Source organism: Cryobacterium algoritolerans (genome assembly GCF_004402785.1).
GTDB lineage: Bacteria > Actinomycetota > Actinomycetes > Actinomycetales > Microbacteriaceae > Cryobacterium > Cryobacterium algoritolerans.
This window is the reverse complement of sequence record NZ_SOFP01000072.1, coordinates 56,108-110,753: the sequence shown is the minus strand read 5'-3', so window position 1 is coordinate 110,753 and position 54,646 is coordinate 56,108. Positions and strand designations below refer to the sequence as shown.

Annotated in this window: 49 protein-coding genes (1 of these 49 only partly in view); 7 read left to right on the top strand and 42 right to left on the bottom strand. The window is 68.2% G+C overall.

All coding sequences use genetic code 11. The features are described 5' to 3' along the window. From E3O19_RS18165 to E3O19_RS15020, 8 genes are all read right to left on the bottom strand, one after another. A partial coding sequence (locus tag E3O19_RS18165) for a hypothetical protein (protein ID WP_420898624.1) occupies positions 1-205 on the bottom strand: 205 nt, incomplete at its 3' end. Further along, positions 202-987 carry a helix-hairpin-helix domain-containing protein gene (locus tag E3O19_RS15050; protein ID WP_134568921.1) on the bottom strand — a complete coding sequence of 262 codons (786 nt, stop codon included), beginning with the start codon at positions 985-987 and terminating at the stop codon, positions 202-204. The genes E3O19_RS18165 and E3O19_RS15050, both read right to left, overlap by 4 nt. 89 nt (positions 988-1,076) lie before the next feature. Further along, positions 1,077-3,659: a leucine--tRNA ligase gene (gene leuS / locus E3O19_RS15045; protein WP_241981405.1), complete on the bottom strand. Its 2,583-nt coding sequence runs from the start codon at positions 3,657-3,659 to the stop codon at positions 1,077-1,079. 71 nt (positions 3,660-3,730) lie between these two features. Next, complete coding sequence (locus E3O19_RS15040; protein WP_134568917.1) at positions 3,731-5,278, bottom strand: anthranilate synthase component I family protein; 1,548 nt, start codon at positions 5,276-5,278, stop codon at positions 3,731-3,733. A 51-nt stretch (positions 5,279-5,329) separates the two neighbouring features. Beyond that, the gene (gene cydC, locus E3O19_RS15035; protein WP_241981404.1) at positions 5,330-7,096 is read right to left on the bottom strand and encodes a thiol reductant ABC exporter subunit CydC; all 1,767 of its coding nucleotides are present in this window, start codon (positions 7,094-7,096) and stop codon (positions 5,330-5,332) included. Continuing rightward, a complete protein-coding gene (gene cydD, locus E3O19_RS15030) occupies positions 7,089-8,771 on the bottom strand; it encodes a thiol reductant ABC exporter subunit CydD (RefSeq protein ID WP_134568915.1) in 1,683 nt (560 codons plus the stop codon). The genes cydC and cydD overlap by 8 nt, the downstream gene beginning before the upstream one ends. 58 nt (positions 8,772-8,829) lie before the next feature. Beyond that, on the bottom strand, positions 8,830-9,834 hold the full coding sequence (gene cydB / locus E3O19_RS15025; protein ID WP_134568913.1) for a cytochrome d ubiquinol oxidase subunit II: 1,005 nt from the start codon (positions 9,832-9,834) through the stop codon (positions 8,830-8,832). 9 nt (positions 9,835-9,843) lie between these two features. Next, entirely contained in the window at positions 9,844-11,256 is a 1,413-nt protein-coding gene (locus E3O19_RS15020) for a cytochrome ubiquinol oxidase subunit I (protein ID WP_134568911.1), read from the bottom strand. A 94-nt stretch (positions 11,257-11,350) separates the two neighbouring features. Here E3O19_RS15020 and E3O19_RS15015 point away from each other — a divergent pair, with 94 nt between their 5' ends. Together E3O19_RS15015 and E3O19_RS15010 are read left to right on the top strand one after the other, a co-directional pair. Beyond that, positions 11,351-11,728: a BlaI/MecI/CopY family transcriptional regulator gene (locus E3O19_RS15015; RefSeq protein WP_134568909.1), complete on the top strand. Its 378-nt coding sequence runs from the start codon at positions 11,351-11,353 to the stop codon at positions 11,726-11,728. A gap of 42 nt (positions 11,729-11,770) precedes the next feature. Then, positions 11,771-12,802 (top strand): M56 family metallopeptidase, encoded by a 1,032-nt coding sequence (locus E3O19_RS15010; protein ID WP_134568907.1) that lies wholly within the window; start codon positions 11,771-11,773, stop codon positions 12,800-12,802. Between the two features lie 117 nt (positions 12,803-12,919). On the opposite strand, the gene E3O19_RS15005 is transcribed toward E3O19_RS15010, so the two are convergent. The 5 genes from E3O19_RS15005 to E3O19_RS14985 all read right to left on the bottom strand — a co-directional run bounded on the left by E3O19_RS15005 (position 12,920) and on the right by E3O19_RS14985 (position 16,912). Beyond that, the gene (locus E3O19_RS15005; protein ID WP_134568906.1) at positions 12,920-13,846 is read right to left on the bottom strand and encodes an ABC transporter substrate-binding protein; all 927 of its coding nucleotides are present in this window, start codon (positions 13,844-13,846) and stop codon (positions 12,920-12,922) included. Then, positions 13,846-14,586, bottom strand: coding sequence for an ABC transporter permease (locus E3O19_RS15000; RefSeq protein WP_134568904.1), 741 nt, complete (start codon positions 14,584-14,586; stop codon positions 13,846-13,848). Before E3O19_RS15000 ends, E3O19_RS15005 begins: the two co-directional genes overlap by 1 nt. Beyond that, positions 14,583-15,269 (bottom strand): ABC transporter permease, encoded by a 687-nt coding sequence (locus E3O19_RS14995; RefSeq protein ID WP_134568902.1) that lies wholly within the window; start codon positions 15,267-15,269, stop codon positions 14,583-14,585. Before E3O19_RS14995 ends, E3O19_RS15000 begins: the two co-directional genes overlap by 4 nt. Next, positions 15,266-16,111: an ABC transporter ATP-binding protein gene (locus E3O19_RS14990; protein ID WP_134568900.1), complete on the bottom strand. Its 846-nt coding sequence runs from the start codon at positions 16,109-16,111 to the stop codon at positions 15,266-15,268. The genes E3O19_RS14995 and E3O19_RS14990 overlap by 4 nt, the downstream gene beginning before the upstream one ends. Before the next feature lie 135 nt (positions 16,112-16,246). After that, a complete protein-coding gene (locus E3O19_RS14985) occupies positions 16,247-16,912 on the bottom strand; it encodes a TetR/AcrR family transcriptional regulator (RefSeq protein WP_134568898.1) in 666 nt (221 codons plus the stop codon). A 170-nt stretch (positions 16,913-17,082) separates the two neighbouring features. On the opposite strand from E3O19_RS14985, the gene E3O19_RS14980 reads away from it, so the two are divergent. Then, positions 17,083-18,114 carry an App1 family protein gene (locus tag E3O19_RS14980; RefSeq protein WP_420898627.1) on the top strand — a complete coding sequence of 344 codons (1,032 nt, stop codon included), beginning with the start codon at positions 17,083-17,085 and terminating at the stop codon, positions 18,112-18,114. A gap of 56 nt (positions 18,115-18,170) precedes the next feature. Here the strand turns inward: E3O19_RS14980 and E3O19_RS14975 are convergent, their stop codons facing one another. The 3 genes from E3O19_RS14975 to hisD are packed head-to-tail and all read right to left on the bottom strand — an operon-like array spanning position 18,171 to position 21,084. Next, a complete protein-coding gene (locus E3O19_RS14975) occupies positions 18,171-19,220 on the bottom strand; it encodes a quinone-dependent dihydroorotate dehydrogenase (RefSeq protein WP_134568896.1) in 1,050 nt (349 codons plus the stop codon). Between the two features lie 3 nt (positions 19,221-19,223). Then, positions 19,224-19,754: a transcriptional regulator NrdR gene (nrdR, locus tag E3O19_RS14970; protein ID WP_241981403.1), complete on the bottom strand. Its 531-nt coding sequence runs from the start codon at positions 19,752-19,754 to the stop codon at positions 19,224-19,226. A gap of 10 nt (positions 19,755-19,764) precedes the next feature. Continuing rightward, positions 19,765-21,084, bottom strand: a complete 1,320-nt coding sequence (gene hisD, locus E3O19_RS14965) for a histidinol dehydrogenase (RefSeq protein WP_134568894.1) — start codon at positions 21,082-21,084, stop codon at positions 19,765-19,767. Between the two features lie 182 nt (positions 21,085-21,266). Here hisD and E3O19_RS14960 point away from each other — a divergent pair, with 182 nt between their 5' ends. Further along, positions 21,267-21,770: a flavin reductase family protein gene (locus tag E3O19_RS14960; RefSeq protein WP_420898626.1), complete on the top strand. Its 504-nt coding sequence runs from the start codon at positions 21,267-21,269 to the stop codon at positions 21,768-21,770. Between the two features lie 92 nt (positions 21,771-21,862). On the opposite strand, the gene E3O19_RS14955 is transcribed toward E3O19_RS14960, so the two are convergent. The 22 genes from E3O19_RS14955 to E3O19_RS14855 all read right to left on the bottom strand — a co-directional run bounded on the left by E3O19_RS14955 (position 21,863) and on the right by E3O19_RS14855 (position 46,618). Beyond that, positions 21,863-22,630, bottom strand: a complete 768-nt coding sequence (locus tag E3O19_RS14955; RefSeq protein WP_134568891.1) for a lysophospholipid acyltransferase family protein — start codon at positions 22,628-22,630, stop codon at positions 21,863-21,865. Between the two features lie 22 nt (positions 22,631-22,652). Beyond that, complete coding sequence (gene dnaE / locus E3O19_RS14950; RefSeq protein ID WP_134568943.1) at positions 22,653-26,120, bottom strand: DNA polymerase III subunit alpha; 3,468 nt, start codon at positions 26,118-26,120, stop codon at positions 22,653-22,655. Between the two features lie 107 nt (positions 26,121-26,227). Continuing rightward, on the bottom strand, positions 26,228-27,148 hold the full coding sequence (locus tag E3O19_RS14945) for an RluA family pseudouridine synthase (protein WP_134568889.1): 921 nt from the start codon (positions 27,146-27,148) through the stop codon (positions 26,228-26,230). Positions 27,149-27,155: 7 nt separating this feature from the next. Further along, the gene (lspA, locus tag E3O19_RS14940) at positions 27,156-27,743 is read right to left on the bottom strand and encodes a signal peptidase II (RefSeq protein ID WP_134568887.1); all 588 of its coding nucleotides are present in this window, start codon (positions 27,741-27,743) and stop codon (positions 27,156-27,158) included. Then, entirely contained in the window at positions 27,733-28,374 is a 642-nt protein-coding gene (locus E3O19_RS14935; RefSeq protein ID WP_134568885.1) for a DivIVA domain-containing protein, read from the bottom strand. Before E3O19_RS14935 ends, lspA begins: the two co-directional genes overlap by 11 nt. A 140-nt stretch (positions 28,375-28,514) precedes the next feature. After that, positions 28,515-28,817 carry a YggT family protein gene (locus E3O19_RS14930; protein WP_134568883.1) on the bottom strand — a complete coding sequence of 101 codons (303 nt, stop codon included), beginning with the start codon at positions 28,815-28,817 and terminating at the stop codon, positions 28,515-28,517. 8 nt (positions 28,818-28,825) lie between these two features. Further along, entirely contained in the window at positions 28,826-29,365 is a 540-nt protein-coding gene (locus E3O19_RS14925; protein ID WP_134568881.1) for a cell division protein SepF, read from the bottom strand. A 36-nt stretch (positions 29,366-29,401) separates the two neighbouring features. Then, positions 29,402-30,109 carry a YggS family pyridoxal phosphate-dependent enzyme gene (locus E3O19_RS14920; protein ID WP_134568879.1) on the bottom strand — a complete coding sequence of 236 codons (708 nt, stop codon included), beginning with the start codon at positions 30,107-30,109 and terminating at the stop codon, positions 29,402-29,404. 16 nt (positions 30,110-30,125) lie between these two features. Beyond that, complete coding sequence (gene ftsZ / locus E3O19_RS14915) at positions 30,126-31,316, bottom strand: cell division protein FtsZ (protein WP_134568877.1); 1,191 nt, start codon at positions 31,314-31,316, stop codon at positions 30,126-30,128. A 129-nt stretch (positions 31,317-31,445) separates the two neighbouring features. After that, positions 31,446-32,585, bottom strand: coding sequence for a cell division protein FtsQ/DivIB (locus tag E3O19_RS14910; protein ID WP_134568875.1), 1,140 nt, complete (start codon positions 32,583-32,585; stop codon positions 31,446-31,448). 16 nt (positions 32,586-32,601) lie between these two features. Next, complete coding sequence (murC, locus tag E3O19_RS14905) at positions 32,602-33,999, bottom strand: UDP-N-acetylmuramate--L-alanine ligase (RefSeq protein ID WP_134568941.1); 1,398 nt, start codon at positions 33,997-33,999, stop codon at positions 32,602-32,604. A gap of 122 nt (positions 34,000-34,121) precedes the next feature. Further along, the gene (locus tag E3O19_RS14900; RefSeq protein WP_134568873.1) at positions 34,122-35,192 is read right to left on the bottom strand and encodes a UDP-N-acetylglucosamine--N-acetylmuramyl-(pentapeptide) pyrophosphoryl-undecaprenol N-acetylglucosamine transferase; all 1,071 of its coding nucleotides are present in this window, start codon (positions 35,190-35,192) and stop codon (positions 34,122-34,124) included. A gap of 7 nt (positions 35,193-35,199) precedes the next feature. Continuing rightward, positions 35,200-36,444, bottom strand: a complete 1,245-nt coding sequence (gene ftsW / locus E3O19_RS14895; RefSeq protein ID WP_241981402.1) for a putative lipid II flippase FtsW — start codon at positions 36,442-36,444, stop codon at positions 35,200-35,202. Further along, entirely contained in the window at positions 36,413-37,993 is a 1,581-nt protein-coding gene (murD, locus tag E3O19_RS14890; RefSeq protein WP_134568869.1) for a UDP-N-acetylmuramoyl-L-alanine--D-glutamate ligase, read from the bottom strand. Before murD ends, ftsW begins: the two co-directional genes overlap by 32 nt. Beyond that, entirely contained in the window at positions 37,969-39,069 is a 1,101-nt protein-coding gene (mraY, locus tag E3O19_RS14885) for a phospho-N-acetylmuramoyl-pentapeptide-transferase (RefSeq protein WP_134568867.1), read from the bottom strand. Before mraY ends, murD begins: the two co-directional genes overlap by 25 nt. After that, entirely contained in the window at positions 39,066-40,478 is a 1,413-nt protein-coding gene (locus tag E3O19_RS14880; protein ID WP_134568865.1) for a UDP-N-acetylmuramoyl-tripeptide--D-alanyl-D-alanine ligase, read from the bottom strand. Before E3O19_RS14880 ends, mraY begins: the two co-directional genes overlap by 4 nt. Further along, positions 40,479-42,023 carry a Mur ligase family protein gene (locus E3O19_RS14875; protein WP_134568863.1) on the bottom strand — a complete coding sequence of 515 codons (1,545 nt, stop codon included), beginning with the start codon at positions 42,021-42,023 and terminating at the stop codon, positions 40,479-40,481. 13 nt (positions 42,024-42,036) lie between these two features. Next, positions 42,037-43,815, bottom strand: coding sequence for a peptidoglycan D,D-transpeptidase FtsI family protein (locus E3O19_RS14870; protein ID WP_241981401.1), 1,779 nt, complete (start codon positions 43,813-43,815; stop codon positions 42,037-42,039). A gap of 40 nt (positions 43,816-43,855) precedes the next feature. Then, positions 43,856-44,458: a cell division protein FtsL gene (gene ftsL, locus E3O19_RS18460; RefSeq protein ID WP_241981400.1), complete on the bottom strand. Its 603-nt coding sequence runs from the start codon at positions 44,456-44,458 to the stop codon at positions 43,856-43,858. Then, a complete protein-coding gene (rsmH, locus tag E3O19_RS14865) occupies positions 44,455-45,408 on the bottom strand; it encodes a 16S rRNA (cytosine(1402)-N(4))-methyltransferase RsmH (RefSeq protein ID WP_134568860.1) in 954 nt (317 codons plus the stop codon). Before rsmH ends, ftsL begins: the two co-directional genes overlap by 4 nt. Positions 45,409-45,508: 100 nt before the next feature. Continuing rightward, a complete protein-coding gene (gene mraZ, locus E3O19_RS14860) occupies positions 45,509-45,940 on the bottom strand; it encodes a division/cell wall cluster transcriptional repressor MraZ (RefSeq protein WP_134568858.1) in 432 nt (143 codons plus the stop codon). Positions 45,941-46,246: 306 nt separating this feature from the next. Further along, entirely contained in the window at positions 46,247-46,618 is a 372-nt protein-coding gene (locus E3O19_RS14855) for a DUF3040 domain-containing protein (RefSeq protein WP_134568856.1), read from the bottom strand. 71 nt (positions 46,619-46,689) lie between these two features. Here E3O19_RS14855 and E3O19_RS14850 point away from each other — a divergent pair, with 71 nt between their 5' ends. Further along, a complete protein-coding gene (locus E3O19_RS14850) occupies positions 46,690-47,808 on the top strand; it encodes a polyprenyl synthetase family protein (RefSeq protein WP_134568855.1) in 1,119 nt (372 codons plus the stop codon). Between the two features lie 22 nt (positions 47,809-47,830). On the opposite strand, the gene E3O19_RS14845 is transcribed toward E3O19_RS14850, so the two are convergent. Continuing rightward, positions 47,831-48,175 carry an Rv2175c family DNA-binding protein gene (locus E3O19_RS14845; RefSeq protein ID WP_134568853.1) on the bottom strand — a complete coding sequence of 115 codons (345 nt, stop codon included), beginning with the start codon at positions 48,173-48,175 and terminating at the stop codon, positions 47,831-47,833. A 149-nt stretch (positions 48,176-48,324) separates the two neighbouring features. Between E3O19_RS14845 and E3O19_RS14840 the strand changes: the two genes are divergently transcribed. Both E3O19_RS14840 and pknB read left to right on the top strand, forming a co-directional pair. After that, complete coding sequence (locus E3O19_RS14840) at positions 48,325-49,665, top strand: LysM peptidoglycan-binding domain-containing protein (protein WP_134568851.1); 1,341 nt, start codon at positions 48,325-48,327, stop codon at positions 49,663-49,665. A gap of 95 nt (positions 49,666-49,760) precedes the next feature. Further along, positions 49,761-51,710, top strand: coding sequence for a Stk1 family PASTA domain-containing Ser/Thr kinase (gene pknB / locus E3O19_RS14835; protein ID WP_134568849.1), 1,950 nt, complete (start codon positions 49,761-49,763; stop codon positions 51,708-51,710). A 234-nt stretch (positions 51,711-51,944) separates the two neighbouring features. Here the strand turns inward: pknB and E3O19_RS14830 are convergent, their stop codons facing one another. The 3 genes from E3O19_RS14830 to E3O19_RS14820 all read right to left on the bottom strand — a co-directional run. Beyond that, complete coding sequence (locus E3O19_RS14830) at positions 51,945-53,273, bottom strand: class II 3-deoxy-7-phosphoheptulonate synthase (RefSeq protein WP_134568847.1); 1,329 nt, start codon at positions 53,271-53,273, stop codon at positions 51,945-51,947. A 150-nt stretch (positions 53,274-53,423) separates the two neighbouring features. Then, positions 53,424-54,113, bottom strand: a complete 690-nt coding sequence (locus E3O19_RS14825; protein ID WP_134568845.1) for a lysophospholipid acyltransferase family protein — start codon at positions 54,111-54,113, stop codon at positions 53,424-53,426. 28 nt (positions 54,114-54,141) lie between these two features. After that, a protein-coding gene (locus E3O19_RS14820) for an ROK family glucokinase (RefSeq protein ID WP_134568843.1) crosses the window boundary here: on the bottom strand, positions 54,142-54,646 show its 3' portion. Its footprint extends 443 nt past the window's final position; the window shows 505 of its 948 coding nt (coding positions 444-948); the start codon falls outside the window, past its right edge — the gene reads right to left on this strand; it ends in the stop codon at positions 54,142-54,144.

The window sequence follows — 54,646 nt, the reverse complement described above, 5'->3', positions numbered from 1 at the left end:
CCGGCACCCTGCGCGCCGGCACCCTGCGCGCCGGGACCCCTTGCGCCCGTGCCCCACGCGCTGCGACGAGCACGGCCAACGCGGCCGCGGCGGCTGGCCACAGGACGAGCTGGCTGCCCACCGCCCAACCGGGCGCGCCCGTGAGTAACCAGGACGCCAGCCAAGCCGCAACGGCCGCACCGACCAGACGCAGATCGACGGTCATACCGTGATCAGCTCCTTCAAACCGTCGAAGGTCTTGTCGCCGATCCCGGTGACGTTGCGCAGGTCGTCGACGGCGGCGAACGGCCCATTCGCCTCCCGGTAGTCGATGATCCGCTGGGCCATCAACGGTCCGATCCGCGGGAGTGTGTCGAGCTCGGTCACCGTGGCCGTGTTCAGGTTCACTTTCTGGCCGGACACCGCGCCGCCGACCCCGGCCGCTCCCCCGGATGCCACCGGCGGCCCGGCCGGCGCCTCGCCGACCTCGGGAAGGTAGAGCTGCTCTCCATCGCTGAGCCGCCTGGCCAGGTTGGCCCCGGCCGGGTCCGCCGTCTCAATCAGGCCCCCGGCAGCCGCCACCGCGTCCATCACCCGCGCGCCGGCGCTGAGCTCGAACAGCCCCGGCCGGCGCACCGCCCCGAGCACATGAACGAAGATGATCGCCCCCGGTGCCGACGTCGGGCGCTGCGGGTCGGCATTCGCCGAGGATGCGCCGGACGAGGATCCACCGGGCAAGGTTCCGCCGGATCCGCCAGCCTGTCCGGACCCGCCAGCCTGTCCGGACCCGCCGGCCTGTCCGGACCCGCCGGCCTGTCCGGACCCACCCGGAGAGATCACCCGGTGGGTGGCCTGCCCGCCAACCGCCGAGATGACGACGGCGGTGGCCAGGGCCGCGAGGAGCAGCACGACCGCGGCGCCGACCCCGATCCGAATCCGGGCACGGCGGTCGCGGCGCGCCGGACGAACCAGGCGCGAGAGCGCCGCTGTGGCCGGTTCAGGCTCCATCCGGGCAGGCTAGACCGCCCGGCTCAGCCTGCCGGGCGGTCAGACCAGGCGGTGTGAGACTGCGGGATCCCGGCCCTGTGGAGGCGAGGTCAGACCATGCGGGTCACGATGCTGACCAGGCGGGGAGCTCGCACGATCACGTGCACGATCTCACGGTCACCGATTGCCTTGATCACCGGAGCCGACGCACGCGCCAGGCGTTCCAGTTCGTCGCCGGGGATCTTCGGCGAGATTTCCAGGCGTTCCCGCACCTTGCCGTCGACCTGGACGACGGCGGTCACCGACTCCTCCACGAGCAGGGTCAGGTCGGCCTTGCGCCACTGGACGAGAGCAACGCAGGGTTCGTAACCAAGCCGCTGCCACATGTCTTCGGCGGCATACGGCGCAAACAGATTCAGAACCATCGCGGTGGCCTCAGCCGCCTCACGAACGGCGGCGTCGGCGGGGCCGGCTCCCGTGTCGATGACCTTGCGGGTGGCGTTGACGAGCTCCATCAGGCGGGCGACGACCACGTTGAACTTGAACGACTCGATCAGGCCCGGCGCGTCGGCGAGGAAGCGATGGGTGACCCGGCGCAGGGCGGCGTCTCCGGTCTTCCAACGGATGTCCGGCTCGCTCGTGACGTCCCTGGCCATCCGCCACGCGCGGGCGAGGAACTTGGCGGAGCCGACGGGCGAGACATCCGCCCAGTCGATGTCATCTTCGGGCGGGCCGGCGAATGCCATCGACAGGCGTACGGCGTCGACTCCGAAACGGTCGACCTCCTCCGTGAAGTAGACGACGTTACCGCGGCTCTTGGACATCTTCGCGCCGTCGAGGATGACCATACCCTGGTTGAGCAGGGCGGTGAACGGCTCGGTGAAGGAGACATAGCCAAGGTCGAACAGCACCTTGGTCATGAACCGGGCGTAGAGCAGATGCAGGATGGCGTGCTCGACGCCGCCGACATACTGGTCGACGGGCGCCCACTTCTCGGCTTCCTTCGGATCGAACGCCCGGCTGTCGTCGTTCGGGTCGAGGAACCGGAGGAAGTACCAGGAGCTGTCCACGAAGGTGTCCATGGTGTCCGCGTCGCGGCGCGCCGGGGTTCCGTCGATCGGGTTGGGCACGTTGACCCAGTCGGTCGCGCCGCCGAGGGGTGAGGTGCCCTTGGGCTTGAGGTCGAGGCCGTCGGTGGGCGGCAGCAGCACGGGCAGCTGGTCTTCCGGCACGGGGATCTCGGCACCATCCTGGCCGTGGATGATCGGGATCGGGGTGCCCCAGTAGCGCTGGCGGGAAATCAGCCAGTCGCGCAGCCGGTAGTTCTTAGCGGCGCGGCCGGTACCGTCAGCGGTCAGTTGGTCGATGATGCGCTTGATCGCGGTGTTCTTGCTGAGCCCGTTGAGAGCGCCCGAGTTGATCAGCCTGCCCTCGCCGGCGAGGGCGATCCCGGTCGCGACGGGGTCGAGCCTGGGGAGCTCCTCGGTGCCGTCGAGCATCCCCGGCGTTATCACGGGGATCATGCCGGTGACCGGGGCCGTCGTGTCGACGACGACGATCACGGGAAGGTCGAAACGGCGGGCAAAGTCGAGGTCACGCTGGTCGTGGGCGGGCACGGCCATCACCGCGCCGTGGCCGTAGTCGGCGAGCACGTAGTCCGCGGCCCAGATCGGAAGACGTTCGCCGTTGATCGGGTTGATCGCGTAGCGCTCGAGGAAGACGCCCGTCTTCTCCCGGTCGGTGGCCTGCCGTTCGATCTCGGTGCTGTTCTGCACTTTCACCAGGTACTCCTGGAACCGCGCCTTCACCTCGGGGGAGGCGTCGGCGACGAGTTCGGCGGCCAGGTCTGCGTCGGGGGCGACGACCATGAAGGTCGCGCCGAAGAGCGTGTCCGGCCGGGTCGTGAAGACGCTGACGCGCTCCTCGCGGCCCTCGATCACAAAGTCGACATCGGCGCCGATCGAGCGGCCGATCCAGTTGCGCTGCATGTTCAGCACCTTGGCCGGCCAGGTGCCTTCGAGCTGGTTGAGGTCGTCGAGCAGGCGGTCGGCGTAGTCGGTGATCTTGAAGTACCACTGGGTGAGCTTCTTCTTGACCACCACGGCGCCGCTTCGTTCGGAGGTGCCATCGGCGAGCACCTGCTCGTTGGCGAGCACGGTCTGGTCCACCGGGTCCCAGTTGACCCAGCTGTCCTTGCGGTAGGCGAGACCCTTCTTGTACAGCTGGAGGAACAGCCACTGGTTCCACTTGTAATATTCGGGGTCGCTCGTGTGCAGTTCGCGCGACCAGTCGAAGGATGCCGCGTAGAGCTTCATGCTCTTCTTCTGCTGGGCGATATTGTCGTAGGTCCAGCCGCGCGGGTCGATGCCGCGTTTGATCGCCGCGTTCTCGGCGGGCAGGCCGAAGGAGTCCCAGCCGATCGGGTGCAGCACGTTGAAGCCCTGCTGGCGCCAGTACCGGGCGACGATGTCACCGAGGGCGTAGACCTCGGCGTGGCCCATGTGCAGGTCGCCGGAGGGGTACGGGAACATGTCGAGCACATACTTGCGCGGGCGGGTGTCGTCCGGGTCGTCCGTGCGGAACGGCTCGAGTTCTTCCCAGATCGGCTGCCACTTGGCCTGAATGGCGGCGAAATCGTAGATTTCTTCCTCGCGGTGGGCGCCGGTGGGCGTGTGGTCGTGCTCGTGTGCCACGTGACTCTCTTCGTTGCGGTGGGATTGCGCCATCTCAGGCAAAAGGGCGCCCGCAGGCGTCGTCCAGGGTTCTAGGTTACTAAATCCTGGCCGGCCGGCGTTGCGCGCGGGGATTTCGTGGCGCCGAGCACGTCGAGCAGGGCAGCGGCCTTGATTCGGGTCTCCTCGATCTCCTCGGCCGGGTCGGACAGTGCCGTGATGCCGCCGCCGGTGCCGATGGACGCTCCGTCGGGGTCGATCACGATGCTGCGGATGACCATGGCCAGGTCGACGGCGCCGTCGAAGCCGAAGTAGCCGAACGCGCCGGAGTAGATTCCGCGCGGACCGCCTTCGAGCCGGTCGAGGATGCCCATGGCGCTCGGCTTGGGCACGCCCGTCATCGAGCCGGCCGGGAAACAGGATTCCACGGCATCCACTCCGGTCAGCCCGGCGGCGAGGCGCGCCTCCACCGTGCTGACCAGCTGATGCACGTGCGCGTAGCTTTCAACGTCGAGCAGCTGGGTCACCGCGACCGAGCCGAGTTCGGCGATGCGGCCCAGGTCGTTGCGCATCAGGTCGACGATCATCAGGTTCTCGGCGCGTTCCTTGCCGCTGGTCTCCAGCTCGGTGCGGAGGGCCAGGTCGCGGGCGATCCCGGTCGAGCGTCGCCGGGTGCCCTTGATCGGCCGGGTGCTCACCCGGCCGGTGCGGGAGACGGCGAGAAACTGCTCGGGCGATGCGCTGAGCAGGGCCGTGTCGCCGAACCGGAGCAGCCCGCCGTGGTGGCTGGGGCTCCCGGCACGGAGGGCCAGGTAGGCGTCGACCGGGTCGGGGTGCACCGCGACGCGGATCTCGTTGGTGAGGCACAGCTGATAGGCGTCGCCCGCGGTGATCGAGGCCTGGCAGTGCCGGATCAGGGCGTCGTAACCGGCCGGATCCTGCCGCCAATTCGCCGCGGCCGCGCCCGGAACGGTGATCCGGATTCCGGCCGGGGCCTCGGCCTGAGAAGCGGATGTCTCGGCTGCGGCCTGAAGGGCGGCGAGCACCTCGGCCGCCCACTGCTCCGCCGCGACGGCCCCGGCGCGCACGAGCAGGGTGACCGTGTGCGCGGCGTGGTCGAATTCGATCGCGCGGTCGACCTGCAGGAGCGCGGCGTCGGGGTAGCGGGAGTCGTGCACTGGCGCACCGACGGTCTGGGCGCCGAGCTCGTAGCCGAGCCAACCGACCCAACCGAGCCGGAATCCGCTGTGCGACGCGTCATCCGCCAGAGGCACGTCCCGGACGTCGACGGAGTCCCTGGCCTCGAAGAGGTCCTCGCCTGGATCCTCGTCGGATCCACCGCGCTTGGCCGCGGCCAGGTCCTCACGCAGGAACTCGAAGATCGTCGCCGGCAGGGTCACGGCCTCGGCGCCTGGGCCTGGCCCGGCCCAGGGGAATGTCACCGTCACGGTGCCCTCCGGCACCGACGCGGTCACGAAGCGGGACGAGGCATCCGCGGCGCCGAGGTAGCTGAAGCCGTCCCGCGCGGAGACGCCCGCGTCGAGCCAGAAGGAGTGGGTGCAGGACCGATGGAGGGTGAGGTAGACGAACGCCGGGTCCCACCAGCCGGGCAGGGGGAATCGTCGGATCGGAGCTGGCACGCCCCCAGCCTAGGTGCGAAGGGCTCTGACGTCGCGCCACAATCCGAGGCCCTAACCGGCGAGGGTGACCCGGGCCGTGATGAGTTCGTCGGGGACGGGCGTGTGGGAGATCAGCAGCACCGCTCGGCCGTCTTCGGCGGCCGTGGCCAGGATGTCCCGCACGAGCCGGTCTCCCGTCTCCTCGTCCACGTTGGCGGTGGGTTCGTCGACCACGAGCACCGGGAAGTCGGCCAGCAGCGCCCGGGCGAGGGCGATCCGCTGGGCCTGACCTCCCGAAACCAGCGCCCCGCGTTCGCCGACCCTGGCGGCCAGGCCGCCGCGCTCCGCCGCCCACCCGGCCAGGCCCACCCGACCGAGCACGGCCAGCAGTTCCTCGTCGGTCGCGGTGTCCCTGGCGAACAGCAGGTTCTGACGGATGCTGTCGTCGAACAGCCACGGTCGCTGCTCGCAGAGCCCGACCACCGCGCGCACCTCGGACGGGGACAGCAGGCGGGCTTCGACTCCGTCAATCGTGTACGACCCGGTGTAGTCGAGGAAACGCACCAGCGCCTGCGCGAGGGTCGTCTTGCCTGCGCCACTCGGACCGGCCAGATGTATCCGGTCGCCCGGGCCGAGCCGCAGGGAGACCCCCGTGACGGCCGGAGCGGTCGCGCCCGGCCAGCTCGCACCGAGGTCGCTCAGTTCGACGACGGGAGCGCGCTCCCCCCTGGTCCTCACGGTGCCGCCCTCGACCGGGATCTCGACCGGGATCTCGACCGGGATCGCCGCCGGCACCGCCGTGGCGACTCGCTCGGCGCTGGAGCGCACCTCACGCCACGCTCCGAGCGCGGCCGGGACCATGCCGAACACCTCGAAGACGGCCATCGGCACGAGCACGATCACGGCGAAGGCCGGGCCGGCCAGGCCGCCGGCCTCATGAGCGGCAAGGGCGGGAATTCCGATAAAAAGGGCGACGACCGTGGCGGCTCCCGCGAACAGCGACAGCACAGCGCCCTGCACGCCGACGCCCAGGGACCGGCGGAGGGTCGCCTGCCTGAGGAGGTCGTCGGCCCGTTGGAGGGCGGTGAGGCGCCCTGGCAGGGCGCCGAACGCGGTCAGCACATCGAGGTTCTCGACAACCTCGAGCACCTGGCCGGTGAGGTTGCCGCGCATCGGGGCCAGCTCACGCTCGGCACGGGCGGCGATCAGACCGGAGCCGACCGTGCCGAGCACCCCCGCGACGACAAGGCTGACCAGCAGGGTGAGCCCGGCAGCCGGCAGCACGCTCCACACACCAACGATGCTCACGGCGGCGAGGATGCCGGCCGTCGCGAGCGGCTGAACGACCCGCAGCGGCAGGTCCTGTAGGGCGTCGACGTCACGAACGAGGCGGGTGAGCAGCTCGCCCTTGCCGGTGTCGGCGAGCCCCGCCGGGGCCAACGGGACGATCCGGGAGAACACGCCAACCCTCAGCAGGGAGAGCTGCCGGAAGGCCGCGTCGTGGCTGCTCAGCCGATCGAGGTAGCGAAAGGCGGACCGGCCCAGGGCGAAGGCCCGCACGCCCACAACCGCCATCGAAAGATAGAGGATGGGCGGCTGTTCGGCGGCCCGGGTGATCAGCCAGGCCGAGGTGGCGAGCAGGGCCACAGCGGAGAGCATGGAGGCCACCCCGGCCGCCAGGCCGGGCAGGAACCAGCGCGCCTGCGGCTGGGCCAGCCGCAGGATCGCCCCGGTCGTATCCCCGGCGTGCCTGGTCTGCGCCTGCGGCGTACCGGCAGGGGTGCCGGGAAGCGTGGCAGCCGGGGTGCCGGCCGGCGCGTGGGCGATCGACTCAGACACGCGCGGGCCCGTTCAGTTCGACGACTTGGTCCGCGGCGTCGCGGAGTAACGGCCGGTGGCTGACCACGATCACGATGAGCCCGTCGGTTGCGAGACGGCGGAGCCCGGTGACCAAGCGTTTCTCGGCCTCGGGGTCGAGTGCGGAACTGGGCTCGTCGAGCACGAGCACGCGGCAGCCGTGCAGCCGGGCGCGGTAGATGGCCCGCGCGACCGCGACCCGCTGGGCCTGCCCGCCGGAGAGCCCGTCGCCGTTGACGCCGAGCCGTGAGGCCGGGTCAAGCTCCCCCGCCCCGGCCTCACGGAGCGCACGATGCACCAGCGCCGGGTCGACGGATGCCTCTCCCAGCGAGACGTTGTCGGCGATCGTTCCGGCCAGCAGGCCCGGGCGTTGACCGGCCCAGGCCAGCCAGGGGCGCGGCGTGCCGGGCATGACCCCGGCGTCCCCCAGACTGATCTCACCGTCGAAGGGCACGAAGCCCTGCAGGGCGGCGACCAGGGTCGACTTGCCTGCGCCGCTCGCCCCGCGGATGACCGCGAGCCGGCCCGCCCGGAAGACCGCCGTGAACTCCGAGGCAACCGGGCCGACCGGGCCGTCACGGCCGGCTCGGCGGACCCTGACCCGGTCGAAGCGCAGGGCATCGAGGACGGGCGCGACGGCATCCGTCGGCCCGGTCGAGGCCGGGATCAGGGCCACCGTTTCTGCGGGGCGTGCAGGCGATGCGGACTCGTCGTCAAGGATCGCGAAGACGTCCTCGGCGACGGCTAGGCCGTCGGCCGCCGCGTGGAACTGGGCCCCGACCTGCCGTACGGGGAGGAAGGCCTCCGGGGCCAGCAACAGCACGAACAGGCCGACGCCGAGCTGCAGGGAACCGTCGACCAGGCGGAGACCGATCGACACGGCGACGAGGGCGACCGACAGGCTGGCGCCCAACTCGAGCACAAAACCGCTCAGGAAGGAGACCCGCAGCACCTTCATCGTGCGGCCGCGGTAGTCCTCCGTGATGGTGCGCACCCGCTCGGCCTGGCGTGCCTCACGGCCGAAGATCTTGAGCGTGGCCAGCCCGCCGACCAGGTCGAGGAAACCGACACCGAGCCGCTGCAGCGCGTCCCACTGCGCGCGCTGCACGGCCTGGGTCGCCTGGCCGATCAGCACCATGAACAGCGGGATGAACGGAAGGACCACGATGACGGTGATGCCGCTCGGCAGGTCCTGCCAGAGCATCACCAGCACGAGGATCGGGGTGGCGATGCCGGCCAGCAGCAGCTGGGGCAGGTACCGTGCGAAGTAGTTGTCGAGGGCGTCGAGGCCCTGCCCGACGAGGGTGGCCACTCCGGCGCTCTGGGTGCCGGCCAGCCAGTCGGGGCCGCGCTCGGCAAGGCGCTCGAGCACCCGCGAGCGCAACTGGCTCTTGACCGACGCGGCGCCTCGGCTCGCGGCCACCTCGAGCAGCCAGACCAGTGCCGCCCTGACCACGACGACAACGGCGAGGGCGCCAACCGTGGGCGCGAGTTCGGCCGGACCGTGCCCGTCGACGGCGAGGCTGATCGCCTGGCTCAGCAACCAGGCGAATGCGACCACGACCAGAGTCTGGGCCAGGCCGAGCGCCGCCCCGACCAGCAGGAACCACCGGGCGGCGGACGCGTAACGGAGGAGCCGAGGGTCGAGGGGGCGCATGGACGATTCAGAGGGCTGGTGGGCGGGGCCTGGCTGGGGGAAAGTCTTGGTCGGCCGGTTAGTGCGCGGCGGCTTCGATGGTGCTGCGGCTGACCCGCTTGCGCAGCACCCAGTATGTCCAGCCCTGGTAGAGGAAGATCACGGGGGCGGCGATCAGGGCGGTCCAACTCATTACCTGCAGTGTGTACGGCGTAGAGGACGCGTTCGCGATGGTCAGACTGTTCGCGGCGTCGTTGCTCGCCGGCATCACATCGGGGAACAGGGACGAGAACAGGGTCAGCACGGCCAACCCGATGGTCGCGGCCATGAGCGTGAACGCCCAGCCCTCAGAACCCCTCAGGTTGAACAGGAACGACCCGATCAGGGCGACCGCGGCCAGCGCGGCGAACACGGCGGTGAACAGACTCCCGAAGGCGAGCACCGTCCAGAGCAGGAACGACGCGGCGACAAGGATCGTCACGAACCCGGACTGCACAGCGAGCTTCCTGGCCCGTTCGCGGATGTCGCCCTCGGTCTTCAGGGACACGAAGACGATGCCGTGGGTGAAGAAGAGCAGCAGTGTGGTCAGGCCGCCGAGCAGAGCGTAGGGATTGAGCAGGTCGAAGAAGCTGCCGGAGAAGTTGTGGCCGGCGTCGAGCGGCACGCCCTGCACGACGTTGGCGAAGGCGACGCCCCACAGCAGGGCAGGCACTGCACTGCCGACGACGATCATGGCGTCGAACCACTTCTTCCACTCGGATTCGGGCCGCTGGTGCCGGTACTCGAACGACACCCCACGTACGATCAAGGCCAGGAGGATAAGCAGCAGGGCGAGGTAGAACCCGCTGAACATGGTCGCGTACCACTCGGGAAACGCGGCGAATAGGGAGGCGCCGGCCACGATCACCCAGGTCTCGTTGAGGTCCCAGACCGGACCGATCGTGTTGATCAGCACCCGGCGGTCGGTGTCGTCCCGGCCCAGGAAGGGCAGTGACATCCCAACGCCGAAGTCAAAACCGTCGAGCACGAAGTAGCCGATGAACATCGCGGCGATGATCCAGAACCAGAGGATGTTGAGTTCCATCAGACGCTCCTAGTAGACCGTGACACGTTGGGGGGCTTCACCGGTAAGCGAATCCGGCACCGGGGCATCCTCGGGACCCTGCCGGACCGCGCGCAGGATCAGCCGGAACTCCACCACGGCAAGGACGCCGTAGATCAGGGTGAACGCGACCAGGGAGATCAAGATCTCGAGCCCGGAGACGTTGGGTGAGACGCCGGACTCCGTTTTCAGCAGCCCGAAGACGAGCCAGGGTTGCCGTCCCATTTCGGTGAAGATCCAGCCGACGCTCATCGACGCGAGCGAGAACGGGAACGACCAGATCGCGACCTTCCAGACCCAGGCGGCAGCCGGGGTACGTCCGCCGCGGGTCAGCCAGAGGCCGACGACGGCAACCAGGATGTGCGCGATGCCGAGGCCGATCATCCACCGGAACGCCCAATAGGTGATCCAGATGGTCGGGGTGTAGTCGCCCGGGCCGTAGAGCTGCACGTACTGGGACTGCAGGTTATTGATGCCCTCAACGGTGCCATCGAGGGTGTGGGTCGATAGGAAGGAGAGCAGGTAGGGGATCCGGACGGAGAACAGTTCGCTGACACCGTCGGGGGTGCCGAGGGTGAAGAGCGAGAAGGATGCGTGTGCGCCGGTGGCCGTCTGGTACATCGCCTCGGCCGCGGCCATCTTCATCGGCTGGGCGGCGGTCATCGCCAGGCTCAGGGAATCGCCGAAGAACGTGGTGAGCGCCCCGGAGATGACCATCATCCACATGCCGAACTTGAGGGCCGGGCGCATGGTGTCCGCGTGCTGCTTGCGGTAGAGGTGCCAGGCCGCGACGGAGATGATCAGGCCGGACGACACCATGAAGCAGGCGAAGATGGTGTGCGGGAAGGACGCGAGCGCGATCGGATTGGTCAGGAGCTCGCCGATGTCCGTGAGCTCTGCGCGGCCCCTGGCCTCGTTGATCCGGAACGCGATCGGGTTCTGCATGAACGCGTTCGCGGCGAGGATGAAGTAGGCGGAGGCGATCGAACCGACCGTGGTCAGCCAGATCGTGGCGAGGTGAAGTCCCCGGGGAAGCTTGTCCCAACCGAAGATCCACAGCCCGATGAAGGTGGCCTCGAGGAAGAACGCGACGATGCCCTCGAACGCCAGCGGCGCCCCGAAGACGTCGCCGACGAAGCGGGAATAGGTGGACCAGTTCATCCCGAACTGGAACTCCTGCACGATCCCGGTCACAACGCCCATGGCGAAGTTGATCAGGAAGATCTTGCCGAAGAAGTGGGTCAATTGGAGGTACTTCGCCTTGTCGGTGCGCACCCAGGCCGACTGGAAGATCGCGACAGTGAGGGACAATCCGATCGTGAGCGGAACGAAGAGGAAGTGGTACACGGTCGTCAGACCGAATTGCCACCTCGACAGGAGTAACGGATCCAGCCACTCGTTCATGCGTCCTCCAACACAACCACTCTTGTACGATATGTAGAAGACTACTCTTCTACGACCCGTAGAAGAGCGCGGGAGGCGGCGGTAAACTGGAGTCATGGGGAATCTGGGTGTGTTGGAGCGGTTGCTGATGAATGTCCTCTGGGACTCGAGCCAGGCGCTGCCGGCGAAGGAGTTGCGCGATCGCCTGCTCACCCCGGCCGCAAGCCGCAAGCCGCTTGCCACGACCACGGTGCTCACGGTGCTCTCGAGGCTCGAAACCAAGGGTTTCGTCACCAGGGACCGCGGCAACCGCCCGCACCTGTACCGCGCGGTGACGACCCGGGCCGAACACACGGCCGAGCTGATGCACGAGGTACTCGGCTCTGCGCCCGACCGTCAGGCGGCGCTGGCCAGGTTCATCGGAAACGTCACCCCGCAGGAGGCCGAGAGCCTCCGAGTCCTGCTCAGCCCGGCATCCGCGGTCGACGAGTGACGGCGCGAGTGTGACGGCGCGCGTGTGGCGAAGTCCGGCGCCGTGCCCACAACCGCGCTAGCCCTCGGGACCCTCGCCCTCGCCCTCGCGTGGCCTCTCCCGATCCTGCTCTCCCGTGCTCGGTGGCCGGCCCGCTCTCCCGGCTTCGCGCTGGTCCTCTGGCAGTCGATCGCCCTCACCGGCGGTCTGTCGATGATCGGGGCCCTGTTCGCCTACGGGCTGCTCGGGTTCGGAACCAGCCCGCTGGCCGGGATCCGCTCGCTCTCGGACCACGCCGGCTTCGGGGTGGTCCCCACCGGGATGACGTTCGACCAGGTGCTCGCTCTCGCCGCCTCGATCCTGCTCGCCGGGCACCTGCTGCTCAACCTCGCGGCGACGTTCTTCCACGCTAGGGTGCAGCTGCTTCGTCACCGCCACCTCGTGGCTCTGCTCAGCGAGCCTTCGGCCGACCGGCCGGGCACCCGCGTCATCGACCATGAGGCCCCGGTCGCCTACTGCCTGCCCGGCGCGACTTCGGCGACCGTGTTGTCGCGGGGACTGATCAGCCTGCTCGACGCCGACCAGCTCCGCGCCGTGGTGGCCCACGAGAGGGCGCACCTGCTGCAACGCCACCACGTCGTGCTACTCGCGTTCCGATCCTGGCGCAGCGCGTTGCCGTGGTTCCCCATCGCGACCCAGGCGGAGACCGCGGTAGGCCTGCTGGTGGAGATGCTGGCCGACGACCAGGCCCGCCGGCAGGTCGACGACCGCACCCTCGCGATGGCGATCGCGCTCGTGGGTTCGGCGCACGGGCCGGTCTCCGGGGCGAGCACAACCGGGGCGAGCACAACCGGGGCGAGCACAACCGGGGCGAGCACAACCGGGGCTAGAACAACCGGGGCGAGCACAACCGGGGCGCAGGAAACGGATGCCGCGGCCCTCGCCGGGCCGGATCATCCGCTCGACCTGCTGACGCCTCGTCTTCGCCGGCTCATGGTGGCCACGCCGAGGCTGAGCCGGCACCAGGGCTTCGGCGTTCTAGCCGCGTCGGCGGGGCTGCTCGCCCTGCCGGCCCTGCTGTTGCTGCTCGGCTGAACCCGGTCGCCTGCGCGCCCCGTCAGATTCGACGGACATTTTCGGAATGTGGGGCTCATTCGCCCCAGATCATGAACTCAGACCGAAAATGTCCGTCGAATTCGTCACTGGCAGACTCTAGAAGAGGGCCGCCTGCTTGAGCCAGTCGGCCGCGATCGCCTTCGCGGACTTCTGGTCGTTGACGCTCTCCGAGTTGAGGCTGACCAGGTTTTCCGCACTCAACGCGGCGCTGACCTTGTTCAGCACTGCGGCGGTTTTGTCGTCGACCTTCTTCGACACGACGGGAACGACGTTGTCGGGGAAGAAGAGGCCGTCGGGGTCTGTCAGGGCAACGAGGTTGTCCGACTTGATGTTCGGACTGGCGGTGTAGATGTTCGCCAGCTGAATGTCGCCTTGGACGAGGGCCTTGACCGTGAGCGGTCCACCACCGTCTTCGACCGGCTTGAAACCGGCGGTCTCGATGCCGTACTTCTCTTTCAGCGCGGTCGGTCCGTAGGGTCGGGTCTCCAGTTCGGAGTTTCCGCCCACCGTGATCGGCTCGGTGACCTTCTTCAACGACGCGATGTCGGTGAGATTGTACTTCTTGGCGAAGGCCTGCGTCACGGTCCACGAGTTCTGGTCCGTCGCGGCCGCCTGATCGAGCACGCTCAGGCCAGACGGCAGAGTCTTCTTCAGTTCGGCGTAGGTCTCGTCGGCGGTGCCGCCGGCCGCCTTTTTGTCGAGCGCCTGCAGCAGGCTGCCCGTGTACTCGGGGAAGACATCGATCTTGCCGCCGGTGATCTCGGGTAGGTAGACCTCGCGCTGGCCGATCCGGAACTGCCGGTCGACGGTCACGCCGTTGGCCTCGAGCGCCTGGGCGTAGATCTCGGCGATGATTTCGTTCGAGTAGTAGTCCTGCGACCCGACCACGAGGGTCTTGGAGTCTCCCGACGCGGTACTTCCGGCGCCCAACGGGTCGCCGGACGCACACCCTGCAAGGGCTACGACGGCCCCAACCGCGACCGCGGCGATTGCCGCGAGCCGGCCTTTTTTCACTGTGAACATTAGGGGTTTCCTTTCGTGATGGCGGGTTCCATCCCCGGGCGAGGCCTGGCTGGCCTGGCCCGGTCGACTAGGAGGCGGGTCGAGGCGACACCGCGTGGGACCACGACCCGCTGGATCGTGGCGAAGATGCCCTCGAGCGCGAGGGCGAGCAGGATGACGAGGATCGACCCGCCGAGCATCTGGGCGTAGTCGCGGGTCTTCAGCCCGGAGAACAGGTAGCGGCCGAGGCCGAAGTCCGCCACGTAGGCGGCGAGGGTGGCGGTGGCCACGACCTGGAGCGCGGCCGAGCGGAGACCCCCGATCAGCAGGGGCAGGCCCAGCGGAATCTCGACCTGGGTCAGGATCTGCACCTCTGACATACCGACGGCCCGAGCGGCGTCGATCGCACCACGGTCGATGGCCTCGAACCCGGTGTACGCTCCGGCGAGGATCGGGGGGATCGCGAGCACGGTCAGTGCGACGTAGGGGGCACCCAGGCCGATTCCGATCCAGAGCGCCACCAGCGTCAGCAGACCGAGGGTCGGGATGGCGCGCAGCCCGCCCGACGTCGTCACGGCCAGGCCGCGTCCCCGGCCGGTGTGGCCGATCACGAAGCCGAAAGGGATGGCGATGGCCGAGGCGACGAGCAGGGTCAGGAAGGTGAAGCCGAGATGCTCGAGCAGGCGCATCGGGATGGCGCCGGGCCCGGAGTAGTTGGCCGGGTCGATGATCCAGTTGAGGGCGTCGCCGAAGATGTTCACGGGGTGACCTCGACGGGCAGTCGTAGCCGGGCAGCCGCCCTGACGCTCTTCCTCGCCCTGGTCCAGGGCAGCGCGAGCCTTCCGACGGCGACCAGCGCCCCGTCAAGCAGGAGGGCGAGCAGCACGGTTGCGACGATGCCCGTGATGATCTCGGCCTGGATGCCGCGCTGGAATCCGTCGGTGAAGAGGGAGCCGAGGCTCTGCGCCCCGATCACCGCGCCCACCGTGGCCAGGCTCACGGTGCTGACCGCCACGACTCTCAGCCCGGCCAACAGCACCGGGCCGGAAAGCGGGAGCTCGACCTGCCAGAAGTTGGTCCAGGTCGAGAACCCGACGGCGACGGCCGAGCGCTGCACGTCGGCGTCGACGGAGGCGAGCCCGTCGGCGACAACGCGCACCATCAGTGCCACGCCGTAGATGGTGAGGGCGATGACCAGGTTGAGGGGGGACCGGAGGGTGGTGCCGACGAGGGCGGGCAGCACGATGAACATCGGGAACGAGGGGATGGCGTAGAGGAGCCCGCTCACGGTCAGGATCACGCCCCGGCTGAGCCGATAGCGGTTGGCCAGCCAGCCGAGCGGGAGCGCAATCACAAAGCTGAGGATGATCGGGGGCACGCTGAGGATGAGGTGGTCGAGGGTGCGATCCCGGATGAGATCGAGGTTCGCCCAGACCCAGTTCACCGGGGGACCCCGACCTGCCCCGGGGCGGCGTCGCCCACGAGCACGCCGGCCAGGCGGCCGTCGCTGTCGACGAGAACCTCGCGGCCGTCGTGCCGTTCGACATGCAGGGCGCGCTTGCCGCGGTCGGCACCGATGAAACTGGCAACGAAGTCGTTCGCCGGGTGAGCCAGAATGTCGGTGGGCGAGCCGATCTGCGCGATCCGGCCACCCTCCTCGAGGATGACGACCTGGTCGCCGAGCAGGAACGCCTCGTCGACGTCGTGGGTGACGAAGACCACGGTCTTGCCGAGTTCGCTCTGCAGCCGGACGAGCTCCTGCTGCAACTCGGCGCGTACGATCGGGTCGACGGCGCCGAACGGCTCGTCCATCAGCAGGATGTTGGGATTGACCGCGAGTCCCCTGGCTACGCCAACACGCTGCTGCTGTCCACCGGACAGCTGGCTCGGGTACCGATCGGCCAGGCCCCGGTCGAGCCCGACCGTGTCGAGCATGGCCAGGGCGTCGGCCCTGGCCGTCTTCCGCGGCACGCCACGCAGCAACGGCACCGTCGCGACGTTGTCGACCACCTTCCGGTGCGGGAGAAGCCCGGAGTTCTGCATCACATAACCGATGCTGCGGCGGAGTTTCACCGGTTCGAGGGAGGCGATGTCGACCCCGTCGATCTCGATCGTCCCCGCCGTCGGGTCGACCATCCGGTTGATCATCCGCAGCAGGGTGGTCTTCCCCGACCCGGACGATCCAACCAGTACGGTGGTCCGGTGCGACGGGATGGTGAGGCTGAAGTCATCGACGGCCAGGGTGCCATCCGGGAACTGTTTGCTCACCGAGCGGAACTCGATCATAGAAGTGGCTCATTCCTCGCCTGAAGTCGGATCAACACGTGCCAGAGGTTAACACAACCACCCTTCGTCGCCGATCGGCACAATGGAGGGCAGAATGTTATCCGCTGAGGGCGAAACCGGAAACTGAACCGGCGATCAGACCGTGGCGGCGATGGGACCGTAATAGCCGGCCAGGTAGTCGCGCATGACCCGGCGGCACTCCGCGATGAAGCGGTCGTCGCCGTTCGGATCGCTGTGGAAGGCGCGGGAGAGGATCGAGTCCGCCATCTCGACGGTCACCTCGAGCCGGAAGATCAAGTCAGGACCGCCGTGCAGGCCGAACTCCTCGGCGAGCACCCCCGCCAACTGGCGGGCGAAGTATCCCGATTCGAGTTCCTCGCTGCCGCTGATCGGGGTTCGTTCCCGGTCCGCGAAGTGCACGATCCGAAAACCGGGCTCTGTGCGGTACAGGTCGACGAACGCCGTGACGGCACAGTCGACGGCGTCCCACCAGGTCTCCGGCCCGCTGCTTCGCAGCTGATCGACCACGCGCTGGCGGAACCGCAGCACCGCGCGTTCGCGCAGGGCCTGCAACACGGCCACCCGGTCGGGGTAGTACCGGTACACCGTGCCGATAGACGCCCCCGCGCGCTCGGCGACCATCGCGGTCGTGATGCGGTCGAACCCCACCTCGTCCACGACGACGGCGGCGGCATCGAGCAGCCCTGACAGGCGCGCCGTGCTGCGCTGCTGGGTAGGCTCGATCCGAACCTGCTGGCCCGACACGACAGGATCCCCACCGAAAAGGTCACTGAGTGACACTTGTCCTCCTTGAAGTAAGCCCCAATCCTATGTTGCTGAGTCCCGCTCGTTTGCCAGCGACGCGGATCAGCCCCGGATTGGGGGCGACGCCGCGCCGCACGGTCGCGGCGCATGCGAGACTAGGGACTGTGCCGAAGTCATCGCGAGTACCGACCACGGTCACCCCTGCGATGATGATGCACCGTGCGGCGCGGATCGAGGACTGGCTGCACGGCACTCGCGAAGGGTTCGCCCGGAGGCGCGGCTACCTACCCACGGTCATTCCGTATACCGGTTACGGGTCAACAGGTTGGGTGCGAATCCTCTGCAGGGTGCTCCTGGCCAAACCTGCCAGGCCGGCCAAGACGGCGAGCACCCGGCGCCGCTGGCGATCGGATCGTCGGGACGCCGGCATCCGCGGCTGGCGCAGCTTCACGAGTGTGCCGGTCAACGACGTGACTGTGACCATCGAGATCAACGGCCAGGTCCACCGGGTGCAGGCGGACCGCGGCGGCGTGGTCGACACCGTCGTGCGGGTGAACCTCGATCCCGGCTGGCACGTGGCTCAACTGCACACGGATGCGTCCACCCCGGTCGAAGCGCCCGTCTTCATCGTCGCCCCGACCGTTCACCACGGGATCATCTCCGATGTCGACGATACCGTCATGGTCACGACCCTCCCCCGCCCGCTGCTGGCGGCCTGGAACACATTCGTGCTCGACGAGCACGCACGGGTGCCGACCCCGGGGATGGCTGTGCTCCTCGACCGGCTGGCGGCCACCGCGGCGGGCGCCCCGATGATCTACCTCTCGACCGGGGCATGGAACGTCGCCCCCACGCTGACCCGTTTCCTCTCCCGCAACCTCTACCCTGCCGGAGCGCTCCTGCTCACTGACTGGGGTCCGACCCACGACCGCTGGTTCCGGAGCGGACGCGACCACAAGCGCGCCAACCTGCTCCGGCTCGCCCAGGAGTTCCCGGAGATCCGCTGGATCCTGATCGGGGACGACGGCCAGCACGATGAGGTCATCTACGGCGAGTTCCAGCGCGACTTTCCCGGCAGCGTCGAAGCCGTCCTGATCCGGCAGCTTTCACCGAGCGAGGCCGTCCTGGCCGGGCGCCGGGTCAAGGACGCGGTCGTCGAGACGCACGATCCCCGGTGGATCTACGGACCAGACGGGTCCAGCCTGGCCGCGCAGCTGACCAAACAGGGCCTGCTCTGACCTGCGGCCTGTTCCAGTCTCACCCCGCCTGACCGCACACGGTCGTCACGCAGGACTCAAGACGCGGCGGCGCGCTCCCCTGCACGGATCCGGTCGAGCCCCCGGTTGATCTGGCGTGCCCAGAGCGGACCACGATAGAGAAACGCGGTGTAACCCTGTACGAGGGTCGCCCCGGCCACGAGGCGCTCGGCGACCTGCTCCGCCGTCTCGACGCCGCCGACCGAGATGACGCATAGCTCGCGCGGCACACAGGCGCGGATCAGGCTCAGCACGGCCAGGGACCTGGCGTGGAGCGGCGCCCCGGACAGGCCGCCTGCCCCGGCGGCGGCGACCGTGCCGGCATCCGCGACCAGGCCCGCTCGCGAAATGGTCGTGTTCGTCGCGATGATGCCGTCGAGGCCGAGGCCGACCACGAGTTCGGCGATCCGGGTGACCTCCCCGTCGCTGAGGTCGGGGGCGATCTTGACCAGCAGGGGCGTTCCGGCGGCCTCGGCCTTCACCGCGCGAAGGAGCGGGGCCAGCTGATCAAGCTCCTGGAGCCCCCGCAGTCCCGGCGTGTTGGGTGAACTCACGTTTACGACCAGGTAGTCGGCCAGGGGCGCGAGGAGCGCGGCGCTGGCCAGATAATCGGCGGTGGCATCCTCGACCGCGGTGACGCGGCTCTTGCCGATGTTGATTCCGAGCACGGGCCGGCCGGGAACCGCGCGAACCCGGGCCAGGCGCACCCGCGCCGCCTCCGCACCGTCGTTGTTGAAGCCCATCCGGTTGATCACGGCACGGTCATTGATCAGCCGGAACAGGCGCGGCTTAGGATTTCCGGGCTGGGCGACGGCCGTGATCGTGCCGACCTCCACGTGGCCGAAACCGAGCTGGCCGAGCCCGATCACGGCCTTGCCGTCCTTGTCGAACCCGGCGGCCAGGCCGAACGGTGAGTCGAAGTGCAGCCCGAGCGCGTCGACGCCCTGGCCTGGCGTCGGCGCAGTGAACCGTCGGACCAGACGCCCAACGCCCAGCGATGGCAACGCCCGGATCACGCTGAAGGCGAGATGGTGGGCGCGCTCAGGGTCGAGCCGGGAGAGCACGGCCGTGAAGAAGAACGGGTACACGGCCTAGGACTCCGCCGTGCCGGCCGACAGGGCACCGGTCGACGCTGCCGTGGCGGCCGGGTCGCCTGCGCCGGTGCCAAGGCCCTCGACGTGCTCGGTGCGCAGCTGGGCGATCGCGGACTCGAAGTCCTCGAGCGAGTCGAAGCCCTGGTAGACACTGGCGAAACGCAGGTAGGCAACCTCGTCCAGGTCGCGCAGCGGCGAGAGGATCGCCAGCCCGATGTCATTCGCCTCCACCTGGGAGGCGCCGGTCTGGCGGATGGTCTCCTCCACCTTCTGGGCGAGCATGGCCAGATCGGAGTCCGTCACCGGGCGGCCCTGGCAGGCCTTGCGCACACCGGAGACGATCTTGTCCCGGCTGAACGGTTCGACGACCCCGCTGCGCTTGATGATGTTGAGACTTGCCGTCTCGGTGGTGCTGAACCTGCGCCCGCACTCGGGGCACTGGCGCCGACGACGAATCGAGAGACCGTCGTCGCTCGTGCGCGAGTCGATGACCCTGGAGTCCGGATGGCGGCAGAACGGGCAGAACATTTGGCCTAGCCTACCCCTCCGCGTCGGCGCTGAACCGGGCCGTGACCGCGTCGCCGTGGGCCGGGAGGGCCTCGGCCGCGGAGAGGGCCGCGATGTGGCCGGCGACCGCGAGCAGCGCATCGCGGCTGTAGTCGACGACCTGTTGCGGCCGGAGGAAGGTGTACGCGCCCAGCCCGGAGGAGAAGCGAGCCTGGCCGCCGGTCGGCAGCACGTGGTTCGAACCCGCGACATAGTCGCCCAGGCTGACCGGCGAGTAGGCGCCGAGGAAGATGGCCCCCGCGTTGTCGATCATGGCGAGTACGGCCTGCGGGTCCAGGGTCTGGATTTCCAGGTGCTCGGGTCCGAACGCGTTGCTGAACGCGGCGGCCGCGGTCAGGTCATCGACAAGCACGATCGCGGACTGGCGTCCGGAGAGCGCGGCGGTCACCCGCACGCTGTGGGTGGTGGTCGTGGCCAGTTCGGCCAGGCGGGCGGACACGGCATCCGCCAGCGCGGCGGAATCGGTGACGAGCACGGCCGCCGCCAGCTCGTCATGTTCGGCCTGGCTGACGAGGTCCGCCGCCACCAGCCGCGAGTCGGCCGCGGCATCCGCGATCACCAGGATGTCGGTGGGCCCGGCTTCGGAGTCGATCCCGGTGACCCCGCGGACGAGGCGTTTGGCGGCTGCGACATAGACATTGCCGGGGCCCGTGACGAGCTGGACCGGGTCGAGGCCGAGCCCGGGGACGCCGTAGGCGAAGGCGCCGACGGCGCCGGCACCGCCCATCGCGTAGATCTCGTGAACGCCGAGCAGCCCGGCGACGGCGAGGATCGTGGGGTGCACCCGACCATCGTGGTCGCTCTGCGGCGGCGAGGCCAGCGCAAGCGACGAGACTCCGGCGACTTGCGCCGGCACGACGTTCATGACGACGCTGGACGGGTAGACGGCCTTCCCTGCGGGAACGTAGAGCCCGACCCGGTTGACCGGCTGCCAGCGCTGGGTGATGACGGCCCCGTCGGCGATCGTGGTGGTGACCAGCGGGGGGACCTGCGCGGCGCTTGCGATCCGCACTCGGCGGATCGTCTCGTCGATGGCTGTGCGCACGACGGGGTCGAGTCCGGCAATGGCCTCCGCGATCTCGCTGGCCGGGACCCGGACGTGGGCGGGACGGACCCGGTCCAGGCGTTCGGCTTGGTCCAGCAGCGCGACCTCTCCCCTGGCTCGCACGTCTTCGATCAACGCGGCTGCGACGTCGCTGGCGACGGTCACACTTGTTGCCGCGCGGGGGACGGCGGCCAGCAGTTCGGACGGAGTGGGCCTGGTGCCCCGAAGGTCAATGGTCTGGATCATCTCCGACCAGCCTAGCGACCAACCTGCCTCGACACGGGAATAGGCTGGCGGTCGAGGAGCTTGATTCACACATTATGAACGACACCGAGGCACATGAGACACCCGCAATGACATCCGCCACACCAATCGCCACACCACTCGCCACACCACTCGCCACACCGCTTGACACGGCCGCGCCTGCCTTGGACGGCGACCCGAACGCACCAGAAGACCTCGCGGCCTTCAAACACGCGTTCCGCCGCCATGCCGCCGGGGTCGCGGTCATCACGTCGCTGCGCCCAGACGGCTCACCGGTCGGGTTCACCGCCACCTCCCTGGCGTCGCTGTCGTCCGTGCCGCCGCTGGCCACGTTCAACATGGCGCGCTCTGCCAGCACCTGGCCCGCCATCGCCTGGAACGACCGGGTGGTCATCCACATCCTCGGCGCGCGTAACCGGGCCCTCGCCCAGACGCTGTCAGGGCCGCAGGCACAGCGTTTCGTCGGCGAGCATTGGGCGCCCGGCCCGCATGGGCTGCCCGTGCTCACCGGGGTGACGTCGTGGATGGTCGGTCGGATCGTCGACCGGGTGCTCGTGCACAACAGTGCTGTCGTCGTCGTGCAGATCGAAGCGGGCGGCATGGGCGAGAATGACGACGCCCTGCTCTACCACGAGCGCGCCTACCGGGTGCCGGGCGCCGAGGTCTGAACCTGGCCGGCGCCCGGCTGGTGCCAGGCGTCGAGGAGAAACGGACCGGCGAACTGGACCGGCGGACTAGATCGGCGGACTAGACCGGCGGACTAGACCGGCGGAAGTTCGCGCAGCCGGCGGCGCTCCGCCTCCACGATCGCGGCCTCCTCCGGGGTCGGCGCACTGCCGCCCAGGTGCTGCGGCTGCCACCATGCCCCGGTGCCGTCCTCCGGGTAGCGTTCCTGCAGGCCGTCGACGAGGGCCTGCAGGGTCTCGTGCAGGCGGAGGGTGAGCTGCTGCGCATCCGCGTCGGACGGCACCTGGATCGGCTCGCCGATGGCGAACCCGATCGGCGCCCGGAGGGCATCCCGCAGCGACGACTTGTGGTTCTTGGTGAGCAGGCGGTGGCCGCCCCAGACCGCGATCGGCACGACGGGGACCCCCGCCTCCGCCGCCATCCGGATGGCCCCCGTTTTGAGCGACCTCACCGTGAAGGATGCGTTCACGCCGCCCTCCGGGAACACGCCCAGCACTTCACCGGTGCGCAATGCTGCGACTGCCTCGGCGTAGGCGGCCGCGCCGGCCTTCATATCGACGCAGATGTGGCGCATCCCTCGCAGCAGCGGGCCGACGAGCGGCTGGTCGAAGGCGCCCTTCTTAGCCAGGAAACGGATGTGGCGCCGGTTCCGGTGCCAGGTCATCCACTCGACGAGCGCGAAGTCCGCGTAGCCGAAGTGGGTGATCGCCAGGACCGCTCCCCCGGTGTCCGGGAGGTTGGCGAGCCCGGTGACCGAGGGCTTGAGGCGCAGCAGGCCGAACACGGCCCGCCCTGCCCCGATGGCCGTGCTGTAGATCGGTTCCCTGGCGCGCCTTGTCATGGATCAAGGCTACAACCCGGCGTCAGGTCAGGCAGGACGGCCCGAGCAGGCTCTTGAGTTCCCCGAACAGGTCGGCGCTGATCGTGATCCGGAACGGCAGCTCGAACACCCGCGCTGTCGTGCCCTTGACGAGTTTGAGCCTCACCTCCGAGCTGCCGCCGTGCCGGCCGAGCACCTCGCCCAGCGCGGTGACCGTCTCGGTCGTCGCCCGGGCCTCGGCCACGGTGATGGCCAGCGGCCCTGCGTCGGAGACCTGGCCCAGCTCGGGGGCGAAGATGCTGTACGCGTGCAGGTTCATCCCATCGTCGCGCATGCTCACCCGGCCTCGCACGACCACGATCGAGTCACTGATCAGGTCCTGGGCGAACTCCTGGTACGCCTTGCCCATGAACATGACGGCAATCTCCCCGCCGAAGTCCTCGACCTGGATGATGCCGTACTGGTTGCCGGACTTCTTCGCGATCCGATGCTGCACGCTCGTGATCAGGCCGGCGATGGTGACGGTGTCGGCGTCCTGGGTCTGGTCGGAGGCCATCAGGTCGACGATGGTGGTGCTGGCGTGCTTGGCCAGCGGGATTTCGAGCCCCGCCAGCGGGTGGTCGGAGACGTAGAGGCCGAGCATGTCGCGTTCGAAGGCGAGTTTCTCCTTCTTGCTCCACTCCGGGCGGTCGGGGACCTGTTCGGTTTCCTGCGGGTCGTCGAACAGACTGTCGAAGTCGAAGCCGATCATTCCGTGCTCTTCATCGCGCTTGATCTTGACCGCTGATTCGACCGCTGCCTCGTGGATCTCCACCATGCCGCGCCGGGTCGCGCCGAGGGAGTCGAAGGCGCCGGCCTTGACCAGGGATTCGATGGTGCGCTTGTTGGCAACCTGGATCGGCACCTTGCGCAGGAAATCGTGGAACGACTCGAATCGTCCCTGATCCTTGCGAGTCAGCCGGATGGCGTCGACGACGTTGAAGCCGACGTTGCGCACCGCCCCCATCCCGAACCTGATGTCGGTGCCGACGGCCGCGAAGTAGCCGATCGACTCGTTCACGTCGGGCGGCAGAACCTGGATGCCCATCCTCCGGCACTCGTTCAGGTAGAGGGCCAGCTTGTCGCGGGAGTCGCCGACGCTGGTGAGCAGGGCCGCCATGTACTCGGCCGGGTACTTGGCCTTGAGGTACGCGGTCCAGTAGGAGAGCACCCCGTAGGCGGCCGAGTGCGCCTTGTTGAAGGCGTAGTCGGAGAACGGCAGCAGGATGTCCCAGACCGTCTTCACCGCGTCCATCGAGTAGCCGTTGGCCTTCATCCCGCCGGAGAAGCCCTCGAACTGCTTGTCCAGTTCCGACTTCTTCTTCTTGCCCATGGCCCGGCGCAGCAGGTCGGCCTGGCCAAGGGAGAACCCGGCCAGCTTCTGCGCGATCGACATGACCTGCTCCTGGTACACGATCAGGCCGTAGGTGGTGCCGATGACGTCCCGGAGCGCCTCCTCGAGCTCAGGGTGGATCGGGATGATCTCCTGCTGGCCGGTCTTCCGCAGCGCGTAGTTGGTGTGCGAGTTAGCCCCCATGGGCCCCGGCCGGTACAACGCGATGACGGCGGAGATGTCTTCGAAGTTGTCGGGCTTCATCAGCCTGAGCAACGAGCGCATCGGCCCACCATCGAGTTGGAACACGCCCAACGTGTCGCCGCGGGCGAGCAGTTCGTACGCGGCCGGGTCGTCCAGTCCAAGCTCTTCGAGCACGGGTCGGTGCCCGCGGTTCACCGCGATGTTGTCGAGGGTGTCGTCGATGATTGTGAGGTTGCGCAGCCCGAGGAAGTCCATCTTGATCAGGCCGAGGGCCTCGGAAGCCGGATAGTCGAACTGCGTGACGACCTGGCCATCCGCTTCACGCTTCATGATCGGGATGATGTCGATCAGCGGGTCGGAGCTCATGATCACGCCCGCGGCATGCACTCCCCACTGGCGCTTGAGGTTTTCCAGTCCGAGGGCCGTGTCGAAGACGGTGCGGGCCTCTGGATCGGACTCGATCACGGCGCGGAAGTCGGCCGCCTCGCGGTAGCGCGGGTGGTCCTTGTCGAACATGCCGGTGAGAGGCACGTCCTTACCCATGATCGCCGGCGGCATGGCCTTGGTGAGCTTGTCGCCCATGCCGAACGGGAACCCCAGCACCCGGGACGCGTCCTTCAGAGCCTGCTTGGCCTTGATGGTGCCGTAGGTGACGATCTGGGCGACGCGCTCCTCACCGTATTTTTCGGTGACATAGTGGATGACCTCGCCGCGGCGGCGCTCGTCGAAGTCCACGTCGAAGTCGGGCATGGAGACGCGGTCGGGGTTCAGGAACCGCTCGAAGATCAGGCCGTGCACTAGGGGGTCGAGATCGGTGATGCCCATTGCGTAGGCCACCATGGATCCGGCGCCGGAGCCACGGCCGGGTCCGACCCGGATTCCCTGCTGCTTGGCCCACATGATGAAGTCGGCCACGACGAGGAAGTAGCCGGGGAAGCCCATCTGAATGATGATGCCGATCTCATAGTCGGCGCGTTTGCGCACGTCCGCCGGGATGCCGTTCGGGTAGCGCTTCGCCAGCCCGATCTCGTTCTCCTTGACGAACCAGCTCTCCTCGTTCTCTCCCTCCGGGCAGGGAAACCTGGGCATGTAGTTGGCCTGGGTGTTGAACTCCACCTGGCAGCGCTCGGCGATGAGCAGGGTGTTGTCGCAGGATTCCGGGTGATCGCGAAAGATGTGACGCATCTGCGCGGCGGTCTTGAGGTAGAACTCGTCGGAATCGAATTTGAAACGGTTCGGGTCGTCGAGGGTCGAGGCCGACTGCACGCAGAGCAGGGCCGCATGGGCGGTCGCGTCATGGGCGTGGGTGTAGTGCAGATCGTTGCTGGCCACGAGCGGGAGTTTCAGTTCGCCCGCGAGCTTGAGCAGGTCGGTCATGGTGCGGCGCTCGATGTCGATGCCGTGGTCCATGATCTCGCAGAAGAAGTTCTCCTTGCCGAAGATGTCCTGGAAGTCGCCGGCGGCCTTCTTGGCCTCCTCGTACTGTCCGAGGCGCAGGCGGGTCTGCACCTCGCCGCCGACGCAGCCGGTCGTTCCGATCAGCCCGGCGGAGAACTCCGAGAGTAACTCCCGGTCCATCCGGGGCTTGAAATAGTAGCCTTCGAGGCTGGCCTTCGACGAAAGCCGGAACAGGTTGTGCATGCCGGCGGTGGTCTCGGAGAGCAGCGTCATGTGCGTGTACGAGCCGGCACCACCGACGTCGTCGCGGTTCTGCCCGTTCGTGCCCCACCGCACCCGGGTCTTGTCCCGCCGGTCGGTGCCGGGGGTGATGTACGCCTCGGTGCCGATGATCGGTTTGATGCCGGCCTCGGTGGCGGTGCGCCAGAAATCGAACGCACCGAACACGTTGCCGTGGTCGGTGATCGCGACGGCGGGCATCCCCTGCTGGGCGGCTGCGGTGATCAGCGGCTTGACCCGCGCCGCGCCGTCGAGCATCGAGTACTCACTGTGCACATGCAGGTGGACGAACGAATCCGTCGATTCACCCGACTTGTTCTGAGGGGACAAAACGGCTCCGAGGTGTTGAGATTGGTCGCTGCAGGCTAGGCGTCACGCAGCACGTCGAGCGCGTGCGCGAGGTCAGCCGGGTAATCGGCGGTGAAGGTGACCCACTCCCGGGTGTCGGGGTGGTGGAAGGCGAGTTGCTTCGCGTGCAGCCACTGCCGGGTGAGCCCGAGCCGGGCGGTGATCGACGGGTCTGCCCCGTACATGGCGTCGCCGACGCACGGATGCCGCTGGGCGGCCATGTGCACCCGGATCTGGTGGGTGCGTCCGGTCTCCAGGTGCACCTCGAGGAGCGACGCGGACCGGAATGCCTCGAGCGTTTCGTAGTGGGTGATCGAGTCCTTGCCGCCGGCGACCACGGCGAACTTCCAGTCCGAGCGAGGGTGGCGCCCGAGGGGGGCGTCGATGGTGCCGGCGAGCGGGTCAGGGTGCCCCTGGACGACCGCGTGGTAGATCTTCTCGACCTCCCGGTCGTGGAAGGCCCGCTTGAGGGCGGTGTAGGCCGCCTCCGACTTGGCAACCACCATCAGTCCGCTGGTGCCGACGTCCAGCCGGTGCACGATGCCGGCGCGTTCGGCGGCGCCGGAGGTCGCGATCCGGTAGCCCGCCGCGGAGAGCGCCCCGAGCACGGTCGGCCCGGTCCACCCCACGCTGGGGTGCGCGGCGACACCGGGCGGTTTGTTGATGACGACGATGCTCTCGTCGTCGTGCACGATCGACAGGTTCGGCACCGGGATCGGCACGATGGTGAGCGCCTCGCGCGGCTGCCAGTTGACCTCGAGCCAGGCTCCGCCGTGCAGCCGGTCGGACTTGCCGACGACGGCACCGTTCAGCGCTACCCCGCCCGCCTCGGCGACCTCGGCCGCGAAGCTGCGGGAGAACCCGAACAGCTTGGCGATGCCGGCGTCGACGCGGACGCCGTCAAGGCCGTCGGGAAGGGGAAGAGAACGTGTTTCCATGGGTGTTTCAGGGTGCTAACTGGGTGGGGGTCGGAGCAGGGGCGTCCGGGGCTGCGGCCTCGGCGGCTGTAGCCTCCGGGGCAGGTCCCCGGCGGCCGTCAAGGCCGACTCCCCGGATGGTGAGCCACATGAAGATGATCATGCTCGTTACGATCGACATGTCGGCGACGTTGTAGATGGCCGGGATCAGCCAGGGAGTCGAGATGAAGTCCACCACATGCCCGAGGCCGAACGACGGCTCCCGAAGCAGGCGGTCCGTCAGGTTTCCGAGCACACCACCCAGCAATAGCCCGAAGACCAGCCCCCAGGCGAGCGAGCGGATCCGCCCGGCGAACCAGACGATGAACACCACAACGGCGACCGCGATGATGGAGAAGATCCAGGTCATCCCGGTTGCGAGGGAAAACGCAGCGCCCGGGTTCCGCACGAAATGCAATTGCAGCACATCATTCAGAACCCGGACGGTGTCACCCTCGGAGAGACCGGTGACGACAAGGTACTTGCTGAGTTGGTCCAGTGCGTAGACGCCCAGCGCGACGAGGGCCAGAACGATGAGCGCGCTGGAGCGCTTCTTCGCTCCGTCCTTAGGCGCCAAAGCCCTGGAAGCTCGGCTTCGGAGCGTTGCCCGAGTCGCTGCCGGCGTTCGCGCCGACCGGGGAGTTGGCGTCGAGGTCGCGAAGCTGGCTCTCGATGTAGCTCTTCAGCTTCTGGCGGTATTCACGCTCGAACGTGCGCAGGTCTTCGATCTTGTTCTCGAGGACCGAACGCTCCTGGTCCAGGGCGTTGATCTGGGCGCGCTGCTTGGCCTCGGCCTCTGCGACCAAACGGGCCGCGGTGGCGTGGCCTTCCGCGATGAGGGCGTCGCGCTTTTCGACACCCTCCTTGACGTGCTCCTCGTGCAGGCGGCGAGCCAGCTGGAGCAGGTTGGTGGTGCCGGCGGTCTCGTCGACCGGCTCGGCGACCGCGGCAGCAACCGGGACGACCGGAGCCGGGGTGGGCTCTGCGGCAACCTCAGGGGCCTTGACGACCTCGGCCAGGACAACGGGCTCTGCCGTTCCGCCACCGGCGGAAACGCGAGCCCGTAGCTCCTCGTTCTCCGCGGTGAGGCGACGAAGCTCAACGACGACCTCATCGAGGAAGTCGTCTACTTCGTCCTGATCGTATCCTTCACGGAACTTCGTCGACTGGAACCTCTTGTTGACTACATCTTCCGGAGTTAGCGCCATGGCTTTCCACCCTTAAAACTTGAGTTTGCGAACATTCTGATTGAGTTCTACCAACGTACCAAGGACCGACCCATGTCGCTCCGCGTCGGCCCGGCGCGCCACCGGTCCAGAATACATGCCTTGACCACGGTGGGAGGTATTTAGACCCGGACGAGCGCCCCGGCGATCCACATTCCCACAATGACGCAGAGCATGGTCAGGCTCCAGCCGAAATCGAACGCGATCGGACCGAGGCGGAGCGGGGGAATGATCCGGCGGAAGAAGCGCACGGGCGGGTCGGTGACCGAGTAGACCAGCTCCACGAGCACGAGCAGGAATCCCGTCGGACGCCAGGCGCGATTGACGCTGCGGACCAGGTCGAGGATGAATCGGCCCCACATGATGAAGAAATAGAGCAGCAGCGCGTAGTAGGCGACCGTGCCAAGCAGTGAAACGACGAACACGGGGAGGTTTACGACTGCGCGAAGAACGACGCCTCGGCGTCGGGCTCTTCGCCCGCATTGTCCCCGGAGACAACGACGTGCGACGGCGACAGCAGGAACACCTTGGCTGTGACGCGCTCGATCTTGCCGTACAGGCCCTGGGACAGACCGCTGGCGAAGTCAATCAGTCGCCGGGCATCCGCATCGCTCATCTGGGACAGGTTGATGATGACGGGGATCCCGTCTCGGAAGGACTCGGCGATCGTCTGGGCGTCTTTGTACTGGCGCGGGTGGACCGTGAGGATTTCATTCATTTCTGAGGCAGCCACATTCTTGGGAGTGGAGGTCTTGCGCAGCGGCGTCACCGGTGCGCGGCCGGCCGAACCGTGAGTGGCGCCGGAGTGCGACGACCCCCCGGCGGCGGTGTGGGGCGCGGCGGATTTCGGAGCGGCGGAGTGCGCCACAGCGGAGTTCGAATTGGCGGCCGGGGCGGCCGCAGGCGCCTCGTATTCCAGTTCTTCGTCTGCCAGGCCCAGGTAAACCATGGTTTTCTTGAGCGGGTTGGACATCTCGACCTCCGGATTGATGATTCTTACGTTCTCAGATTAACCGAGTACCGGGCGATTCCCGGTGATTGCCGTGCCAATTCGCAGGTGTGTCGCCCCTTCGGCGATTGCCTCCGGGTAGTCCTGCGACATCCCCATCGAGAGGTGATTCGCTCCCGGCGCAGCGCGTCCGACCTGCTCGCCGAGCTCGCGCACACGGGCGAACGCCCGGCGGGGTTCGGCGCCGAGTGGAGCCACGGCCATCAGGCCGAGGAGCCGCAGCCCGTTGGTGGCCTGCACCCGCTCGACGAGGGCGTCCAATTCCTGGGGCTGCACGCCGCCGCGGGCTGGGTCGTCCGTGAGGTTCACCTGCACGAAGCAGTCCACCGTGGACTCGTCGGATGCCAGGGCATCGACCAGGGAGGAACGATCGACGGAGTGGATGACCGCCGCGTATGCCCGTACCTGCCTGGCCTTCTTGCCCTGGACCTGGCCCACGAAGTGCCAGTTCAGGCCGAGTGAAGCCAGCGCCGCGGACTTGGCCTGGGCCTCCTGGTGCCGGTTCTCGCCGACATCGCGCACGCCCAGTCCGGCGAGCTCCTCGATCAGCGAGAAGGGGTGGAACTTGGTGACGACGATGGTGGTGATCTCACCGGGGTCGCGCCCGGCGGAGGCCGCGGCCGCGTCGACACGGCCGCGCACCAGGGCGACGCGTTCCCGGAGGTCCGGCACGGCCGGTCCCCCGGAAGCTGCAGCCGGGTCGTTCATCTGCTGCGCCGTCCCCTTACTTGAGGAAGTCCGGGATGTCCAGGTCGTCCGGGTCTTCCTCGAAGGCCGGGTCGGCCACGGCCGCGCCAGGCTCGACCCCGGACCAGACCGAGGAACCGGCTGCCTCGTCGACGTTGTACTGGGCCGAGTCATTGCCGGAGCCGACGGATGCCCCGCCGGCCGACGAGTTCACGCCGGCTGCCACGCCTGCCGCGACCAGGTCGGCGCGGCGGACCTCGACCGCCTTGGCACCGGGCTCGCCGCCGTCGAAGCCCGCGGCGATGACAGTGACCCGCACCTCGTCGCCGAGGGTGTCGTCGATGACCGCGCCGAAGATGATGTTGGCCTCCGGGTGAACGGCCTCCTGCACGAGCCGGGCGGCGTCGTTGATCTCGAAGATGCCGAGGTTGGAACCACCCTGGATCGACAGGAGCACACCGTGCGCACCGTCGATCGAGGCCTCGAGCAGCGGGGAGGCGACGGCGAGCTCCGCGGCCTTGATGGCGCGGTCGGCGCCACGGGACGAGCCGATGCCCATGAGCGCGGAGCCGGCGCCCTGCATGACCGACTTGACGTCGGCGAAGTCGAGGTTGATCAGGCCGGGAGTGGTGATCAGGTCGGTGATGCCCTGCACACCGGCGAGGAGCACCTGGTCGGCCGTGGCGAACGCCTCGAGCATGCTGATCCCGCGGTCGCTGATTTCCAGCAGCCGGTCGTTCGGCACGACGATGAGGGTGTCAACCTCGTTCTTGAGCGAGGCGACGCCGGCTTCCGCCTGGGCCTGGCGGCGCTTGCCCTCGAAGCCGAACGGCTTGGTGACGACACCGATGGTGAGCGCGCCGATGGACTTGGCGATTCGGGCGACGACGGGGGCGCCGCCGGTTCCGGTTCCGCCGCCCTCACCGGCCGTGACGAACACCATGTCCGCGCCGGCGAGCGCCTCTTCGATCTCCTCGGCGTGGTCCTCGGCGGCGCGACGGCCCACCTCGGGGTCCGCTCCGGCGCCGAGCCCGCGGGTGAGGTCGCGACCGACGTCGAGCTTGACGTCGGCGTCGCTCATCAACAGGGCCTGGGCATCCGTATTAATGGCGATGAATTCGACCCCGCGGAGGCCGAGTTCGATCATCCGATTGACGGCGTTGACACCGCCGCCACCGATTCCAACAACCTTGATGACTGCGAGGTAGTTCTGATTTGTTGTTGACACGTCCGGCCTCCGGTGAAACTCTAAACCTTTACTCGAAGTTTAAAGTTATGCTGAGTATGCAATTCCTGATCTCGAAGTTATGCGCCAGTTCGCACCACTCGGGGATGCGCGCCCGCGTGTCGCGAAAAGTCAGCGCAGAACGGCGCTGTCCGGCGAGGACACGTCGTATTCGCCGACGCTGCCGACCGGATGGCTCACGACCAGGGCGGCGAGCACCACGGCCTTGTATTGGGACTTCTCCGCACTCCCCCAGACTACGCGCGCGCCGCCGATGAGGGTGAGGGTGACGTCGTCCTTCGTCGCCGCGGTGACCGTATCGAGCTGGCCGCGGATGCCGTCCGGCAGCGCGGCGATCACGGCCGCCGCGGCCTGGAACCCGGTGCTGCTCGCGCCGGCCCGCGCGTCGATCGTCGCGTACCCCGCCGGCCGTTCTGCCCCGCTCTGGATGACGACGCCCGCGGCATCGACGAGGTCGAAGCCTGCCGGCGTGACGACGGCACCGATCGGCTCGCGCTCGACGATCCTCACCACGAGGGTCCCCGGCGGCCGGCTCTCGGTGACGTAGCTGCGGATCAGGGTGAACCGGGAGAGTTCCTTCTTCACCTTCGCGAAATCGACCAGCGGCAGCGGGGTGCCCAGTTGCTCGCCGAGCGCCGCCTGCACCTCGGTGGACGAAACGCGGCCGGCCCCGACGACCTCGATGTTCTTCAGTGCCATCAGCGGCGAATATGCGCCGATCAGCACGAATCCGGCCAGCGCAGCGGCCACACCGAGGCAGACGAGCCAGATGGTGCGACGGCGGCGTGAACGCCAGGTGAAGCGGCGCACTTCCTCCCGCTCGTACAGCTTGCGGGCCCGGCGGGCCGCACGGAACTTCCGGCGGGCGCCGGCCGGGGTCAGCTGCAACTCGGCGGGCGCGCCGACAGTCAGGCCGGGCGCGGCCTGGGCATCAGGTCGACTGGGCACCGGGGCCCCCGAGGACTCGACCGCCTCCGCCGGGCGGCGAAGCGGCCGGACCGGGGCGATCCGCCTGGCCCCCGGGGCGGGCAGCACGATCGGTTCGGTCGAGTTCTGGTCGGAGGCGGCCGGGGCGTCTGCTCCCGGTCCGGGTGCCGGTCGCGCGGATGCGGAGCGACCGGAGGTCGTCCGGCCGGGTGTGATCGTCCCGGGTTTGGTCGTTCGCCGGGGGCCTCGAGTGCGGGCGGCGGCCTGGCCGGTGGGTTCGGGCTGGGGGGCCGCGGGTTGGTCGAAGCCCTGGGGCCGCTTCATGCCGACGTGCGGGTCATCAGCCGCGGGCCGCTTCGAGCGAGCCGAGGAGCTGGGGGACGATGCGGTACACGTCGCCACAGCCGAGGGTGACGACGAAATCACCGTCGCGGGCGATCCTGGCGACGTAGTCGGCCGCTTCCTGCCAGTCCGGCACGTAGGCGACGTGGCCCGGGTCGTGGAACTTCTCGGAGACGAGGGCCCCGGTCACTCCGGGCTCCGGGTCTTCGCGGGCGCCGTAGACGCCGAGGACGACGGTCTGGTCCGCGAACTTTTCGAGGGTGTCGGCGAATTCGCGGGCGAAGAGCCGGGTGCGGCTGTACAGGTGCGGCTGGTGCACGGCGATGATGCGCCCCGCGCCGACCACGGTACGGGCGGCGGCGAGGGCCGCGGCCACCTCGGTCGGGTGGTGGGCGTAGTCGTCGTAGACGCTGACCCCGTTGACGGTGCCGTGCAGTTCGAACCGGCGTTCGGTGCCGCCGAATTCTGAGATCGCGGCGAGGGACGCGGCCGGGTCGAAGCCGAGGCCGACGAGCACCGCGAAGGCGCCCGCGGCGTTGATGGCGTTGTGCCGGCCGGGGATCCGGAGCGTGGCGAAGTAGTCCTGCCCGGCCCAGGCGACGCCGAAGCGCACCGGCCCGTCGGTGACGACGGAGTGCACCCGCACGTCAGCGTCCGAGGCCTCGCCGAAGGTGATCACCCGCTTACCGTGGAGCTTTCCGGTGACGCTGACTGCCCCGTCGTCGTCGGATGAGATGACGACGAGCTCGGTGGCCTTCTGGGAGAATTCCACGAACGCGGCCTCGAACGCCTCGAGCGACCCGTAGTGGTCGAGGTGGTCCGGGTCGACGTTGGTGACGAGGGCGACGGCGGTGTTGTAGAGCAGGAACGACCCGTCCGATTCGTCGGCCTCGACGATGAAGAGGTCGTCGGTGCCGCTGGCCGCCGACACTCCGAGTGATTCGATCACGCCGCCGTTGACGAAGCTGGGGTGCTGGCCGGTGCCGAGCAGACCGGTGACGATCATGCCGGTCGAGGTGGTCTTGCCGTGCGCGCCGGCGACGGCGACCAGGCGGTGCTTCTGGATCAGCCAGGCGAGGGCCTGAGAACGGTGCAGCACGGGGAGGCCGCGCTCCGTGGCCAGGACGTACTCTGGGTTGTCCTGCCAGAGTGCCCCGGTGACGACAAGGCTGTCGGCGGCACCGACGTTCTCGGCGGCGTGCCCGATGGCGATGCGCGCGCCGAGCCTCCGCAGGGCGAGCACGTTATCGGACTCACGCACGTCGGACCCGGTCACGGTGTGGCCGGCGTCGATGAACAGGCGAGCGATCCCGCTCATCCCCGACCCGCCGATGCCGACGAAGTGCACCGTTCCGAGGTCCTGGGGAATGGTGAGGTTCAGGTCGGGCTTGATCACGGTTGCTGCGCTCTTCTCGGTTGGAGACAAATGCTCGGTGTGCTGGGACCACGTTACGCGCCGCCGCGGCCGAATGCCGGATTGACGCCGAACGGGGTCGGCGGCCGGGGTCGGCGGCCGACTCAGGCGAGGGCGCTGCGGATGAAGTCGACCATCCGTGCCGACCCGTCCCTGCCGCCGACGGATGCCGCGGCGGTGCCCATCCGCACGACCCGCGACCGATCGGAAAGCACCGTCAGCAGTTCGCTGCGCACCCACTCGGGGACGAAGTCCGCGTCGTCGACGAGGATCCCTCCCCCGGCGCTGACGACGTCGGCGGCGTTGAAGCGCTGCTCGCCGTTGCCCACCGGGTAGGGCACGTAGACGGCGGGGATCCCCAGGGCGCTGAGCTCGCAGACAGTGCCTGCCCCGGCCCGGGAGACGGCGAAGTCGGCCACCGACAGGGCGAGGTCCATCCGGTCGCAGTAGGCGATCATCCGGTAGTGGCCCAGACCAGGGTCCGCCACCTCCGACCTCTCCCCGGTGATGTGCAGCACCTGCCAGCCGGCCGCGATCAGGGCGGGGGCCGACTGCAGGACCGTGTTGTTGAGCCGGCGGGCGCCGAGGGAACCGCCGGTGACGAGCAGGGTCGGCCGATCGGGGTCGAGGCCGAAGAACGAGAGTGCCTCCGGGCGTGCCGCAGTACGGTCGAGCCGTTCGATTTCGGGGCGGAGCGGCATCCCCACGACCTGCGCGTGGCGGATCCGCGTGCCGGGGAACGCCACCCCGACGAAGCGGGTGAACCGGGCGCCGAGCCGGTTGGCCAGGCCGGCCCGGAAATTCGCCTCGTGGATGACGATCGGCACTCCCGCACGCCGGGCCGCGAGGTAGGCCGGAGTGGAGACGTAGCCGCCGAAACCGACGACCACGTCGACCTGGCGGCCGCGGATCAGGTCGGTGAGGTTGGTGACCGCGCGGTTCAGCCGGCCGGGGAAGGTGAGGGCCTGCCGGTTCGGGCGCCGCGGGAACGGCAGGCGCGGCACAATCACGAGTTCGTACCCGCGGGCCGGAACCAGCCGGGATTCGAGGCCTTCGCTGGTTCCCAGCACGATCAGGATCGCGTCGGGTTCCCGGCTACGGATCGTGTCCGCGACCGCGAGTAGCGGGTTGACGTGGCCGGCGGTGCCGCCGCCGGCGAGCAGGTAGGTGGTCACTCGGGGCTCATTCGTTCGCTTCAGTCTGGGCGTCGGCGTCCTCGTGGTCACCGCGGGCAAAGGACAGCACGATCCCGATCGCGACCAGCGTGGACAGGAGCGCGGTGCCGCCGGCCGAGACGAGCGGCAGCGGCACGCCGAGCACGGGGAACACCCCGAGTACGACGCCGATGTTGACCAGGGCCTGGCCGATAACCCAGACCAGGACGGCCGCGGTGGAGACCTTGGCCTGCAGGCTGCGGCTGGTGCGCATGATCCGGATGAACGAGAAGGCGAGCAGGATGAACATGCACAGGACGACGATGGCGCCGATCAGGCCGAGTTCCTCGCCGATGATCGCGAAGATGTAGTCGTTGTCCGCGGCGGGCAGCCACGACCATTTCGCCTTGGAGTTGCCGAGGCCGACGCCGAAGATGCCGCCGTTGGCGAGGGCCCAGGTTCCGTGCAGCGGCTGCCAGCAGGCCGAGGAGATGGTCCCGTCCACCGCGTCGCAGCCGGTGCCGAGGAAGCTGAGGATCCGGGTCATCCGGTTGGAGCTCGAGACCGCGACGAGCAGGGCCAGCACGGTCCCGATCACGAGCGGGATGGCCAGCAGTCTCAGCCGAACCCCGGCGAAGAAAAGCGCCCCGAAGAGAATCCCGGCCATGATCATCACGGTGCCGAGGTCCCCGCCGATCAGCACGAGGAGCACGGCGCCTCCGCCGACTCCGAAGACCGGTATGTACACGTGGCGCCAGTCGTCGAGCTTGTCCTTCTTCTGGGACAGGATCATGCCCAGCCAGATCACGAGCGCCAGTTTGATCGCCTCGGACGGCTGGAACTGGATTCCGCCGAGGGAGAGCCAGTTGGTGTTCCCGGCCACGGTGATGCCGAGGGGGGTGAAGACGACCAGGCACTGCAGCAGGCAGGAGACCACGAGGGTCGGCCAGGCGACGCGTCGCCAGAACTGCAGGGGCAGCCGGCTGACGACGAGCAGGAGCGGGACTCCGACCAGGGCGAAGCCGCCCTGGCGAAGCACCGTCCCGAAAAATCCGGCGTTCTCGAGGTAGGAGTCCACCGAAGATGAGGAGAGCACCATGACGAGCCCGAAGACGAGAAGGAACAGCGTGGTCCCCAGCAGCAGGAAGTAGCTCGCGGACTCGGCCTTGAACACCCGGCCGAGGTGGATCCGGGCCGACGAGCCGTTGGCCGGGTCGCCGGCCGCCGCGGGCGCGACCGACCTAGGCGGGCGGAGTCGAGGCGGATTCGTCACCCGCCTCACCTCCCAAGTAGTCCCGTACGGCTTCTGCGAACATCCGGCCGCGCTGCGCGTAGTCGGTGAACTGGTCCATGGATGCGGCCGCGGGCGCGAGAAGCACAACGTCGCCGAGTTCGGCGAGGTCGGCGGCCAGTCGCACGGCGTCCGGCATCACCTGACCAGTGTCCTGTGCGTTGATCTCGAAAACGCGGAGCCGGGGCGCGTGTCGCCGGAATGCGTCCCGCAACGCCTCCCGGTCGGTGCCGATGATGATGGCCCCGCGGAGGTGACCCACATGGCTGGCGACCAGGTGATCGATGTCGACGCCCTTGAGTAGCCCGCCGACCAGCCAGACCACGGATTCGAACGCGGCGAGGGAGGCGTCGGCGGCGTGCGGGTTGGTGGCCTTCGAATCGTCGATCCAGCGGATGCCGTCGGACTCGGCAACGACCTCGATCCGATGCGCGTCGAGGTGGAAGACCTCGAGGGCGTCGTGGATGACCGCGGGCAGCACGCCGAAGGAGCGGGCGAGCGCGGCAGCGGCGAGGATGTCGGCGAGGAGGTGATGTGCGGCCAGTCCGCGCGCGCGCAGCTCGGACACGGTGGTGATCTCGAGTGCGGTCTCGAAGCGTTCCTCGTGGAAAGCACGGTCGCAGAGGATGCCGTCGACGATGCCGAGCTCGCTGGGACCGGGCACGTCGAGACCGAACCCGATCGCCCGGGCGCCGTCCTCGACGTCGGCGTCTTCGACCATACGCATCGTGGAGGCGTCGGCCTTGTTGTAAACGCACGCGACGCGGGTGTTCGCGTAGACGGTGGCCTTGGCTGCGCGGTAGGCCTCGGCCGAACCGTGCCAGTCCAGGTGGTCGTCGGCGATGTTGAGGCAGACGCTGGCCCACGGGACCAGCATGCCCGGGCCCCCGCGCGAGAGGTGGTGCAACTGGTAGCTGGACAGTTCCACGACAAGCACGTCCCAGCCCTGCGGGTCACGCACGGCGTCGAGCACGGGCACGCCGATGTTGCCGCAGGGGGCGACGCGCAGGCCGGCTGCCGCGAGCATGGTGGCCGTGAGCTGCACGGTCGTGGTCTTGCCGTTGGTGCCGGTGACCAGGATCCACTCGGCGGCAGGACCGACCTTGTCGCGCAGGCGCCAGGCGAGTTCGATGTCTCCCCAGACCGGGATGCCGTTCCGGGCGGCCCAGCGGAGGAGCGGGTGGTCGGGGTGGAAACCGGGCGAGACGACCAGTAGTTCGGGACGGTGCAGGGCCAGGTCGCGAAGCGCTGCCGGGTCTGCACCCTGGTCTGCATCAGGGTCGGCGTTCAGGTCGGCCTGAACGAGGCGCACTCCGATCACGCCGAGCAGCCTGGCACGGTCGGCGGAAATCCCGCCCGCCGTGATCGGGCCGGCCACGACGAGCACGTCCGCGCCCAGTTCGGCGAGGGTGTCCGCGGCGGCGAAGCCGGTGACTCCGAGCCCGAGCACGGCGACCCTCAGGCCGTGCCAGTCGGCGTGCCAGCTGGTCAGATCGTCAAGACGGCTCAATTGGGCACCGCCGAGAGCCATTCGAGGTAGAACGTTCCGACCCCGGCCGCCACGAGCAGCCCGCCGATGATCCAGAACCGGACGACGACGGTGACTTCGGCCCAGCCCTTGAGCTCGAAGTGGTGGTGGATCGGGCTCATCAGGAAGATCCGTTTGCCGCGGGTCACCTTGAAGTAGGCGCGCTGCACGATCACAGAGCCCGTTTCGATCACGAAGATGCCGCCGAGCAGCACGAGCAGAAGCTCGGTGCGGCTGAGGATCGCGAGAGCGGCCAGGGCGCCGCCGATCGCGAGCGACCCGGTGTCGCCGAGGAAGATCTTCGCCGGGGAGGTGTTCCACCACAGGAAGCCGATCAGGCCCCCGACGATGGCCGCCGCGACGATGGCCAGATCGAGCGGGTCGCGGGTGTCGTAGGAGCGGTAGAGGTCGGCGACATCCGCCCCGCCGAACCTGGCCTGGTTGGACTGCCAGAAACCGATCACGATGAAGGCGCCGATCGCGAGGATCGAGGACCCGGTGGCGAGGCCGTCGAGGCCGTCTGTCACGTTGACCCCGTTCGAGGTGGCCGCGACGATCAGGCAGATCCAGACGATGAAGACGGCGATCCCGATCACGGTGCCGAGCTTCATGAAGTCCAGCGGCAGGTCCCGGATGAAGGATATCTGGGTTGAGGCCGGGGTCAGGCCGTGCCGGTTGGGGAACTGCAGGGAGAGGTAGCCGAAGGTGCCGGCAACAAGGACCTGGCCGACCACCTTCGCCCAGCCGCCGAGCCCGAGGCTGCGCTGGTTGCGGGTCTTGAGGAAGTCGTCGACGAAACCGACGAGTCCGAGGCCCACCATCATGAACAGCACGAGCAGGGGGGATGCCGGGATAGCCCGGTGGGCGATGAACATGGCCAGGAAGTAGCTGGCCAGCGTGCCGATGATGATGATGATGCCGCCCATGGTGGCGGTGCCCCGCTTGGCGTGGTGGCTCTGTGGGCCGTCGTCACGGATGAACTGGCCCCAGCCGAGTTTCTTGAACAGCCGGATGAAGAGCGGCGTGAAGGCCAGGGTGAAGACGAGCGACATCGCGCCGGCGCTTAGTAGTGCAATCACGAGAAGAACTCTCCCAGTCGGTCGCCGAGGAATCGCAGGCCGGCCGAATTCGACGACTTGACCAGCACGGTGTCACCGGGCCGCACTGTGCTGCGGAGCAGGTCGAACGCTTCGTCCGGAGTCTCGACGAAGGCCGATTCACCGTCCCAGGATCCCTCGTTGATCGTGCTGATATGCATGCGGCGTGCGGCCCGCCCGACCACGACGAGCTGCGAGATGTTCAGGCGCACGGCGAGCAGTCCCACCCGGTCGTGCTCCTCTCCCGCCAGGTCGCCGAGCTCGCTCATCTCGCCGAGGACGGCGATCGTTCGCTGGCCGGGTCGGCGGATCTGCGCGAGTGTCTTCAGTGCGGCGGTCATCGAGTCGGGACTGGCGTTGTAGGCGTCGTTGATGACGGTCACGCCGTCTCGGCCGCCCATCACCTCCATCCGCCAGCGCTCGGCGGTGTGCACGGATTCGAGGGCGGACACGATCAGGTCGATGTCCACGCCGAGTAGCTCGGCGGCGGCGGCGGCGGCCAGGGCGTTCATGACGTGGTGCTCGCCGAGCACCCGGAACGCCACCGGGCGGCTCTCCCCCGAGGCCAGGTGCAACTGGAAGGTCGTGCCGGAGGCAGAGGCGACGACGTCGGTCGCCCGCACGCCCTGGGTTCCGTTCTGGCCGAACCAGGCGATCCGTGCCCTGGTCGCCCCCGCCATGCCGGCCACCCGGGGGTCATCGGCGTTGAGCACGGCGACGTCTGTTTCGAGCAGGTCGGTGACCATCTCGGTCTTGGCCCGGAGCGTCGCGTCGATGCCGCCGAACTCGCCGGCGTGGGCAAGGCCCACCGTGAGCACGATCCCGATGTCGGGCCGGGCCATCCGGATGAGGCGGGCGATTTCGCCGACCGCGCTGGCGCCCATTTCGGCGACCAGGTAGCGCGTCTGCAGGGTCAGTCCGAGCATGGTCAGCGGCGCGCCGACCTCGTTGTTGAAGGATTCCCGGGCGGCAACGGTGGGGCCGACCCGTTCGAGCACGGCCCTGAGCAGGTTCTTGGTGGTGGTCTTGCCGTTGGAGCCGGTGATGCCGATGATCTTGAGGTTCCCGGCGGCCCTGGCCCTGGCCACGACGGCGGTGGCGAGGTCGCCGAGGGCGGTCACCGCGTCCGGGATCACGATCTGGGCGACCGGAAGGTCGAGCAGGTGTTCAACGATCAGGAGCACCGCGCCGCGTTCGACGGCGGTCGGCGCGAAGAGGTGGCCGTCGGTGACGTCGCCGGGTTTCGCCACGAAGACAGCCCCCGGTCCGATTTCGCGGGAGTCGGTGTTGACGGCGCCGTCGATGAGCGTTTCGGGCGTGAGCGTGCTGCCGCCGAGGTGCAGTTCGCCGCCGATGGCCTGGGTGATTTCGGTGAGGCTGAGCGCTATCACTTACAACCACCCGGCTTCGCGGAGTGCCAGGCGGGAGTCGTCCCGGGCCGAATACGGGATCTTGACACCGGCAACCTCGTGATAATTCTCATGGCCTGGACCGGCATAGAGGATCGCGTCCCCCTCCTCGGCGAGGGACAGCGCCTTCCGAAAGGCCGTGTGGGGGTCGGCGACCTCATAGAACTCGCCGTTCGGGACTGCCTCCCTGGCGGCGGTGAGCAGGGTGGCGCGGATCGCAGCCGGGTCCTCGAACCGGGGGTGGAAGTCGGTGACGACGACGACGTCAGCTCCCCGGGCGGCGATGGCGCCCATGTCGGCCCGCTTCGTGGTGTCGCGGTTGCCGTCGGCGCCGAAGACCATGATCACCCGGCCGGGAGTGAACTTGCGGATCGCGGCGAGGGTGTTGAGGAAGGCGTCGGGGCTGTGGCCGTAGTCGATGTAGACGAGCGGCCCTCGATCGCCGGAGATGCGCTCGGCGCGCCCCGGGATGTACACGTCGATTCCGCCGTCACGGTCAAGGGTGTGCGCGATCGCCTCGAGGTCGTAGCCGGATTCGACCAGCAGCAGGATGGCGAGGGCCGCGTTGGCGGCCATGAACCAGCCGAGCAGGGGCACCCGTGTTTGCAGGCGGCGGCCCTCCGGACCCTCGAGCAGGAACTCCGTGTACAGGGCGCTCTCGGACACGATGCTCATGTGCCAGTCGGCCTCGACATCGGACTTGCTGCTCAGCGTCGTGACCGGGATGCGGCATTCGTCGACGATGCGACGGCCCCAGTCAGAGTCCACCGTGACCACGCCGCGTCGGGAGCGATCGGGTTGGAAGAGCTCCAGCTTGGCCTGGAAATACTCGTCCAGGCCGGCGTAGTCGTCGAGGTGGTCGTGGCTGAGGTTCGTGAACCCGGCGACGTCGAAGACGAGGCCGTCGACCCGGTGACGGGTCAGCGCCTGGGCGGAGACCTCGATGGCGACGGCACGCACCTCGGCCTCGCGCATGCGCGCCAGAAGGGCGTGCAGTTCGGTGGCCTCCGGGGTGGTCAGGGCGCTGACGACGGCCAGGTCGCCGATTCGTCTCTCTGCGGTCGAGGTGAGCCCGGAGACGACGCCCAGCTGGGTCAGGATCGCGAAGAGCAGGTAGACGACGCTGGTCTTGCCGTTGGTCCCGGTGACGGCGAATAGGGTAGCCGGGTTCTCGTCCGTGCGGTAAATCCACGCGGCGACGGCGCCGAGGGCGGCGCGGGCATCCGGGGTGACCAGGATGGGCAGGCCGCTGCCGGCGGCGAGGAGCGCCCCGGCCTCGTCGGTCAGGATCGCCACGGCACCGGCCTCCTTGGCCGCTGCCGCAAACGCAGCGCCATGACTGGCGCGTCCGGGTACTCCGACGTACAGGTCTCCGGGTTGGACCGTGCGTGAGCTCAGGCTCACACCGGTCACCTCTAAGCCATCGATGTCTCCGCGCAGGAACAGTTCAAATTCATCGACCAGGCCCGACAACGATCGCGGGACCGGATGCTGAGGACGGAGAGCCGAGGGTGCCAATTCGGTCACGGGGCTCACTTTCTTACCAGGTACCGGGAAGGGCAGGCGCGGCGGCGCCCGATGGGACTGCCCGGTACTTCTTCAGCACCTGGCTCATGACCTCTTGGAAGATCGGAGCAGATGCCGCAGAAGAGTTCAGTTTAACAGGATCCGCGAGGCTGACCGAAACGACGTACTCAGGATCATCGGCCGGGGCGAAGCCGGAAACGGAAACCAGGTAGCCGTGGGTGTAGCTGCCCTTGCCGTCGGGCATCTGCGCGGTACCGGTCTTGGCGGCGACCCGATAGCCGGGGATGTTCCACTTCGCGGCCAGCCAGCCCTTCTGGTAGACCATCTCGAGCATGTCCGCGGTGTCGCGGGCGGCCGACGCCGACACGACCTGGCTGCCCGCCGTGGCAGGCACCTCGGTCATCGTGCCGTCGGCGTGCCGGCACCCCTCGACCAGCTGCACGGGAAGCCGTACCCCGTTGTTGCCGATGGTCTGGTAGATGCTGGAGATCTGCAGCGCGGTGGTGGTCAGGCCCTGGCCGAACATGGTGGCGTACTTGGTCTGGCTGTCCCAGTTCCCAAAGGCGTGCAGGATGCCGCTGTCTTCGGCGGGGAACTGCGCCTCGGTGGCCTTGCCCAAGCCGAACCTGGTCATGTAGTCGTAGCGCTGCTGGTCGCTGAGTAGCTCGCCGAACTTCGACATTCCCGTGTTGGAGGATTCGATCAGCACACCGGTCAGGGTCAGATTGAGGTCGGCGTGCCCGGAACTGTCGTTGACGTTGGCCCCGTTCGGCGGCAGGTAACGGTAGGGCGCCACGATCTTGCTGCCGGGGGTGGCCAGGCCCGCATCGAGCACGGATGCCGCGGTGAGTGCCTTGAAGGTCGAGCCGGGTTCGAAGGAGGCCGTGAATGCCCTCGATCCGCGGTCGTCATGGTTCGCGGTCCCGTTCACGTTGTTGGGGTCGACCGACGGGTAATCGGCGACCGCGACGAGTTTGCCGGTCTTCACCTCCTGGACGACGACGGTTCCCCAGGCCGCACCGGTGGCCGTCGCCTGCTTGGCGAGGACCTGCTGCACGTACCAGTTCAGGTCGGAGTCGATGGTGGTGACGACGTCGCCGCCGTTCTGGGCCTGCCTGGTGGTGACGGTGCTCTGCGGCAGGCGCACCCCGTCGGCGCCCTTCTCGTAGGTCTCCGTGCCGTTCGTGCTGGCCAGGCAGGAATCCTGGCCGAGTTCAAGGCCTGCCTGCGCCTCTCCCCCCGACGAGACGAACCCGACCAGGTTTCCGGCGACGGCGCCGTCCGGGTAGACCCGGCTCGGATTCTTCTCGAAGTAGATCCAGGGGATCTCGAGCTTGTCGACAGCACGGAAAACATTCACGTCGACGGCCTTGGCCACGAACGCGTAGTCGGAGCCCTTGTCCTTGGCGAGGGCGCCGGAGATGATCGCCAGGATGGAGTCACCGGTTTTGCCGGTGAGAGCCCCGATCTCGGCTGCCGCCTGGGCGACCGTCACGGTGACCTTGCCGGCGTCGGTCGTGCGCGTGAATTCGGCGGCATTGCGCGGCGACAGGGTGATGTTGTACCGCATGACCGTCCCGGCCAGCACGACACCGTTGGCGTCGAGGATGTCGCCACGCGAGCCGTAAACGGGCTGTTCGACCGAACGATTGCCGAGCGACTCCGCATTCAGGGTGTCGGCGCGCACGATCTGGATGTCGACGAGCTTGACCACGAAGAGGGCGATGATCGCGAACAGGAGCACGATCGTTCCCGCGATGCGGCGCCTGCTTGACCGGGTGTTCGTCGCCACCGTCTGATCCTTACTGTGGCCGGGCCACGGGGTTGCCGGACTAGCGGGTTGCGGGGGTCGGGATGCCGTTCGGCAGAGCCTTCGGCGCGACGTCTGCGACCTTCGCCGCGGCGCCGACCGCGGCGCCGCCGACGCTGGCACCCTGGCCTGCACCCTGCGGCAGCTGCGTGACCAACGGTACGCCGGCGAGCAGCGCATTCGGCACGAGACTCGCCGAGCCGCCCTGACTTCCGGTGGCCGAGGCCGGCGCGCCGAGCACGGCGCCGTCGGACAGGCGGAGATAGACGGGGTTGGAGGTACTGACCATGCCCAGCGCCTCGGCATTGGCGGCCAGGCTCTGCGGGGAGGAGATCCGCACGAGGTCTTCGGTCACGCTTTCGGCGGTACGGCCGAGCTCGACCTGGCTGGCCTGCAGCCGAGACACCTCGTAGGCACCCTGGGAGATCCCCACGCTCAGCAGCAGCTGGACGACGACGATGGTCGTCATTCCGGCCACGGCCGAGAGCGCGTAGACGATCCGGGGCCTGGCGCGACGCTGGCTGCGGGTGGAGACGATTTCGATGTGGCGGGTGTCCTGGGACGGCGACGTGTCGGGGGTGCTGTCCCAGTTCGGTCGCAGGATGCGTGCGAGATTGTCACTCATGCGGCTCTCCTCAGTCGCTCGGCGGCGCGAAGTCGGACCGACGTCGCGCGCGGATTACTCGCTTTTTCCTCTTCGGAGGCCAGTTCCGCGCCTCTGATGAGCAATTTGAACAGTGGTTTGTGTTCAGGCAGTTCGATCGGCAGCCCGGCGGGGGCCGTTGAACCCGACGCGCCGGCCAGCAGCTTCTTGACGATGCGGTCCTCGAGGGACTGGTAGGCCATCACGACGATCCGGCCGCCGACGGCCACCGCTTCGAGGGCGGCCGGGATGGCCCGTTCGAGAACGGCCAGCTCCTGGTTGACCTCGATCCGGAGCGCCTGGAAGACCCGCTTCGCCGGGTGCCCGGTGCGCTGCACCGCAACCGGGGTGACCGCGGTGATCACCTGGACCAGTTGGGCAGACCGCGTGAACGGCATCGTGGCCCGAGCCTCGACGATGGCCTTCGCGTAACGGGCGGCGAGTTTCTCCTCGCCGTAGTCGTGGAAGATCCGCCGCAGGTCGGCTTCGCTGTAGCCGGCGAGGATGCGTTCGGCCGTGAGTTCGCTGGTGCTGTCCATCCGCATGTCCAGGGGCGCATCCTTGGAGTAGGAGAAGCCGCGCTCCACCCGGTCGAGCTGCAGCGACGAGACGCCGAGGTCGAAGAGAATGCCGTTCACCTCGCGGATGCCGAGCCCGTCGAGTGCCTCCCGGATGCCGTCGTAGACGGTGTGCACGAGGTGCACGCGGTCACGGAACGGCTTGAGTCGCGCCTCGGCGATCGCGAGGGCCTCGAGGTCCCGGTCGAGGCCGACCAGGACGAGGTTCGGGAAACGCTGGAGGATGGCCTCGGCGTGCCCTGCCATGCCGAGGGTGGCGTCGACGAGCACCGCGCCGGGCTGCTCCAGTGCCGGCGCGAGCAGCCCGACGCAGCGGTCGAGCATGACGGGGGTGTGGATGTCATTGATGGCCATATAGTCCCAGGAGTAGTTCCTGGCTCCTGATCCCCATCCATTCCTTCCTGGCACCGGGGAAGTGTGTCAGGGAGAACGGCTGGGAGTCAGGCGCCAGGTGCTAGATGAGTCCCGGAATCACCTCCTCCGAAGTGTTTGCGAACGAGGTTTCCTGTTCGGCGAGGTAGGTGTCCCATGCCGCGCTGTCCCAGATCTCGACCCGGGTTCCGGCGCCGATGACGGTGAGGTCACGGCCCAGGCCGGCGTAGCTGCGTAGGTTGGCCGGGATGGTCACCCGATTCTGCTTGTCCGGCATCTCGGCGCTGGCACCGGACAGGGTCATCCGCGCATAGCTGCGAGCCGCCTTGTCGGTGAGCGGGGCCTGGCCGATCTTGTCGGCGAATACCTCGAACTCACGGGTCGTGAAGACGTAGAGGCAGTTCTCCTGGCCACGGGTCATGACGATCCCCGGCGACAACTCGTCGCGGAACTTCGCGGGAAGGATGACGCGTCCTTTTTCATCGAGCTTGGGGGAATAGGTCCCGAGGAACATTCATCACCCCTTCCGGCCAGGTTCAGGTGTTACTCCACTTTACTCCACTTCGCTCCACCAAACAATGAAAATACGCCCCCTTTCGGGGATTTTTGCGAGAAATTCCCCACCATGACTGAGAAGCAGAAGTGGAGGGAAAATCGGCGCCCGGAACGAAAACGATCGATTTCGGGCATAAAAAAAGGGCCGATCGGATGATCGGCCCACATTGCGGGGGGAAAACGATTCTGCGGTGAGGTGGTGAGGTGGTGGGGCGCGGCTATGACACCATGTCGCTATCTGGCAGGGGACGACGGGCGAAAAATCCTACTGGCCGTCCTGTCGACGATCCCAGCGTTCGTTGAGACGGTCCATGAACCCCTTGTCGGCGGCCCGCGGGGCCGGACGACCAAGCGGTGGGGCGCCCATCCGGCGAGCGGACTTGCCAGGCGTGGTCGCGATGAGCACGCCGGCGAACATGACGATGAATCCGAGGATGCCGATCCAGAGCTGCTGAACGGCGACACCGGCGATCAATCCGCCGATGCCGGCGACTGCGGCGAGGACGCCGATCGCAATCGAGCGGTAATTGGGTCGGAGCGGCGAACCGCCGGCGGTCGACACGAAGTCGGCATCATTGTGGTAGAGACCGCGCTCCATTTCTTCGAGGAGTCGCTGCTCTTGTTCCGAAAGCGGCATCTCATTCCTCCTACTCGGACCGGCGGCTTGGCTCCCAATTCTAGCCCCGCTGGGATGGCTAGGCTAGGCACGTGGCTGAAAGCAATCAACTGATCGAACTGGTTCATTCTCGGATCGACGAATTCGTCGAAACCCGTCAACCAATTGTGACTACTATCAGCCCGGATCTTACGCCGCTGGTGGACTTCTCACGGCAATTTCTCAGCGGTGGCAAGGGCTTCCGGGCCCTCTTTTGTTACTGGGGCTGGAAGAGCGTCGAGGGCAGCCGATCCCCCGCCGAACCGGCTGCCGCCGACGACCCCCCTGCGCGATTGTCGCCGGTGGTCGCCGTCGCCGCAGCGCTCGAGATCTTCCATGCTGCGGCGCTCGTTCACGATGACATCATCGACAAGTCGGATACCCGGCGCGGCAAGGCGTCCGCGCATCGGCTCTTCGAGGCGATGCACACGTCGAGCGGGTGGGCCGGCAGCCGCCAGGACTTCGGGCAGGCCGCGGCGATCCTGCTCGGCGACCTCCTGCTCGGCTGGAGTGACGAGCTCCTCGACGAGGGACTGGCCGGGGTGCCGCGGGCCTCGGCCCAGGCCGCGAGGGCCCAATTCAACCGGATGCGCACCGAGGTCACGGCGGGGCAGTACCTGGACATCCTGGAGGAGCGAGCCTGGCTCACCCAGCCGGAGTCCGAACTGTTCGATCGGGCCATGCGGGTGATCGTCTTCAAGTCGGCGAAGTACAGCGTGCAGGCACCGCTCGTGATCGGTGCCGCCGTCGCCGGAGCCGAGGAGGAACACCTCGACACCCTGCGGGCATTCGGGCTGCCGCTCGGCATCGCCTACCAGTTGCGCGATGACCTCCTGGGGGTCTTCGGCGACGCGGCTGTGACGGGCAAGCCCAGTGGCGACGACCTGCGCGAGGGCAAGCGCACGGTGTTGGTCGCCCTGGCGAGACAGTCAGTGGCCGAGGACGACCGGAAGCTGCTGGACACGCTGCTCGGTGACCCCGGGCTCACCGCGGAACAGATCACCGGCCTGCAGCGGCTCATCAGCGACAGCGGTGCCGTGCGCCGGGTCGAGGACCTGATCCAGTCCAACGTGGCCGAGGCCCTGGCCGCGCTGGCCGGCTCGCCGATCGACGCCGAGGTGACCGGGCAGCTCGGCCTTCTCGCCGAAACCGTGACCCGAAGGGTCTTCTAGATCTCCTGGAGGGGCGTGGTGCCTAGGCGAGAGCCTGGGCGACCCGTCGCACTTCGGCCTTGCGGCCGGCCAGCAGCGCTACGATGGGTGGAACGCCCAGGCTGCTGTCCACCTCGAGAAGCCAATCCATGGCCTGCTCGTCGGTGAAACCGTCGTCACCGAGCACGATCAGGGTTCCGCGCAGTTCCGGGAGGGGGGCGCCGTCCTTGATGAATTGGGCCGGAACCTGCAGCGGGCCGCCACCGCGGCGGATGGCCAGCAGCTGCTTGTCATCGATCAGTTGGCGAACCCTGCTCTGGCTCACGCCGAGGAGCTGGACGAGATCGGGGATGGACAGCCACTGCTGATCTGAAAACGATTCGGTCACGTCACCAGCATTCCATGATTCCCGAACGTCGACAAACCCCCTGTCGGCTTTCCCGTGTGTTGACTCCGATAACACGGGGCACGCTGGTTGACTGTCATAATCATCTGTGTCAACGTTGCACGTTGTATGCAATCTGGACGGGGAGCGCCATGTCGGCAAAAGCCAGCAGAATCGGAGCACAGACAGGGCCACCAGTGGATGGCGGGCGGCACAGCCAGGGCCAGTTCGGGCCTCATCGGTCAGTCAGACGCCTCGCCACGATCCCCCTTGTTATCATCAGCACCATCGCCATCGCCCTGAACCTGGCTTCGCCGGCGGATGCCGCGAGCATCGCGAAGAAGCCGCTGAAGAGCCGGAGCAACCTGCCGGGCGCCGTCCCGGCAGCCCCCGTTCGCGGCCAGGTCGCGCGCGCATCAGCTGAGGCGGCGCCGACCCGGTACACGGTGGTCGAGGGTGACACCGTCAGCGCGGTGGCAGGCCGGTTCGGCCTGTCTACGGCATCCGTGCTCGCCTTGAACGGTCTCGGCTGGTCCGCCGTGATCTTCCCCGGCCAGACCCTCACCCTCTCCGGCCAGGCCGCGCCGGTCGCCGCAGCGCCGACCCCGGTCGCGGCCGAGATCACCCGGTACACGATCGTGGCCGGTGACACGATCAGCGGCGTCGCGGCCGCCCACGGACTGTCCGTGGGCGACATCCTGAGCGCGAACGGCCTCGACCGGGGCAGCATCATCTTCCCCGGCCAGGCCATCGTGCTGCCCGGTGCCGCCGCACCCGCAGTCGCGCCGGCCACACGACCGGCACCGGCCCCGATCCCCGCCCCGGCCACGGCGGCGACCGGCACGCACACCATCAACGCCGGCGACACCATCGGCGCCATCGCTGCGGCCGCGGGGGTCTCCGTGCAGGCTGTGCTCGACGCCAACGGGCTCGGCTGGTCCAGCATCATCTACCCGGGCCAGGTCCTGGCGGTGCCCTCCCTCGCCATCGCACAGGTCTCGTCGGTCGTCGTGTCGTCGGTCGCAGCCGCGCCGGTCGCAGACCCCGCGCGCCCCGAGCCGACGGCCACCGCCGGAGTCGTCACAACGCTGACCGACGAGATGCGCCAGAACGCCCGCATCATCGTGGCCGCCGGGCGTGCCGCCGGCGTCGGCGACGCCGGCCTCGTCGTGGCGCTGGCCGCCGCCGCCCAGGAATCCGGGTTGCGCAACGTGCATCACGGCGACCGGGATTCCCTCGGCCTGTTCCAGCAGCGACCGAGCGCGGGCTGGGGATCGGCTGAGCAGGTCATGGACCCGGTGCGCGCCAGCCAGGCCTTCTTCGGCGGAGCCGGCAACCCGAACCGAGGAGTCACCCACGGTCTGCTCGACATACCCGGCTGGGAGGCCATGACCGTGACCCAGGCGGCCCAGGCCGTGCAGATCTCCGCCTTCCCCGACTATTACGCCAAGTGGGAGACGTCCGCTCGGGCGTGGCTCCCCGAACTGGGCTGACCTGGGCCCCAAACCGCGCCCTTCTTACCCGCAAATCCCCCGGGTTCCGGGTGTCCTGCAACGGTGAACGCCGTATCCTTCCCTAGAATTGTCTGGTGAGCGATAGCCCTGCCGATCCGATGATCGGCCGTCTGATTGACGGCCGCTATCAGGTGCGCTCTCGAATCGCCCGCGGCGGCATGGCCACCGTCTACCTCGCCACCGACCTGCGCCTCGAACGCCGGGTCGCGATCAAGATCATGCACGGCCACCTTGCCGACGACAACGCCTTCAAGGCCCGCTTCGTTCAGGAGGCCCGGTCGGCCGCCCGGCTGGCCCACCCGAACGTCGTCAACGTGTATGACCAGGGCCAGGATGCCGACATGGCCTACCTGGTGATGGAGTACCTGCCGGGAATCACCCTGCGCGACCTGCTCAAGGATTACGGCAGGCTCACGAGCGAGCAGACCATGGACATCCTCGGGGCCGTGCTGTCCGGGCTCGCCGCGGCGCACAAGGCGGGGATCGTGCACCGAGACCTCAAGCCGGAGAACGTGCTACTCGCCGACGACGGCCGGATCAAGATCGGTGACTTCGGCCTCGCCCGCGCCGTCAACAACAACACCGCCACCGGGCAGGCACTGCTCGGCACGATCGCCTACCTCTCCCCCGAGCTCGTGACCCGCGGGATCGCCGACGCGCGCAGCGACATCTACGCGCTCGGCATCATGACCTATGAGATGCTCACCGGCGAGCAGCCCTACGTGGGCGAAGCTCCCATGCAGATCGCGTACCAGCACGCGAACGACACCGTGCCGATGCCGAGCACCCGGGTGCCGACGATCCCGCCCGAACTTGACGAGCTCGTCAGCTGGGCGACCGCCCGCGACCCGGAGAACCGCCCGCGGGATGCCAGGGTCATGCTCGACCAACTCCAGGACGTCGACAAGATCGTGCGCGCGTCCTCCGCCGATCAGACCGCCCTCCAACCGACGATGATCCTCTCCACCGGGCTGTCGAGCGCGGTCGCCGACGCGGCGACCCAGATCCTCGGTGTCAAACCCCTCGCCACGGCAACCAAGTCCAAAACGCCGCCGCCCAAGCCTGACAACGCGGCACGCCTCACCGACAACGCACGCAAACGCAAACGCAAGGGCTACTGGCTGTTCACTCTGGTCATGTTGCTCGCGGCCCTGGCCGGCGGTACCGGCTGGTACTTCGGCTCAGGGCCCGGCTCGCTCGTCGCCGTCCCTCAGCTCGTCTCTGCGTCGCCGGAGGACGCGACCAGCCAGCTCACCAAGCTGGGCCTGAAGGCCACACTCGGCACCCAGTACAGCGGCACGATCGCGGCCGGCCTGGTCGCGAGCACCGAGCCGGGCGCCGCCGCTCGCGTGGCCAAGGGCGGCACCGTCACGCTGCGGGTATCCCAGGGACCCCAGCCGATCACCCTGCCCGTGCTGGCCGGCCTGGCCACGGATGCCGCCACGAAGGCGATCACCGACTTGAAGGCCTCCGTCGGCGGCACCGACTCGGTCTTCAACGGCGACGTCGCCGCGGGAACCGTCATCTCGGCCAGCCGGGAGAGCGACTCGGGCGACGTGTCGCAGGGCGGCGGCTACTTCGAGGGCATGAAGGTGAACCTGGTCGTCTCGCTCGGGGGCATCCCCGATGTCGCGGGCAAGTCCGTCGACGACGCGACCGCCGTCCTCAAGGAGAAGGGCCTGGCTGCCAAATCCGGCGAACAGACCTACAGCGACTCGATCCCGGAGGGCCATGTGATCAAGGCCTCCGCCGCGGGCGACGGCCCTGTGCGCGTGGGCGATACCTTCAACCTGACGATCTCACGCGGCCCGGAGCCCGTCGTTGTTCCCGATGTCGTCGGCAGATCCTGGGGCGAAGGTAAGAAGATCCTCAGCGACCTCGGCTTCAAATTAACGTACAACCCCGGCGCGGATGCGCCTGTCTACTCTTCTCTGATCCAGGTCGCGTCAACAGATCCGGCCGCGGGTACCTCCGCCCCCAAGGGAAGCACCATCACCCTCAAGCCGACCAATCCGTTCGGATAGCGTCCGCACACACCGCCAATTGAGCGCCCACTGAGCACCAACAGGCCACCCCGCCGTGAGACTCGTCCGGCGGGCCGACGGCATCCGTTGCCCGGTGTGGCCCGCCAGAACGGATTGTGCGCAGGTCGAATTCGACGGAGATACTTTCCCAAAAAGCAGTTTTCGCAGGAAAACAGGTGATATTTGGAAAAATGTCCGTCGAACTCGACGGCGGCGGGCCGGGGACTGGCCGGGCTAGCGGGCGGCGAGTTCCTCCGCCACGAGGAAGGCCAGCTCGAGGGACTGCATGTGGTTCAGGCGCGGGTCGCAGAGCGACTCGTAACGAGTCGCCAGGGCGGCCTCGTCGATGTGCTCGGAGCCGCCAAGGCACTCGGTGACGTCGTCGCCGGTCAGCTCCACGTGCACGCCGCCGGGGTGGGTGCCCACGCTCCGGTGGGCCTCGAAGAAGCCGCGCACCTCGTCGACCACGTCGTCGAAACGACGGGTCTTGTAGCCGGTCGGGGTGGTGACGCCGTTGCCGTGCATCGGGTCGGTGACCCAGAGCGGCTGGGCGTCGCTCGCCTTGATCGCCTCGAGCAGGGGCGGGAGGGCGTCGCGCACCTTGCCGGCACCCATCCGGGTGATGAAGGTTAGGCGTCCGGGTTCGCGGTTCGGGTCGAGCTTGTCGACCAGGCGCAGCATGTCGTCGGCCTGGGTGGTCGGGCCGAGCTTGACCCCGATCGGGTTGCGCACCCTGGACAGGAAGTCCACGTGAGCGCCGTCGAGTTCGCGGGTTCGCTCCCCGATCCAGATGAAGTGCGCCGAAGTGTTGTACGGGGTGCCGGTGCGGGAGTCGATCCGCGTCATCGGTCGTTCGTAGTCCATCAGGAGACCCTCGTGGCTGGTGTAGAACTCCGTGCGACGCATCGCCTCGAAGTCGGCGCCGCAGGCGATCATGAACTTGATGGCCCGGTCGATCTCCTTGGCCACCTTCTCGTAGCGCTGGTTCGCCGGGTTCGCCGCAAAGCCCTGGTTCCAGCTGTGCACCTGGCGGAGGTCGGCGAAACCACCCTGGGTGAACGCACGGATGAGATTGAGGGTGGATGCGGCGGTGTGGTAGCCCTTCACCAGGCGCGCCGGGTCGGCCTCGCGCGATTCGGGCGTGAAGTCATAGCCGTTGACGATGTCGCCGCGGTAGGCCGGCAGCGTGACGCCGCCACGGGTCTCGAAGTCGCTGGAGCGCGGCTTGGCGAACTGGCCGGCCATCCGCCCCATCTTGATCACGGGCATCGACGCGCCGTAGGTGAGCACCACGGCCATCTGCAGCACGGTCTTGACCCGGTTGCGGATCTGCTCAGCGGTGGCGCCGCTGAAGGTCTCGGCGCAGTCGCCGCCCTGCAGCAGGAAGGCCTCGCCGCTTGCGGCCTGGGCCAGCCGGTCGCGCAGGATATCGACCTCGCCGGCGAAGACGAGCGGCGGCTGAGTGGACAGCTCCGCGGATGCCAGGGCGACGGCCTCGGCGTCGGGCCAGGTCGGCTGCTGCTTGATCGGCAGTGAGCGCCAATAGTCCAGGCCAGCGATCACAGATCGATCTGCGACAACGACTGGTTCGGTAGGGTCTACCACTGGGCTAGTCCTGTTTTCTCTTGCGCGGCACGCGGGAATCTTGCCTGCCGGGGGTGGGTTTGTGGCCGGTTGCGGCCGGGGAATCTGGGCGAAACCAATGACGCGAGCTTATCGCGAAAGGCTTGCCCGCTTTTCTTTCACGCTGGTGGCGTAGACGTCCACGTACTCCTGAGTGCTCAGTCGCTGCAGTTCGTACATCAGTTCGTCGGTGATCGAGCGCAGCACGAACCGGTCGCCCTCCATGCCGTCGAACCGGCTGAAGTCCAGTGGCGTGCCGATCACGACGCCGATCCGGCGCACCTTCGGGATGCGGGTGCCGGTTGGCATGGCCTTCTCGGTGTCGATCATCGCGACGGGGATCACCGGCACGCCAGCCTCGAGCACCATTCGGGCCACCCCGGTGCGGCCGCGGTACATCTTGGCGTCAGGGCTACGCGTGCCCTCCGGATAGATGCCGAGCACGCCGCCGCCGGCGAGCACGCGCAGGCCGGTGTTGAGGGAGTCCTCGGAGGCCTTGCCGCCCGAGCGGTCGATCGGAAGCTGGCCGGTGGCCTTGAAGAACTGGCGCGTGGCCCAGCCCTTGAGGCCCTTGCCAGTGAAGTACTCGCTCTTGGCCAGGAAGACGACCCGCCTGGAGACGACCAGGGGGAGGAACACCGAGTCGATGAAAGACAGGTGGTTGCTGGCGAGGATCACGCCGCCCTCTTTGGGGATGTTCCCCAGCCCGACCACCCAGGGCCGGAAGATTCCGAGCACCAGGGGACCGATGACAATGTTTTTCATGAACCAATAAAACATTGGGCTCCCTCCGTTGGACTCCCTGAGCCTACTTCGTGAAAACGTGCTTCCGCGCGAGGTCGGCCGCACCGACCACGCCGGCATCGTTCACGAGCTGGGCAATGGCGAACTCCGCCTCGGGGTGGTAGCCCCTGGCCGGGAGGTTCTCCAGGTAGGCGGCCCGAATCGGCTCCAGCAGCAGGTCGCCGGCGTCGGCGACTCCCCCTCCGAAGACGAAGATCTGCGGGTCGAGCACGGCGGAGAGGCTGGCACAGGCCTGGCCGAGCGAACTGCCCAGCTGGCGCAGCGCGGCCAGCGCGCCGTTGTCGCCGTCCTGGATCAACCGACCCACGTCCTTGCCGGTCAGCTTGCCCTTCCCCTTGCGGGCGGCGGCGAGGCCTTGGCCGATTCCGCCGGCATCCGCCAGCTCGTTGGCGATCCGGAGCAGGGCACGGCCGGAACCGTACTGCTCGATGCAGCCCTGGGCGCCGCAGCCGCAGGAGCGCCCGTTCGGGACGATCCGCAGGTGCCCAAGCTCTGCGGCGCAGCCGAAG

Bases quoted from the DNA above. Each gene is read 5' to 3' on its own strand.
- E3O19_RS15050 (WP_134568921.1), bottom strand. From the start codon at position 987: ATGGAGCCTGAACCGGCCACAGCGGCGCTCTCGCGCCTGGTTCGTCCG.
- cydD (WP_134568915.1), bottom strand. From the start codon at position 8,771: ATGCGCCCCCTCGACCCTCGGCTCCTCCGTTACGCGTCCGCCGCCCGG.
- cydB (WP_134568913.1), bottom strand. From the start codon at position 9,834: ATGGAACTCAACATCCTCTGGTTCTGGATCATCGCCGCGATGTTCATC.
- E3O19_RS15020 (WP_134568911.1), bottom strand. From the start codon at position 11,256: ATGAACGAGTGGCTGGATCCGTTACTCCTGTCGAGGTGGCAATTCGGT.
- E3O19_RS15015 (WP_134568909.1), top strand. From the start codon at position 11,351: ATGGGGAATCTGGGTGTGTTGGAGCGGTTGCTGATGAATGTCCTCTGG.
- E3O19_RS15005 (WP_134568906.1), bottom strand. From the start codon at position 13,846: ATGTTCACAGTGAAAAAAGGCCGGCTCGCGGCAATCGCCGCGGTCGCG.
- E3O19_RS14990 (WP_134568900.1), bottom strand. From the start codon at position 16,111: ATGATCGAGTTCCGCTCGGTGAGCAAACAGTTCCCGGATGGCACCCTG.
- E3O19_RS14980 (WP_420898627.1), top strand. From the start codon at position 17,083: ATGATGATGCACCGTGCGGCGCGGATCGAGGACTGGCTGCACGGCACT.
- nrdR (WP_241981403.1), bottom strand. From the start codon at position 19,754: ATGTTCTGCCCGTTCTGCCGCCATCCGGACTCCAGGGTCATCGACTCG.
- hisD (WP_134568894.1), bottom strand. From the start codon at position 21,084: ATGATCCAGACCATTGACCTTCGGGGCACCAGGCCCACTCCGTCCGAA.
- E3O19_RS14955 (WP_134568891.1), bottom strand. From the start codon at position 22,630: ATGACAAGGCGCGCCAGGGAACCGATCTACAGCACGGCCATCGGGGCA.
- dnaE (WP_134568943.1), bottom strand. From the start codon at position 26,120: ATGCTCGACGGCGCGGCGCGGGTCAAGCCGCTGATCACCGCAGCCGCC.
- E3O19_RS14945 (WP_134568889.1), bottom strand. From the start codon at position 27,148: ATGGAAACACGTTCTCTTCCCCTTCCCGACGGCCTTGACGGCGTCCGC.
- E3O19_RS14935 (WP_134568885.1), bottom strand. From the start codon at position 28,374: ATGGCGCTAACTCCGGAAGATGTAGTCAACAAGAGGTTCCAGTCGACG.
- E3O19_RS14925 (WP_134568881.1), bottom strand. From the start codon at position 29,365: ATGTCCAACCCGCTCAAGAAAACCATGGTTTACCTGGGCCTGGCAGAC.
- E3O19_RS14920 (WP_134568879.1), bottom strand. From the start codon at position 30,109: ATGAACGACCCGGCTGCAGCTTCCGGGGGACCGGCCGTGCCGGACCTC.
- E3O19_RS14910 (WP_134568875.1), bottom strand. From the start codon at position 32,585: ATGAAGCGGCCCCAGGGCTTCGACCAACCCGCGGCCCCCCAGCCCGAA.
- murD (WP_134568869.1), bottom strand. From the start codon at position 37,993: ATGGCTCTCGGCGGTGCCCAATTGAGCCGTCTTGACGATCTGACCAGC.
- ftsL (WP_241981400.1), bottom strand. From the start codon at position 44,458: ATGAGTGACAATCTCGCACGCATCCTGCGACCGAACTGGGACAGCACC.
- rsmH (WP_134568860.1), bottom strand. From the start codon at position 45,408: ATGGCCATCAATGACATCCACACCCCCGTCATGCTCGACCGCTGCGTC.
- mraZ (WP_134568858.1), bottom strand. From the start codon at position 45,940: ATGTTCCTCGGGACCTATTCCCCCAAGCTCGATGAAAAAGGACGCGTC.
- E3O19_RS14855 (WP_134568856.1), bottom strand. From the start codon at position 46,618: ATGCCGCTTTCGGAACAAGAGCAGCGACTCCTCGAAGAAATGGAGCGC.
- E3O19_RS14840 (WP_134568851.1), top strand. From the start codon at position 48,325: ATGTCGGCAAAAGCCAGCAGAATCGGAGCACAGACAGGGCCACCAGTG.
- E3O19_RS14825 (WP_134568845.1), bottom strand. From the start codon at position 54,113: ATGTTTTATTGGTTCATGAAAAACATTGTCATCGGTCCCCTGGTGCTC.